Below are 54,565 nucleotides of genomic sequence, written 5' to 3'. Positions count from 1 at the left end.
CGTATGCCCTTTCTTACTTGACCATATTACGAAACACACATCCCTGCAACGAGATGTGAACTTGTAATTACACGCCAAGCCCTCTAACTTCCAAAAGTTTACTTGGAATGCCGTTAGAAAGGGCTGCATCTTTCGATATTATTGTAGAATGAGAGTAGCTAATTTGTTTTCTTAGTGTTCGAGATTATTAATGTCATGGCGAACTCATCACCATAACCTAATCTCAGCTAATAAAAAATTTTAATTTCTCATTCGCAGTTATAGATGTTGTAAAAGAACTTTTTCTTTTCCCTGTATCCCGCGTTTGAAAGGCAAAAAGCCGTTCTCTCGAAGAATTTCAGTTGCCGACCGTCAAAACGGCCAGAAGACCAAAATACAAAATCGAGGCGCCCAGTCAAACCGTTTTTGCAGAAATTTTACAAATCGAATTTCAATTTTTAGAAGAATGTAGGCTTCTAATGTGACATAATTAAAACATGCATAGACGGCCCGAACGTTCGGAAAATTAATATTTTAGAATATTTTAAAATTCTTAATTTTATTCGAATTTTCGGTTTTTGGTCGGGCATTCCTCTCGATTTCGTCCTATTCTTCTCATTCTCTTCTCTAAGAACCGAGAATCTCCAATGAATTCGCCTTTTATCCAATACACTGTACATTCTTCGCCATTTATTCCAACATAGCGTATTTTCATCCTATATATGAGATACACTCTGCTAAAAATAGACCTATCTCACCCATAAAAGGAACCGAATCCATGGAATATACAAATCGCCGGGAACCACTCCGGTTAGGGAAAATCGGGAGGCTTTCCCTTCTCCCCTTTCTTCTTTTTTCCTCCTCCGCCTTTGCAATCGACGGTCTGACTCGAAATGCGATCAACGCAAGATACGAGGGACTGGCAGGAGCGAACACTGCGCTCGGAGGATCCGCAATCGACGTGGCCTTGAATCCGGCCAACCTCTCCCTAACCAAGGGTAAGAAGATAGAGTTCGGGGTGGGTTATACGGCGATTCTCAACCGCTATAAGGATAAGTTCCAAGACACGGATCCGAATCTTACTTACGAAAATGATAAAAGGACGAACGCTCCGAGTGTTGCTCCTTATTTTGCGGTAAAACTTCCGATCACCGATTCTTTGGATTACGGATTCGCCATCTATATCGCGGGAGGAGCCGCGGGAGGAGTGGATCATATAGACCGAAATACTCCTACCGGCCAGTCCGTAAACCAATGGGCGGGTGTGAATCTTCCCGGAGCCTTGGGTTCGTCCTCCAGGCTCCAAGAGTCGAATAGTAATTTCTTCGCAGTGGCAAAAGCGGTAAACGGTCTCTCTTATAAGATCGGGAACCTGTCCATCGGAGCGGGATTGGAAGTGAATTACGGAATCCAAAAGTTGAATCAAAAGTACTACGATGCGACCGGGCATATAGAAATCCCGGGCCAGGGCTATCATTACGAAAGCGGCAAGAAAGCCTACGCTTTAGGAGGAGTTGCCGGCTTGAATTATTCTTTCGCAGAATGGTTCCGCATCGGTTATTCCTACCAGGCACATGTCGCCATTCCTCTTAACGGAACCTATTCCATTGGAAATAACGATCCGCAATATTATAGGCAAACGGGAGTTTCTTATAATTTCAATCTCCCCGAAAAGCATTCCTTAGGGTTCGCCTTCGGTCCGGAAAATCTGAAAGTAGTCTTGGATTTGGTTTACACAAATTACGGTTCTTACTTACGTAAAGCCAACCAAACCCTGGAGGATCCCTGGTTGCCCACTCCTCTCGGAAAAACAGGATCGGCGGACGCTCACTTGAATTTCAGAGACCAATGGGGAGCCATTCTAGGCTTAGAGCATAAGGTTTCGCCTGCTTGGACCTACAGATTCGGATACAGCTACAACTCCCTTGCAATCGGCCCGAACGGGTTGGGCGGGACGACGGGTGCATTCTTCTCCCTGAACCACGTGCTTGCGGCAGGCTTCAGTTATATATTCGATAAATGGAGTTTCGATCTTGCGGTTAGTTATAATTTTCCGAGAAGAGTCATCCAAGGCGCTAAAGGTACGGACTGGGATCTTTCCCATGCGATCAACGGTCCGAACCAGCAAAACCTGACCGGTTATTCTTATAACTCCGAAGCCCAATTGATCGCCTTGAATATCGGAGCTTCCCGCTCCTTCGATTGAGGGAAACCCTTTCCGAAGATCGTATTTTGACGAAACCGAAACCCGCTTAGAATTTCGCTAAGCGGGCCTATTCTTTTTCGTTCTTCTCCCGACCCGAGAAAAAGTCTTGTGAACGGATTCCGACGGTTCATCCTGTCCAAAACCTCCCACATGAAACTGCGACGTTCTCTTAACCTTTACGATTCCATCTCATTAATGTTCAGCTCCATGGTGGGCCCCGGGGTTTTTATCACGAGCGGGTATATTCTAAGCCAGGTCGCAAATCCCAATATCGCCCTCCTCTGCTGGATCCTGGGGGGACTACTTGCAGTTGCAGGTGCCATGAGTTATGCGAAATCCGCGAGCATCTTTCCCGTGGCCGGCGGGGACTACGTTTATTTAAAGGAAGCCTATTCCCCGATCGTGGCCTTTTCCAGCGGATGGCTTTCCCTTTCCGTGAATTTTTCCGCTTCTATTTCCCTTTCGGCGATCGCTTTCTCCAAGACCTTTTTTTCCTTAATAGGTCCCTCTTTGGATATATACTATTTCGAGTCCAAATTCCTGGGTATAAGCTTCGCGATGGGGAACGCCCAATTACTGGGAATGTTCACCATTCTAGTCTTTACGATCGTGAATTTCTTCGGAATTTCCTTAGCATCCCGTATCCAAAACCTGTTCACCACATTTAAAATTGCGGGACTCATTCTCTTCGTAGTATTGGGATTCGCGATCGGAAATTTCGACACGGAGCATTTCGAGTCATTCTCCTTGATCCCGAACGGACTACACGGTTGGGGCCTGGTTCTTGCGGGAGTGATCCCAGTCACATTCTCCTATCTGGGTTGGAATATGATCACTTACGTCGCCGAAGAAGTGAAGGAACCGGACAAGAATATATACAAATCCGTCCTAACCGCCTGCACTTTGGTGACCTTACTGTACGTTTTGATTAACTTTCTTTACTTAAGCTCGGCTCCGAGTTCCGTTCTTGCAGGAGACGAAAAGATAGGAGTCACCGCGGCCGGATTTCTCTTTGGAAAAGGCGTCAAGTTACTCATAACCGCATTTATTTGCTGGGTTTTTATCGGAGGAATCTCCGCTTATGTCATCGGCGGATCTCGAATCTATTTCGCGATGGCAAGGGACGGATACTTTTTTCCGAGCATGGCCAAGTTGCATTCCAAGTATCATAGTCCTTATATGTCCCTGGCCTTCCAATGCGTTTACGCCTGCCTTTTCTGTTTAGTCAAGGAAATCGAAAGCCTTCTTTATCTCATCACCTGCTCGACTCTGATCTTAGCCACCATCACCGCTTATACTCCGATCATTTTCGAGAAGCGCCATCTTAAGAGCGAATTCAAAATCCCGGGATATCCTTATTCCACTTATATTTATATAATTTCGAATATTCTAATTATAGGTTCCTTGATCTGGAGTAAACCCGCCGAAGCTCTCTGGGGCTTCGGATTCACGCTTCTCTGCCTTCCGATGTATTTCCTATTCAAAAAGACCAAACGCCCTCTTATCTCCACTCATTCCCTCCTGGAAGAAGGAGTCGAGGAGCCTATGGGTCTAAGCCTATTGCCCGAAAACGAACCCGTACCTGTAGGAAGCGGAGATAAGGCATAGGAGAATTCTTGCAGCTCTCGGCTAAGAATCATCTGCGCCTACACCGTTACGTGGGCATTCTCTCGGTGATTCTTTTATTCTCTCGTCCTTTTCTATTTCATTTTTGGGAATGGAATCCCTTAAGTCCTGAGATTCTATCCCTGTATGTAGGAAGAATCGGAGCAGTATTGGGTGCGCTCGCTTTTTTTACAGGAGGAGGTCTCGGAAAATACCTATCCGAAGAAAAATCCAGGACCGCCGAAATTCACACGATTCTTATGTTGGGAGGCCTGATCCTTCAGGTCCCCATTCTAGCGGAGGCAGGAACTTCAATCTTTTTGAATATTCTATCCTATTTCGGATATCTATTTCTGTTTTCCGGATGGATTTTAGGAAGAAGGGTATTTCGGAACCGAAAAAGAATCCTCCCCTTCTGAAACAAATCCGCTTCAATATCCGCGAATTCTCAAACTTCTATCCCGCTCCGAAAGATAAAATTGAGTCGCCACGAAAGTCGCGAAAGGTAAGCGGAAAACGGATTTCAGTCTTCCGGATACGTTAATAATCTTTCAAACTCTTCACGAAAAATTTGAAAATCTTCCTTTCTCCAACGATTGGAGTCGTAATTGAATTGGATCCTCGCCTCTCCTCTAAACGTAGTAAGAGTGGTGAACAAAACCTGAGTAATCGAAGGATGGACGGTAAATGAAATCCTACCTATCCTGAAATCTTTCGGATTCTCCAAATCGGGAAGAATTCCTACATTGCTTAAGACCGAAGCCTGAGGGTTTCTTTGCATCAGGGATGCGAAGACTCGCATAGCCTCTTCCCTTTTTAAAAATTGATCCAAGGAAGGAAGAATCTCGTAAAAGGAAGTTCCCTGTCCCGACTCCAATTTTCTTTTCAGGTCCCTATTGATTGCGGACGCGATCTCCCAAAAAGAAGTTCTAGGATCGATTTCCGTCGTAAACAAACTGATATATAAGCCCAGCGCGTCGCTCGGAACGTTTTCCTTTAAGTAGGGACGCAGGTCCACAGGAGTCGCCAAATTCAAGGAAGTCCCCGCTCCGTCCTGAAATAGCCTGGAAAGAGACTTTATCTGCGCGGAACCTACGAGCCCATGCAAGGACACGCATTTTTCCTTGGCCCTTTGTAGTAAATTCCCTAATAGGGACGAGTTTAAATCCATAGACTCCATTCTGGGATTTGTCTCTTCCTTTTTTCTGGAAAAATTAGGAAGAGGGTCCGGCTTCCTCTTGGCTTCCGAAGCCTTTTTTTCAGGCGTCTTTCCTTCGTAAAGATTCATCATAGAATTATAATGTTTATCGATACTACCGCTATAGGAAGAATCGTAGCTCTTTAGGATTTCCAATAGAAAATTACATCCGGATCTTCCGTCCGCGATACTATGGTTGAACACCAAGGCAAAGACGGATCGATTCGATCCTATCCCGCATAGATAAGCGCGAACTAACGGAGTTTCGTTCAAGTAGAAGAGCCGAATCGTTTCCCGCGCGAGAAAGTCTTGCCAATCCGGATTCTCTATTTGATTTTGCAGAACGATTCTGCTATCCGGATCGGAAATAAACGCCAGATGGACGGAATCTTCCTCCTCTTTCTTCCGAATCGAAACTCGCGCATTAGGATAAGAGGCCTGGACCCTATCGATCGCCGACTGAAGTTTCTCCCTAGAGACCGATCCTTCCAATTCCGCCATGACGCAGAAATTCATGGAAGAAACGCGGTCGTATAGCCAGAAACCCGTTTCGGCTCTATCCAGTCTACGTTCGATAGTTATCTTGTTATTTTCCGATTCCGTAATATTCTGCATCGATTATAATCGCCGAATATTATGCGGTTACAGGGATCCCTAAGGATTCCTTCTCATAGCGATTCGCTCTACCCATGCTTTCAAAATCGTTGAATCGAATCCCGTATTTCTTCAGAAAAGGCTTCACCCTGGGAGCGACCGCCTGCCTGAGATAAAACGGTTGAGTCACCACGAAATGATGGATCCCGTGAGTCGCCCCGAAATTAAAGCAGAATAGATGCAAGGGAAGGATCCACCAGGAATCCAACACTTGTGTCTGCTGGTATAGGCTTTTTACGTCTCCGTAATAATGCATATTGGAGGACACGATCTGGATGGCGGATTGTCTGAGCCAGCAAGGGATCAGATAGACTACCGCGGCCGTATTTAAGAAATGATGAATATTACTTGCGAGTCCGGATTCCTGGACCGGATTCCCCAAAGCGGTATTGACTAGTGAAAATATCCCCCAGCCTAAGAAGGAATACCAAAGCAGAAGATAAATGGATCGATACGGTCCCTTGATAGGAGAAGATTTGATTTTTCTAAAATACCTTATCGCATCCTTTCTGATCTTCGGTCCCTGTAATACCACCGCCATGATAGGATCGATCATCACCAGAATCCTTTTGATCCCCCAAGGCATTCCGTTACTGATGAATCTTTCCTCTATATCCTCTATGTTTCCGGAGAGTTTATGGTGGAGAAGATGAATCTCCTTACGGAACCAAGGATTTACGGTGTTCGCTCGGAACAACCAGACCACCCAAAATAGAAAATTCTGCATCCTGGGACTTTCTTTAAAATAAATGCTATGGATCAGGTCGTGCTCCATCTCATGCAGGAAAGAGGCAAGAATTCCGTTCCCGATGATACAGGCCCAAAAAGGAATGAGTCCTGCAATGTACAGTCCACCCAATAAAATCATACCGGCAGCCGATCCGATCGTGATTCCGAAGCCGATCGCATTTTGGTGTTTCAAAAACGTGTATTTTTTTCTAAGTCTCGAATCCGATTTTCGGATCCATTTCATGATTCGTTTGGTTTTTTCTTTCTCGGAAAATCTTTCCGAAGCGGTTTTTCTTTCCAGCGTTAAGGAAGCCATCGCTCTCTCCTGCCAACAGTTCCTACCAGTATAGCGGATTTTCCTAGTTCGTCGTTCCATTCTATAAACCGAACCCAGGACGACCGTTCCGAATGATAGAAAGCCACTTTTTTTAGGTTTTCTTGCTCCTGTATTCCGAGGGAGGAACTCCGATTTCCTTCTGAAAAGCCCTATGGAAGGAGGTTTTACTCCTAAATCCCACCTCGTATCCTATATCCAAAATGGAGCGCTCCGGATTCTCTTCCAAGAGTTTACAAGCCTCCTTTACCCTATATTCGTTTACGAAGGCGGAGAAATTCTTACCCATCTCTTGGTTGATCAACTCGGAGAGTTGGTGAGGCGAAAGAGCAAGCTCGATTGCCAGGCCCCCCAGGGTCAGGTCCTCGTCCTTATAGAGTTTTTCCTTTTCCATACTCTCCAGAAGATTGGCTCTTAGGATCTCAATATCCATTCCGATAAGAAGGGACCTTATATATTTGCGATTCGTTTCCCTGGCGACTTCCTGCAAATTTTGGAAATAGGCGGGATACTTTCTACCGATCAGATAGGACACGCAAAGACTCAGAGCCATCATATCCGCACTGACTAGCAAAAAGACCGGATTCTTATTCAGTAGATAAATCGCCCCTACGGTATGGTTGGCAATGGTGGCAAGAATGATGTATAGAAGTACCCTGGCAGTCCATTCTTCTCGGAGCACTCCGAACTTGAAAAGAATGCGACTGCCTCGGAGTAGCGCCAAAATATAACCTGCGAGTACCAACAACGGTAGATAGAATACTAAATCCGATAAGCCGGTTGTACGGGAGAAATCTTCGATACAGAATCGAATCCGATCCTCGGGAAGAAATAAGGCTATAAAATAACAGAGCCAGGCAAATCCCGGAAAGAATGCGTGCTTCGTATTCAAACCAAAGACGGATTCTTCGTACTCGGAATTCTGGATAATCTTGTGAATCCCGTAAAGAATGGGCCCTATGGACCCTAAAACGGGGATATGTAAAAGCACAAGCCTGGGTAAACTTTCGGAAAGTCCGAAAACGAAAGCAAGTCCCGTTCCCTGCAATAAGCCTAAGCAAACGAATAGAAGGGAGAGTAGCCGATTGAGTGCCGTTTTTTTCTCCAAGACGTTCTGTCCGATACAAAGAAGAATTCCCAAATAAGTCCCGAAGACGGCAAAGGAAACCAGTCCCCAAAAGAAAGGAACATCGAGCAACCAAATTGGAAAGGAAACAGGTAAAGAATGCATCCGAAGGCTTTATCTTCGACGGAGAAAAACTGTCAACTCTCCTATCGAGGCGGGAAAGGAAGGATAGAAATTATAATTTATCCCAATCAGTGTTAACCTTCCTTAGAAAGGGGAAGTTTGATCTCATAAAAAATAGCATAGAAAAGTTCGAATAGACAATTTTCGTTAAGACGACAACCGATCGCGATAGGAGAGAAGCGGCAAATTCTCCAATTCAATAGATTTCGAATACTCTTGATATTCCGAAGAGACTCGTCCTTCAGGAAGTCCTTTATTTTGGTTACAAAACAAAAACGGTTTCCTAAAAAAGCGAAACGTTTGATATCAAATTTCGAAAAACAAAAGACAATCGGATCCGGTCGAGAAATTATTTGTATGAATATTCCGAAGAAGGAGTCTTTATGAAATCTTACTCGTTTATCCAAACGGAAAAAAAGGGATCGGTGTTTAGCATCGTACTCAATCGCCCGGATGCAAGAAATGCGATGAACACTCAGATGATTCTCGAATTAAGTGACGCCCTCACCGTTTACGAAGACGATCCGGGTTCACTTTGCGCGGTCCTTTCGGCAAACGGGATGCATTTCACTTTCGGATTGGAATTGGAAGACGTAGCCAAATCCGTAATATCCCAAGGTAGGAACTTTTTTCCCCGGGACAAAATCAATCCTTGGGATATAGGCGGAACCGAGCGGAAAAGAACTAAACCTTTGATCTGCGCGGTCCACGGGTTTTGCTTAACTCTAGGTATAGAATTGATGCTTGCCAGCGACATATCCCTCGCAGCGGACAAGACTGTATTCGCGCAGATGGAAGTACAGAGAGGGATTTTACCCTTCGGAGGAGCCACTGTGCGTTTCGTAAGAACGGCGGGTTGGGGAAATGCGATGCGTTACATTCTTACCGGAGATAACTTCGACGCCAACGAGGCACACAGATTAGGAATCGTGCAGGAGATCCTACCCAAAAAAGAACTCTTGCCCAGAGCGTTCGAATTGGCGGAGAAAATCGCAGTCCAAGCTCCCCTGGCAGTGGAGGCGGTTCTATCGAATGCGAAAAAAGCGCTGGAGATAGGAGAAGCGGAAGCCTTCGACGAGCTCGTTCCTCGTGTAACCGCCTGTTTACAATCGGAAGACGGACAAGAAGGGATCCGCTCTCTCTTAGAAAAGAGAAAGGCTAACTTTAAAGGAAAATAATTCGTGTAGAATCGATTCCCCTTCTTCCAATCTCTCCATAAGTCGCCGAACAATATTCGGATCTTCCGATTTCTTCTTGAATTGGAAGGTCGGAATTTGCAGCCTTGTCGGATTCCTAAGGAGAATCCATGGATTTCAGCCTAAATCAGGATGAACAAGAGTTCATCTCATCTTTCCAAACGTTTTGCAGGAAAGAGATTCAACCCTATGCGGAGGAAGCGGACAAGAAAAAAGAGCTTCCTTCCTCTCAATATTCTAAGTTGGGAGAAGCCGGATATATCGGATTATTACACGAAGAAGAATACGGAGGCCAGGGTGCCGGTCTATTCCTCAGCACTTTGGCGATGGAAGTCATCTCGGAAGCCTGTGGTTCCACCTTCTTCAGTGTGGGAGCATCCGGAGGGCTCTTCGGACTGCCGTTAAAGCATTTCGGAACCGAAGAACAAAAAGCGAAGTATCTACCCGATATCATTAGCGGAAAAAAAGTAGGATCCCTAGGCGTCACCGAGCCGGATGGAGGTTCCGACGTATCCGCATTGACCGCATCGGCTAAGAAAAAAGGGGATCGGTACATTCTATCCGGACAAAAGACCTATATCACAAATGCACCTAACGCGGACTATTGTTTGGTGCTCGCCAGAGCCCAGGACGAATCCGGTAAAGAAAAAGGCCTCACTCATTTCATTCTAGATCTGAACTCCAAAGGAGTTTCTAGATCGGCACCCATGGACAAGATGGGACTTCGGGCCTCTCCCACCGGCGCCTTATTCTTCGAGGATGTGGAAATTCCGGAAGAGAATATATTAGGAAAATTGGGAAAGGGATTTCGACAAACGATGCAAACCTTCAATGCGGAGAGATTGTCCTTGGCCGCATATTCTTTAGGAGTAATGAAAGCCTGCCTGGACGAATCCAAATCCTTTGCCTCTTCCAGAAAGAGTTTCGGAAAGTCGATCTCCCAGCACCAAGGAGTCGCATTCATGCTCGCCGAAATCTATTCCAGATTGGAAGCGGCGAAATGGTTCACCTATAATGTCGCCTGGGAAATGGAGAAAAGCGACGAAGAAGGAAAAGGAAATATGAGTCTGGCCGGAAAATGCGCCGCCTGCAAATTATTTGCCACAACTGCGGCCCGCGAAGTCACTAACCTCGCGGTTCAAATCCACGGAGGCGCGGGTTTTATGGACGAATATAAAGTATCCAGACTTTATAGGGACGTACGTCTGGGAGAAATCGGAGGAGGAACCAGTGAAATCCAGAAACTCATCATCTCCGGAAGCATTATGAAAGAATAATGTAATCAAGCCGCGTCTACGGACTTTTAATTCTTAACGGTCCGATCGGTATTTCCTTTCAACTTCTCTTCCAGATATTGGTGTATCTCCGGATCGTTATCTTCGATGAGTTGCCAAAAAGAAAACCCTCGGATCTTATATTTTTCCAAGATTTTCATCTTCTTCTCGAAAGCGGACCGATTCATGTAGAATGCAACCCGATCGCAACCTCCCATCCTGTACCAAAGAGAAGGATCGGAATATACATGGCCTTGGTGTCTATATAAATAAGGACGAAGATAAACCCAATCTCCCGACTTGGCCTGAGTTTTGAAAACTTCCAATACGTCCGTAGGCTCCTCTTTCCTAGGAGACATCCTATCTTGGATCCAGCGAGCCCTGGAATAATACACCGATTTGGATTCTATATCGCAATTCAAGGGCCAATCGTAGCCGTAGGTGGGGATGGCCATATAAAGCTTCTCGTTAGGAATCCTCTTTACCGCATATTCTAAAATCTTATCGATCCACCAATCCGGAGCCTGAGGACCGGGTCCCGGAAAACCGTTCTTACGAGGATGCAATTCGTAAGCCATGATCTTTACCTTATCCGCCACCTTTCCTAGGAACTCGTAATCATGGGTCAATTGGCCTCGATATGCCTCGTAAAAATCCACTTGGATCGGATTCTTAAGACCTTTACATGGATAAACGGAAGGTTTTTCCGCGATCGTCTTGGGATGGATCGCTACGGAGAGTAATTTTCCTTTTTTATGAAGTTCGTCTCTTAATAATATTAAGAAATCCTGGAATACTTCCTTTTTCTCACAGGTCATCCCCTCGTAGTCTATGTCGATCCCGTCGTATCCGTATTTTTCGACTTCCGAAAGAATATTCCTTATATGCAGGTCCCTTACCTTCGTATTTCCGTTCAATCCGATCGCATCCGAAACTTTCTCGAAATCGTTTTCCCATCTGAAGATCGTAGGAATAATCAGAGTTTCGGGAGAAAGTAAACGCAACCATTGGATTCTCTCTTGTATCTCTTCCGGCTTCCAAACAGAAAGAATTCTGCCCGTATTGGTCCGTCCCCCCTCTAGATTGTACAAGAATGGATGGATTTCATCGTAAAGTCTCGCGTATCTTGCCATCGCATAGAAATCCTGGGACCAAGTAGAGGCCTTCAAACCGGTCCTTTGTTGAGTCGGCTCTGCCTCATCCTTCTGCAAAAATCGACAGTAAGACAAGCTACCGACAAAAAGTATCTGTATGAGAAATCGGATGAATAAAGAGGAAATGATTTGGCGTCCGGCCATTGATTTCTATAGTCCCGTTGGCAGGATGTATGTATGCTTGTAGCGGAATAGTAGAAATTTTTTTCTTAAGAAAAGCCCCTCGGAAGTCTCACGAGGGGCCAGTTTTTTAGTTTGATTTAGGTGGATTCATTTTATTCAGATGCTCTTTGCACGCGGAACTAACCGAATCGATATTCTTCATCAAACAATCATGCATTTTGCCTTCGCCTTTCCCTCTAGGCATATCCTTGCAAAATTTTTCCCTATCTTCATGGCAAGGGCCGCCGCCCCGTTTGCCATTATGCCCCATTCCTTGCGCGAATGTCGAACTCGCTGCGATCAATAACCCTAATATTAGAATCTTCCGTATCATTACCGCCTCCGGAATTTATGCAAGTGATCTTGGAGTATTTTTTCTAAAAGTCAAGAATTGCGTTCGCAAATGCGTTGCTCTTTCTCAAGTCGAAATTTCCTAAAAATCATTCCGCGACGGACTCTTTGCATCCTTTAGTTGCGCCTAACCCATTTCACGATTTCCCACCAGCAGGAACTGGCCGCTCCGATTAAGAACACTTGGATCCCGGAGGCCCAGGAAATTCTCTCGAAGCCGAAAAGATGCATCGTAAATTCGTTCGAAAACGATCCGAGAATGACGGTAACGGTAAAAAGAAGAAGAATATAGTAAGACCAACCGATTTTTCTAAAACTTTTTCCTAGATGGTCCTCCCAGGATAGATTGGTAAGGATCAAAGTTAAGTTCGAAGATACAAGCGCGATAAACGCTAGGGACCTGGAAGTTTCCCTAGTCCAACCCTGAGACTCGGAATACAAGAACACTCCCAGAACGACAGCGAAGATCACGGTGCCTTGCAAAATACTTAGCACCGCGGTTTTTCCGTCCACCAACCGGCTCGATCTAGATCTGGGCGGTCTCTTCATCAAATTTCTTTCCCCTTCTTCTCTTTCGAAGATCAAGGAGCTGGCCGGATCTATAATCAGTTCCATGAAAAGAATATGAGCCGGAAAGAAGAAGAGCGGGCCGCCTATGAATACCGGAAGAACAGATAATCCTATGATGGGGACATGGACGGAGATGATGTATCGGATGCTCTTTTTGATATTCTCGTAAATCCTACGTCCAAGAGCTACAGCGTGAACGATCGCGGAGAAATCGTCCTCCAAAAGAACGATATCCGAAGCTTCCCTAGCCACATCGGTGCCTCTTTTTCCCATGGATACTCCGATATGAGCGGCTTTTAAAGCGGGAGCGTCGTTGACTCCGTCACCTGTCATGGCCACGATTTCTCCTTCCTTCTGAAAACGTTGGACGATGCTCAGCTTCTGTTCCGGTCTGATTCGGGAGAATATTCCTACATTCTTATAATCTAATACTCCTTCTTTATCCGCAGCCAAATCCTCCCCGGTAAAAAAGCGATCGAAATTGGAAAGACCTATTTTTTGAGCGACACTCTTAGCGGTACCTATATAGTCCCCGGTGATCATGACCACTCGAATACCGGCTTCTATACATTCTCTCAAAGATTCGGGAACGTCCTTTCTTATCGGATCCTCCAAACCTATCAACCCCAAGAATTCAAAATCCAAATCATGCTGATTTGCGGGTAATTTTTGGGTTATCGATTTGGATCTTGCGACACCCAACACGCGCAGACCTTCGGAAGAAATCTTTTGTGCGATTCCCTTGAATCTTTCCGTGTCTGCGGAATTCATATGACAAAGATCGAATATCGCTTCCGGAGCTCCCTTGGTTCCGATCACCAAGTCGCTGGAATGATCTTCCCGTTTCCAGGCGAAGCTCAAAGCCATGAGTTCGGGACTCAGGCTATATTCTTTTTCCAGAGTCCAATCCGAATGAAGGTGCTCCGTTCCGGTTAATGTGGAAAAACCCAATTCCTGAATCGCCTTCTCCATAGGATCGAAAGGATCCCGCTTGGAAGCTAAGATCGCATATTCCAAAATAGAATGGAACTCCTCGGGAAGTTCCTTAGTCCCTCGGAGAGTGTCCAAGAATTCGTCCTTATCTCCTGCGGGTACGTAAAGCCTTCGGATAGCCATCCGGTTTTCGGTCAGTGTTCCCGTTTTATCCACACAAAGCACGGAAGCGGACCCGAGAGTCTCTATCGCTCCCAAAGATCTTGTCAGAACTCCTACTTGGGAAATTCTCCAAGCGCCCAAAGCAAGATATACGGTTAAGACCACGGGTATCTCTTCGGGGAGAGCCGCCATGGAAAAGGTCAACCCTGCAAGAAAAGCATGGATCCATCTACCGTCTCTCAAACCAAGTTCGGTTACCAAGAAAACGCAGACGGCCAGGGCGAATAAAGTGATCCATAGAGTGAGACTCTTAGTTTCCGACTGCAAAGGAGTCTCGTCAGTCGAAATCGTTTCCAATGCCAATCCGATCCTTCCTATTTGGGTCTCGGATCCGGTTCTTAAAACCTTGTATACGCCTTCTCCATAAACGACCAGGCCGGAAGAGAACACGAACGGAGAATCGTTTCCTCCCGGAGGCAAATCGGCGGAACCGATTTCGGGATTGCCTACGGATTTAGTGACCGGTATCGATTCTCCCGTGAGAGCGGATTCGTCCACTTTTAGATTCAGTTGATTGATGAGGATCCCGTCGGCACAGATCCTCTCCCCTTCTCGTACCAAAACCAAATCACCCGGAACCACTTCCGAGCCGGGAATTTGCCTATAAGTCCCGTCCCTCAAAACCGTGGCCTTAGGAGAGGCGATCTCCTTTAGAGCAGAGATCGCATTCTCCATTTTATTTTTCTGATAAATCGTTATGCTTATAATGAAAATCAATGCCGTGGAGAGTAGAATGGCTTCTCCCATATCTCCCAGAGCGATATACAATCCCGCGCAAATCACTAGGAGGAATAAGATCGGTTCTTCCAAGACTTCCAGAATGGTCCCGATCAATCGGTATTCCTTCTTCTTGCCGATTTCGTTTTTGCCGAATTGCAAGAGTAAGTTTTCGGCTTCTTTCTGGCTCAGACCGGTGCGTTGATTCATGATCAGTATAGAAAATTCAAATAAGGAATCAGAATGAAAAGAAGAAAAACCTTCGAATTATGAAACTTACTTCCCGTTTTACTTTCCGGGAACCGAATATTTTCCGTCGGAAACGGGAGACGGATAGGCAAGATTGCAAAAACCTTGATATTTCTTGGAATTTCATTTTACCTCCAAGTCGGATATCCTACACGATAGAATCGCTTGGAGAGAAGAATATGAAAAACGTCTCTGGAAAACGAATCCTCATCACCGGAGCGGCGATGGGAATGGGAAGAATATACGCGAAATTGTCCGCAAACGAGAACGCGTCAGCGATCGTTCTTTGGGACCGCGATCCAAAAGGCCTCCAAGAATCCGCAAAAGAACTCTCCGATTTCGGAGGAAAACTCCTCCTTCATACTCTGGACCTAAGCGATCCGAAGCGGATTCTAGAATCGCTAGATTTGGTCCGAAAGGAAATCGGATCCGTAGATATCCTGATCAATAATGCGGGAATCGTCTGCGGAAAATACTTTTGGGAACACGATCCCGATTCGGAGATCGGCTCCGTGATATCGATTAACACTCTAGCTCCAATGCTTCTGACCCGACATCTTCTGCCCGATATGATGGGAGATCCTTCCCGGGATTTTAGAATCGTAAATATAGCCTCCGCGGCAGGACTCATCTCTAATCCTAAAATGAGCGTTTATTGCGCCTCCAAATGGGCCTTGACCGGTTGGAGCGACTCCCTCCGACTCGAATTGGAAAAGACGGGAAACGATCATATCAAAGTTACGACGGTAAATCCCGCTTATATTTCTACAGGAATGTTCGAAGGAGTCAAAGGGATGCTTTTTACTCCCATACTAAGCCCTGAATATGTGGTGTCGAAGGTTTGGAAAGCGATGAAGAAAGGAAGCCCCAGGCTCATATTGCCTTGGACCGTATATCTTTCCTGCTTTCTAAAGGGGCTATTACCGCTCCGTGTCTTCGATTGGATTGCCGGAAATATATTCGGAGTTTATGAAACTATGGAAAAATTCAAGGGCAGAGGACAAATTCTTAAGAAAGTAGATTAAATCGATATTCCATTTTTCTTAAGTATATCCAAGGCAGTCTGCCTTAGGATGGGATGGACAACGAAATCTTCAGGATCGGGTGCCTTTCTTTCGGGCTCCTGGGTCTTGAATTTATCAGGTCCAATCCATTGTGAAAGCGCCCAAAGCATACGCTGGAAGATCTCGTCGATTCTCCTCTGGTAACCGGCCTTTTTGTAGTAACCGTAGGCGAGAATCGGAAGCTTTTTCTCGAACATGAAATAGTCTCCCAATCGAATGAGTCCGTCCTTATATTCCGCTTTCAGAAAACATTCTCTGGCCTTACGAATATCGCCCTCGTTCATGGCCTGGTTTCCTTGGCGGATGATTTCCATTCTTTCCTTGGGATCCATATCTTTAATGTCGCCCGAATCCGAGACTATCACAAGTCCTTTTTGGGATTTTTCAACGTCCTTTTCCCTATTCTGAACCGACGCCCGCGACGATCCGATTCTAACCGGAGTCGATTCTTCGGAACCCGGAGCGCTATAGGAGAAAATCGAGAGGGACGAGCGATCCTTCTAGAAAGTTTTCTTGTCTATCCCGAGGAACCCGGAACAATACGCCAAGGAACCTATAGCAAAAATGAGTAGTTTAAAAACCGGACAAAAGGCTCCCGACTTCAAAGCTCCCGATGAGAGCGGTAAGCAGATCTCGTTAAAAGATCTGATGGGAAAGAAAGGCTTAGTATTATATTTTTATCCAAAGGATCAAACCCCCGGCTGCACCACCGAGGCCTGCGACTTCAGGGATAATTTCACAAGACTTAAGAAAGAAGGGTACAACGTAGTCGGGATCTCCAAGGACTCCGTTAAGTCCCACCAAAAATTCATCGAAAAACAGGAACTGAATTTTACCCTAATTTCGGACGAAGACGGAGCGATTTGCGAGGCTTACGGAGTCTGGCAACTTAAGAAATTCATGGGTAGGGAATTCATGGGAATCGTAAGGACCACTTTTTTAGTCGGAACCGATTCCAAGATCCAAAAGATCTATCCTAAGGTCAGCGTAAAAGGCCATGTCGACGAAATTCTAAGCGATATAAAGGTATTAGCAAAAAAATGAAAATAGAAAAATCCAAGATCAATTTTTCCATCGGCAAGAATCCTTCCAAGAACGTATATAAAATCATCCCGGTAACCAAGGACAATCTCCCCAAGGAACTAGAAAATAAATTCGGAGAACAAATTCGTTCCTCCATATTTTCCGGAGAAAACGGCCAAATATTCTCGGACGAGATCGAACGTATCATCTATCTGGGACTAGGAGATCCGTCCAAGGTCAGCATCCGAAGCGTGGCTCAAAACTTCCTCTCCTTCGGGGAGAAATTGAGAAAATGGGATTCGGTAGGCCTGGAAATCAAACTAACGAGATTTCTGACAAAGACGCTACCCCCTTCCGTTCTAGTATACCAAATCGCAAATTCCATCGACCTAGGAGCCTTCCCCATCAATGCACTTTCGAAAGACTTCAAAGAAAGAAAACTGAAATTCGGGAACGTAAGCTTCGTCTTAGAAGACCAGGGAGCCGAGAAATCCGCGAAAGCAGGACTTGAAAAATCCAGAGCGGTTAGTAAATATGTGAACGGTGCGAGATACGTAGCTCATCTGCCCGCAAATCATTTTACCCCGGAAGAATTCGTGGCCAGATCCAAGGAGATCGCCAAGGACAATAAACTGAAGATTACGGTCTTCGACGAGGCCCAATTGAAGAAGGAGAAAATGGGCGGAATTCTTGCAGTCTCCCAAGGCTCGGACAAGAAGCCGAAAATGATTCTCATCGAATACAATCCTCCCAAACCGAAATCCAAAAAGAAGCTGGCGCTGATAGGCAAAGGCTTAACCTTCGATTCGGGAGGAATCAGTATCAAGCCCGCTCAGGATATGCACGAGATGAAATATGATATGTGCGGAGCCGCAGCGGTCATCCATGCGATCGGAGCCATTGCCGAACTGGGTTTATCCGTACCTGTCGTAGCGGCAATCGGAGTTGCGGAGAATATGCCGGACGCCGCGGCATTAAAACCCGGAGACGTATATACCGCGCATAATGGCCTTACCGTAGAGGTGCAAAATACCGATGCGGAAGGACGATTGGTTTTAGGAGACGTTCTTTCTTACGTTGGTAAAAAATTTAAACCTGACTATATGGTGGATCTAGCCACACTCACTGGAGCGATCATCATCTCCTTGGGACACGAAGCCGCCGGAGTCATGAGCAATTCCGACAAACTCGTTACTCTATTAGAAGAAGCTTCCGCCTCCTCCGACGAAAGAGTCTGGAATCTGCCTCTCTGGGACGAATACGGCGAGGATCTCAAAAGCGATATAGCGGATCTCAGAAATATTGCAGGGCGCCCGGGAGGAAGCCTCTCCGCTGCAAAATACCTGCAAAGATTCGTGGATACGGGAATCAATTGGGCCCATATCGATATCGCGGGAACCGCTTGGAGAAAGAAAGCCTCGGGTACCCAAATAGGAAACGGACCCAGCGGTTACGGAGTCCGTTTACTTGTGGACTTGGCGGAAAAATTGGAAAAAGGCCGGGGAGCTTAATCCCCGGGGAAAAATTTCCTATTTGCACAAACGAGGTCGGCTCCCTTCTGGGTAGGAGTCGACTTTCTTTTTTTAAACTTCAGAATCTATATTGCCGAAGACGGCGAAAGAAGGTACGGTATACTGCTTTAAATAAGTATAATCGGATTGCTTGGTATACAATTTAGATTCGTCCGGTTCCATACTCGTATCATAGAGAGCCTGAGCCGCATGCATTTCCAATTTACTAGGTTCGAAGACTCCTCCGGTGAGCATCGGAAACATCAGATCGTTCGGATCTTCGGAATGCCTTAGTCCCAAACAATGCCCTATCTCATGAGCCACGGTAGCTCTTATGTATTCCTTGGCATCGATCGCACTTCCTTCGTTTTTCATGGCTTGAGCCGTAGCACGAACCCGATCCTTGAAAATAAATATGACCGTACTATCGATCTTAGTGGAAGAATCTACGGAGCAAGCCGCGAGATAAAAAGGAGTCGAAGAGAATAGCTGACAAACCGAAATGTTTTTGGAGGAAATTCCTTCCACGGAACATTTATACGACTCTGTGAAAACGATTACGTTTCTCATTCTTTCCGTTCTTACGGTCGCGGGGTAGACGTCGATTCCGAGTCCCCAACGCTTGGCGGCGGACTGAGTCAACTCCAAGCCCGATTGCATTTCGTTTCCATGCATGAGCCACAGCAATTGCTTTTCCTCCCAAGTCAAATCCCCGGAAGGAGCGGAGTTCTGCATACAATATGTGAAAGTGATAAACCAAATCGATAAAAAAGAAAAATGTACCCTCATGTAGAATCCCCAGAAACGGATTCGGTTTTGATTTTTGTTAACCGATTCCGGACACAAAAGGTTCGCTTGCCAGGATCTTCTTTAAATTAACCTTCTCTTCTTCTTGAGTGACGCGTTTTCTTTTAAGAGAAGGAGTTTACTTTTTCTATTTTTTGGAAGGCCTGCTCGGCCAATCCCCGGTTCTAAAAAATATGACGTTCGACATTCGGCACTTTTGCATAAAAAATATTTTTTCTGAAATTTTTTATATTAAATAAATCGAATGTTATATTTCAGAATAATTTGAGATGCAAAATGAGAAAGGAACGCAAAACGATATACGCATTTCTATTTAGTCAATTAATTTCGGATTAGTGTCCTCTAACCCTTTAGTGTCGGTTTCGCGGAAGAGTATACCGAAATGTCTATTCGATTAGGAAATAAATTTCCAAACGAAAATCTAAATAGAAGAATATTCCGTAATCGTGGAAAATTTCCTAAATCCGATTCTCCTCGGGAAAATAAGAACGTTCTCTCAAGTCCTTCGAATCGATTTCGATACGGAATGATTCTTCCGCATTCTTCCCAGCAATATGGGAGATAAAATTTTTCCTATCTCACTCTTCCCCCCTGAGCCGCAAGCACGGGGAGCCGGACCGAAATGAATCCGAAAACCAAAGGAATGTTTGGTAGGAACTCCATCTATCCCTGGAGGGATGATTTTTGAGATTGAGTTCCTTGACCCGTAGTGCGCCGCAAAAAGAATGGTCACAGTTAGTGCGATGCACTATAAAAGGAGGTTGGAAGAGATGGTCCAACCCAAGATCAGAAAGAGATATTTATTCGTAGCAGCGCTTCCTATGCTATACCAATCGTTTGTAGCCCCTTTGACAGGCTCCCTGTCCGGCAAAGAGACGATCCTCGTTCCCGAAGAAAGGGAATTGGTCAGAATTCGAAGCTTTATCCAAACGGAAAGACCTTCTATATCCGAATCCGAACTGGAAACTTTAAGCAAAACCATATGGAAAGAGGCCTCCCGGATAGACGATTCCGCTTGCGGAATACTTTGCCAGGAAGGAGAGAAAGTCGGACTTCTCTTAGGATTGATTCGAACCGAATCCGAATTTTACAAAAAGGCTCGGTCCAAGAAAAACGCCCGCGGCTATATGCAAATCATGCCGGGCACGGGAAGCTGGATCGGATCCTGGGAAGGGAGATCCGTGAAGGAAAAGGATTTATTCGACACGGAAATCAATCTACACCTCGGAGTCTCCTACCTAAACTATCTCTTGGAAGACCAAGAAGGAGACCTGAGAAAGGCGCTCTTAGCATATAATGCAGGACCGGGAGCGGTGAAGAAATGGGGTGGAGTTCCTTCCTATGCGGAGAATGTCTTTGCCGGCCAAGAAGAATATTTAGGCACCAGGAATTAAGCCTAAGCTTGACAGCGGAGCGGCCTCACTCGACCCTGGATCATACCCTTAGGGAGGAAACAGGTGAGAACCCTGTGCTGACCCGCAACGGTAATCGGAAAGAGGATACTTTTTTCGTAAGCCCGATCTTCCCCGTAAGAATTTCTCCGAGGTTTGAGAAACTTACATCTCACTAAAGCATGTATTGCTAAGCGAGGGGCCCCCGAAGGTAACAGGTAGGGCTTCTTGTTCTCACGGACTTAAGGATCGGATCGTTCCTTAGGATCCATTCCGAAAGATATCCGACAGGGTATCTCCAGCCAAGGGCCCTCCTAAAACATATTAGGAGAATACAATGAACCTGAATCTAAAGACCCTTGCGTGCGTCCTATCGTTCGCATTTCTTTCCCTGGCTTGTGCCGACAATGCGCCGACCGACTCCGATAAATTGCTTTTATCCGGACTTCTGAACAATGCGAATAACGGAGATATCGCGATCGCGGGCAGTTGGAACCAATACGCGTGCAGCGCGGGAAGTTGTCCCACTTCCAGTATCTTCGCTAAATTCTACGCGAGCACTCAGGTAGCGGGAGATTGGTTCTATTACCAAGAAAATCCTCCTACTTGCTGGACTTCCGGAAGTTGCACCACTCCCGAAGGCAGTCCCTTTCCGGATTTTTATCCTGCGAATTACCAAATCATCAGCTACGACAACGGAGGCGGTTCCTACGGGGTTCCTTACTTAGTGTATAAGAATAAGGACTACGGAACTTATTCTACTTTAGTATGGACCGAGAACTCAGGCTCCGTTTATCTTTGCGATCTTTTCTCCGGGAATGTATCCACTGCCGCGGCTCTCACCACTCTGGCCGCCCGTACGGACGCATCTTGCAGTAGTTCCTGCATAAAAACCGCCACTCCCGCTACGAACGGATGCAACGGTTCTTTTGCTTGGTATAAAATCGTAAGACAATAATATAAATTCGGCCGCCGTCCACCACCTAGCAAGACGGCGGTTTATCTATTTTTCATCCATTCTATGCAAGCCTTTAGTTTAGCCTTCTTATCCTCCTTGGACATTCTCGGGCTAGGATATCCGTGACCAGGTAAAACGTAAATAAAATCATAATTTTCTAATATTTCCATAGACCGGATCTGTTTTTCCCAGGAATACCAACATGCGTTCCGAAAAGCGATAAGCCGTTCTTTCTTAGGGTCGTAAGCCAAATGATCTCCCGTAAAAAGAAAATTATTCTTATACAATAGCACTGAATGTCCTCTGGTATGACCTGGAACCGGAATCACTACTAAATCTTTCTCCAAATAGAATGGGCTCTCTCCCGATACGAGAATCTCGGCCTCAGGCAAAGAAGAAAGATCTCCTTCATGGATGATTCTTTTCGTTTCGAATTCCTCGTGGTATTTTTCGTGGTCCGCAATATCGTCCCTATGGGTCAGAAAATGATAACGGATCCCTCCCATCTCTCGGATTCTTTCCGCTAAGGAAGGTATAAAACGGGGAGAATCCACGAGAACGTTACCTTCTTCCCGGACGATTAAATAGGAAAATGCTCCGAAAGAAGAACGGGAATGAAATCCGCAATGATACACATTCTCCTCTATCTTTCTGGGAAAGGAGGATTTGGCATCGTTTAGATCCAAGCGATCGACCGTGCCTATCGAAGTGGTCGGACAGGCTACAAGCGCTTGGAGAGCACGAAATTCCTCTTGCTTGGATTGGGGTTGCTTTTTCACGAAAGAACCGATCGAATCCTCTCCGAAAATTTCCGGAGCGAGAATCCTGCAGGTCTCACAATCGATACAACTGGAATCCACGTAAAAGGATCCAGGTAGATTCTCGGATCGTTTCTTTGCTAGAGTCGCCATGCCTTTTAGACGACCGAACTATTTCACCCAATCCCTACGGTTAAAATATTTATCTTCCAGGAGTTTCAATTCTCCCGTTCTCTTGATCTCGGAGAGAAAGAATTCGAAATTGCGGGAAAAGACGAGATCGCCCTTGGGCAATAATGCGCTGATATGATCCTCTTGGACCGGCTCCACCAAGGCCCTGAAATTGGAGGCTAAAGAAGGTTGCCTTTGTAGGAAGCCTTTAATGTAATACGATTCCCCGACGAAGCAATTCGCTTTCCCTTCTCGAACCGCACTTAAGGCTCCGTCCACGGATCCGTAAGTAAAAACCCTGGAATTGGGAAAATTGGAAAGAAGATACTCGTGGCTGCTGGAAAATCCTCTTACGGCGAAGCTGATACCGCTCACATTTTCCAAATCCTTAATACTCCTAAAATAAACCGTAGTGATGATGTTTCCCTCCGGAGGAGGAGGAATCGCATTCTTATTCACTAAGGCCCCGGGGCTGGAAATCAGATAGGCTGTACTGAAGGAAATCTTCTTAGATCTTTCTAATGTGGATGTGACTCCGGAGAAGGAGATATCCGCGTCGCCGGACCGAATGGCTTCGACGAAATCCTCGAATTCGGGACGATTCGTGTAAACGTATTTCACTCCTAGAAAGTCCGCGTATTTCTTTCCTAACTCGGCGTCGAAACCGGGATAACCCTCCTTTGCATCGGGAATATAAAACGGCTCGAAGTTCCGATTGCCCGTAACTCTCAGCTCTCCCCTTTTTTGGATCTGCTCCAAACGAGTTACAGGTCCCTCTTGCGCTACGAGTAAGGAAAAAAAAGTCGAAACGATTAAGAGGATAAAAATACGCGCCACAACTTCGTTCTATTTCCCTTAGAGGGAAAGGCAAGGGAAAATTAATAACCTTCTCTTCCTACATCATCGAAACACGGTCTAGTCCTGAATTCTTAAGTCGTCTTTTTCTAAATTCCGGGAACGTTTTCGGATCTCCGGGTTTATATAAATAAACACAGGAAAGGAAATCCAGTTTGGAAAAATCCGGAAAACCCGCATACATTCTCGCCTATCTTCTTTCTCTTTCATTCCTTTCCTGCGAGAACCAAGCATCGAATAAGGTGGGTCTTACCGTATTCGGAGACGGAGTCGCATTCAATATAGATGGAGAATTGGATGCGGACAAAACCGCAAGTTGCGGAACCGCGAGTCCTTATAGCACATCGAGTACGAGTACCACCACTACTACCACAACCACTTCCAGCTCCTCCAGTCAGTATACGGTAATCAGCCGACTTTACTTTAAGTCGGGAGAATATCTTTATCTGAAATTTCTATACGATAGCAATCAAAACCAAGGCTCCATCGATTCCCAGCAAGGCTTCTCCTACTCGGGAGGCATAGGAACCATGGCTGTGGTTTCCAATTACGGGAAAATCTATTGGGGAGGTAGCGGAGTTCCAGTGGATACTAGCGTAAGCTCTTCCCAGGCGCTTTCCTATCTTACCGTAACTTTGGATCTGGTAGGAACGGCGGTATCGGGGGGTAGCACCGGACTCGCTTTGACTCAATGCTATACAGTGGATTTGATCAATTGCACTTCGGCGACATCGACGAGTATGTGCTATACCCAAGACGGCCAAACCTGCTATAATACCCAAACGGTCACGGGACCTTCGGTAACTATACAAGGAGATGTGAATTGCACGAGTAATTCCATTTCCTCCGGAAGTTCCTCTAGTTCCAGTACAACGCAATGATGATTTCTTTCGTCCAAAAACATATCCGAGGTGAAGTGTCTTGAGAAATATACAGAGTCGGCTCATTCTAATTGTTCTTCTGATTTTAGGAGGGACAGCGACCATTTTAGCGGAACCGCCTCCTCCCCCGCCGTTCGGAGGAGCGGAACCTTTCGGAATCTTCGGGCCCGGCCTTAAGGAAGAAAGATTTCTGGATAGAATTTCCCAAGACCTAGGCCTGAGCGCGGAACAACAGGAGAAAATCAAAGCAGCTAGGGAAAAAAGGAAAGCGGGCGGGCGAGCCTTGTCCGAGAAATTGACTCCTCTTCACGAAGATCTACGCAAATTACTGGAAGCGACCAAGGTGGATATGGGCGCGGTTCGGTCCAAATTGAAGCAAATCGGAGAAGTGCAGCTTGAATTAAGAATTCTGCATATAGAAGACAGATTGGAATTCGAGTCCTTCCTGACTCCGGAGCAAAAACAGAAATTATCAAAAATGCATAAGGAAAGAATACAGAGGATGCACGATAGGCGAGAACCTCCCGATCATCCTCCCCGGGACAGAGACCGAGACTGTAAGTGCCCATGACGGAAGCCGATTTAATCCAAGCGATTGAATCCAGTAAACGGACGGTATTAAAATCCATCCAAAGACATCTCATGCCCGAAATGGCCTCCTTAGCGGAGGATGTCGCTCAGGACACTTATCTTAGATACTATTTGACATTCCAATCCAAACCTCCACTGGGCATACAAGACCTGAATCGCTGGCTTTATGTGGCGGCAAGAAACGAATGCCGAAGGGCGGTAAGAAAATGGAATCGGGAAGGAAGAGCTTATTCCCGCTTCCAAACGGAATTCACCTCCTCGGGTAAAGAAGAAACGGAAAAAGAACTTTACGAAGAACCGGAAAGGGATCGAAAAGAATGGCTACAGGAGCAAATTAATCTCTTGCCATCTCCATATAAGGAAACTATGATACTTAGATTGTCCGGAGAAAAGGTGGATTCGATCGCGAAGAAACTGAATATATCCGAGGGGACGGTTAAGTCCCGGATCTCAAGGGCCAAAGAATGGCTCTCTCGCTTTACTAATATGAATAGAAAAAATCAGGAGGGGAGAAATGAAGGGTAAAAACGAATTGAATAAAACCATCGAAAGATTGATCGAAGATCCGGATTTCTCCAGACGGATCGCATCTCGCATCGTCGTCCAAGCCGCCAATCGGGAAAAAGAAAGATTCCCTTTGAAAAGCTGGCAGGCATTGGCGGCCGCGATCCTTCTGGGAATCGGTGCGACTTTTGCAACCTATCTGTTACGAACCGAAAAGGTCCAATTTTCCGATTATTCGGGACTTTCCAATCAATCCGCGAAAGCCATAGCTTCCCCCATCGAAACGGAATACGCATGGGAAGCTACGGATCTTATCATAGAAGCGTCCTTCTCGGAAAGGTAAATTAGAAATCCTTAATCTTCCGAAAGGGCGGGTAGATTTCGAAAATACTCCAGAGATTCCGGATTGATCAGGGCGTCCTGATTGGTTACGGCTTGTCCCTGCACCGTTTTTTTAACCGCAATTTCCACCTTCTTCATATTTCGGGTGTAAGGAATATCCCGAACGGCGATTATCTTAGAAGGTACGTGACGAGGAGAAACCTTCTCCTTGATTTCTTTCTTAATCTTGGATTCCAATTCCGAATTCAAATCCGATCCAGGAGTCATTTTTAGAAAGAGGACGATGCGCACGTCGTCTTTCCAATCCTGACCGATCACGACCGAATCCGCAATTTCCGGGACCGTTTCGAGCAGACTGTATAAGTCCGCGGTTCCGATTCGGACCCCACCCGGATTTAGGGTAGCATCCGATCTACCGTAAACTACCATACCTTCGTCGGACAAGATCTCGGCAAAATCGCCGTGTCTCCAAACGTCGGGATACGTATCGAAATATGCTTCCTGGTATTTTTTTCCGTCTTGATCGGACCAAAATTCCAGGGGCATGGAGGGAAAAGGTTGAACGCATACCAGCTCTCCCTTTTCTCCTCTTACGGATTTTCCGGAATCGTCGAAGATCCGCACGTCCATTCCGAGCCCCAGGCTCTGCAACTCTCCCGAATGAACAGGAATATTCGGATTTCCTAATGCAAAACATCCGTTCAAATCCGTTCCTCCCGAAATGGAAGAAAGCCTAAACTTCTTATTCCAGAATTCGTATACGTATTCGAAGCCGTAGGAAGGTAGCGGAGAACCGGTGGATAATACCGCCCGAACGGAACTTAGATCCGACTCTGGCTTAAATTTTTCCTTTTCCAAACTCAGAATGTATTTCGCTCCGACTCCGAAGATTCCTATCTTTCGATCCGAGGCGTAACGGAATAATACTCCTGGATCCGGGTGAAAAGGATTACCGTCGAAAAGATGAATCGTCGCTCCTATGGATAAGGAACTCACGAGCCAGTTCCACATCATCCAACCGCAAGTCGTATAATAAAAGATCCCCTCTCCTTCTCTTAAATCGGTGTGCAGAGCCAATTCTTTCCAGTGGTTCAGAAAAACTCCCGGGCCTTGGACCATACATTTCGGAAGTCCGGTGGTTCCGGAGGAATACATAACATAAACCGGATGATCGAAAGGCAATTGGATAAAACTAGGAAGTTTACCCGCGTGAGCCGAGATCGCATCTCGTAAGGCTATGGAATTTTTCGGAAAAGAATCCGCGAGGTCTTTACTCCGATCTTCCAAGCTGGGATATTTCGCTATCACCACCGATTTAAGCTCCGGCAATTGGGAAACGATTTCTCCTACAATCCCGGAAAGAGATATGCTCTTGCCCTTGAATTCGTAACGGTCCGTAGTCAGAAGCACGGAAGGTCGGATCTGACCGAATCGATCCAAAACTCCTTTGGACCCGAAATCGGGAGAGCAGGACGACCAGACGGCTCCAATCGTTGTGGCGGCAAGCATACCGACGACGGTGTCTGGAATATTCGGCATAAGCCCCGCTATCCTATCCCCCGGACGAATGCCCAAAGAAAGAAAGTAGGAAGAAAGTTCCCCTACTTTTCGGAATAGCTCGGAATAAGTTAGCTTTGCCTCCGCGCCGGATTCTCCTCTGTAAAAGATAGCAATTGAATCGTCCTGCTTGCGTAATAAATTCTCCGCGAAATTCAGTCTGGCTCCGGGAAAGAATCTGGAATCTTGGAAGCGTTTTCCTCGTATTAAGACATGTTCATATTTTTGGGAATGGATCACAGGAGCGTATTCCCAAATGGACGCCCAGAATTCGGGCAGGAAATCGACGGACCATTTATGCAGCTCCGAGTAGTTTTTGAAACTTTTGCCTTGGGAACGCTCTACGAATTTTTGAAAATCGGTCAGGCGGGAATTTCGAATGGATTCTTCCGAGGGGGTCCAAAGAGGTTGGTTCATATCCGGCCTTACATATTGAGAATTTTACCAGGTCGGTCAACAGTAAATTAGTTGTTAAGACGATCCGGAGTATTAGGATTTGCGAGCAGAAATACTTCGGAGAATCCGCTTGGCCGATTTCAATCATTTCAACCTTCCGACGATTCTTTTCCTATGCGCAAGCCTTCTCTACGCCTTTCACGGGTTTCTGCACCAATTGATAGTGGGAGGAGCGATCTCATCCTTCCAACATCCGGATGAAAGACAGTCCAGATTGATCCTGATGATTTGGATCGCGACCGGCGGCTTCATGAGTTTTCTAGGGCTTTTACCCTCAGTCCTTTTACTGCTATACGGAGCGGAACCCGAACCTGTAAGGGCGGTACTCTGGACGAACACTGTGGCGCTCTTATTCTTAACGGTTCATTACGTGCTATGCGGAGTCCGACATCTTCCCAAGCCATTAAGAGTCGGATTCTATTTTACGATCTTTTATGCGATCGCAAATCTTGCTTTTCTTTTCACATATCCTCGATTCTGATTTATACCTGTCTTCCAATCCGGAGGATGCGCTTCCGAATCTGAGAGGGAAGATCTAAATCCGTACCGGAACCGAATATAAAAACGAATCATAAATCCTTAATAGGCAGAAAAATCAGAATGAGCACGATCTTAGTAACCGGCGGCTCCGGATTCATCGGAAGTCACACGATCTTGAGGCTTCTAAAGGAAGGACATCGGGTAAGAACGACCGTCCGAAACACCAAAAGAGAAGAAGACGTAAAAGCCTTATTAAGACAGGGAGGCTGGGAATCCGAAGGCGGACTCTCCTTCTTTCTTGCCGATTTGGAAAAGGACGAAGGTTGGACCCAGGCTACCAAAGGCTGCGATTACGTATTGCATGTGGCTTCCCCCTTTCCTCCTTCGGTTCCGAAGCATGAAGACGAACTTATAGTCCCCGCGAGAGAAGGGACTCTGCGAGTATTGAGGGCCTCTCGGGATTCGGGAGTAAAAAGGGTGGTCATCACCTCTTCGTTTGCGGCGATCGGATACGGGCATAAGAACAAAACGAATCCATATGACGAAACGGATTGGACGAATGCAAACGGTGCGATTCCGGCTTATGTTAAATCCAAAACTCTAGCGGAAAGAGCCGCCTGGGATTTTATAAAAAGCGAAGGCAAAGGACTCGAGTTGAGTTCAGTAAACCCCGTAGGAGTGTTCGGACCCGTATTAGGACCGGATTACTCCGCGTCTATCGTGCTTGTGCAAAGACTCTTGGATGGAGCTATGCCCGGAATTCCCCAATTGTATTTCGGAGTAGTCGATGTAAGAGACGTCGTGGATTTGCATTTGAAAGCGATGACGAATCCCAAGGCGAATGGAGAACGTTTCCTCGCGGTGGCCGGAGATTTTATGACGATCCAGGAAATCGCAAGAGTACTGAAAAAAGGATTGGGAAAGAGCGCGGAGAAGGTTCCTACAAAAACCGTTCCTAATTGGTTGGTCCGAATCGTATCTTTGTGGGACCAAGGAGCGAAGCAGATTCTTCCCGAGTTAGGTAAGAAGAAGAACGGCTCGAACGAAAAGGCAAAACGAATCTTGGGTTGGTCCCCTATATCGAACGAAGAAGCGATTCTGGCAACGGCGGAAAGTCTCATCCGATTCGGACTCGTAGGAAAAAAATAGCCGAATAAGAGGCCAATCGATATCGTATAATCGTTCATCCACAGCGATTCTAAAAATCCGGAACAGAAATTCCATTCCTACTCTCAAGTCAAAAGCGCCCCCGCCCTTTATCGGGTTTCGGGGGGAGTGGCTCGTGGGAACCCGGATTTTGTTTTATCAGAAAAGCTCCCTTCCTACAACCTCAATTCAATCTTAATGCGGAATTCTCGCTCCGATTACATCATATCTTATATAAATGAGGATAACCGGAACTCATTGGTTTTCTTTCATGGAAGTCGCGGTTTTCATTTCGTTCAGAACGAGGCTTTCGAATTTAAGAGATCGACCGATGATTTTTAGCTTCCGTTGCACCCGATCAGCGCATCAAGAAATCGGTTCGAAATAAGCCAGGTTTTCGGGACCTTCATGGATCACGATCCGATCCACCTTTCCATCGGCAGCAGAAACGCTATCCTTCAATCCGTAGTAAAACCAACGGGCCATATTCTCGGAGGTAGGATTTGTAGTTTTGAAGTCCGCATGATCATTGATCAGAATGTGGTCCAGCTCACCTACTAGCTCTTTCAAGCGGTTCTTTGAGGTTAGAAAATCGAAGCTAATGCCGTCCTCTCCTATATTCTTCCTACCGGATAAATAGACTTCAACCTTGAAAGAATGCCCGTGGATAGGCTCATCCGAGCCGTCCGGGAAATACTTATATAGATAATGAGAGGATTCGAATCTTTCTTCGATCCGGATGTAGAATTTGCCGGTTTCTTGAAAAAACATGGAATTGACTTGCGCCTGGGGAGTCTATATACTGGAATCAAACCAGTACTTTAGGAGATTTTCCCCATGTCGGAAGCGGTCAAGCCAAGATTTTTTAAGGAAATGACGGTAGGAGAGGCGATCGCACTTCATCCAGAAGCAGGCCTAGTATTCTCCAGCTATCACTTAGGGGGATGCTCCCATTGTTCCATCAATGAACTCGAAACCATCGAGCAAGTTTGCATGGGCTACGGTGTAGAAGTAGAAGTACTCATCGAAAGCCTGAACAATCTGTTAGAAGACGGAGAATAATTCCCTCCCCCATAATAAAACGGAGCCGAAAGGCTCCGTTCCTCAAAGGCAAATGGACTTATCGTTTTACAAAAAAGCGATCCAGAATTGAGAAGAATTCGAAACGAATTCTAAGATGTCAGAAATAATATCTACCCGCAAAAGATAATCCTAAATCCGCACCGGTCCTTCCTAATAAAAACAGATTCAGATACACTTCGCCGTTGAATTCGAATTTCTTGTCCGGACTGAACCAGGATAATCCGAGAGGTGTACGAGCCCCGAAAGAATTCTCGTATTCTTCTCTCTGAAGAATCAATTTTCCAATTTTGTCGTTTGTCTCGTATGTTCTCTTCTCGAAGACTCCTCCTACGCCACCGTAGAGATTCCAATTTTCGGAGAATGAGTTCAGATTTAAAAGAAAGACCGCGTGAGCGTGGAATCTACCGTTGTCTCCGAAAGATATAAAGCCTATCGATCCTTCTACGGATTTTTTATCGTCGATCAAGTATTTGCCGGTCAGACCTGTCGGCCCAAAAAGAGTGATGCCCAAACCGAATTTTCCCGAGCTGGAATTTTTTGGATCCTCCGGTTTCTTTTCTTCCCCACTCAGAAGATTCACGTGCAGTAGAAACAAAAACAAGATTAAGATTCGAGTCTTCATATCTCTCCTTATTGTAGCTCCATTCCCATTTCCACACAAGGAAGATAATAAGCACAATAAGAACGTTTTGTCTCCGAATTCAACCTATTCTCCCTTTTGGGGAATATAATAATAGCGAGTCCCCGCTTTCCTAAAATAATATCGGATATCCCCGCTTCTTTTGTCGGCAGGCTTCAACCTTCTTTTAAAAGTCTCTTCCGGAATCCTAAAAGTATCGCCGAGCGCATCGCACCGGAAAAAGCGAATTCCTTCCGGATATCGTATCATCAAGAGATTTCCCGGTTCCGTCTCCCAAGCTCTCTCGTCACCTTCCCAGGAAAAATAGATGGTCCGATTAGGGAAGATCGGATATTTCTTGCCTTCATAAAGAACCTTGTCCTTATTTCGATTTACGTTTCGGAAAATCTTCTTAGGGCCGGACTTTACGATAAAGTGAACTGTTCCGCATCTAAAAGTAAGTAATAGGGGAATCCCTGCAAGAGAACCCGGCTCGGTTCCGAAGGAGAGAATGGGAGAACCGACAGGGAGAGCGTTTTCCGAAATTTTGGAAAGCTTGTCTCTCATCGCCTCATCCAAAAATTCCGAAGTATCGTCTTTACGTATCTTATCTAGTTGCCTGTAGATCCTGTCGAATTCGCTTTTCTCATATGCTTTGTTTCTTACGAATCCGTCCAATTGTCTCTTGAGGGAAGAAAGTCTGGCTCGAAAATAAGGAGTGTCGTTACGAGAAGCAACTTCGAACATCTCATCCCAAATCGTTTCCAATTCTCTCACCTCGGAATTTTGGTCGAAGGTGTTTTTCTCTACCTCCTCCAGAATATACCGAAACTTTCTTTTGAGATCGAATAAAAACCGGGAATCTTTGACTCTTTCCATGCGATGAGACGTCTTTGTAGATTATCGGCCTCTCCCGAGGCTTGCAAGAGCTATTTGCTCGAACTTCTTTCTATAGGGGTCCGGGGTGGAACCCCGGAGAAGGGGGTGGGCGAAGACCTCGGCTGAGCCCAGGGGGAAACCTTTCCCCCTTGGGAACGACCCTTAGGAAGTGAGAAGACGACCACCGCAGGTGAGTCGTGCCATCCGAGATGGCAAACGAGAAAGCCCGAGCTTCACGGAGCGTAAATGCGAAAGCACGCCAAGTTATCTTCGCAAGCGAACACTCCTTTTTACACGCGAAAGTTCTGAACGGAAATTCCGTTCCTCCGGCGTAGAATTAACGGGCCCCCGCCCAGGTTCGGGTGGAGGAGGCGGGCTTGCGGGAGAGCCCGGGGATTTGCTCTACCAGAAAAGCCCTCTTTCTCCAACCTCTATTCGCTTTTACCGCGGAATTCTTGCTCCAATTACGCGTTATCAGTTAGTTTTGGAGAAAACCTGCCTGGAATTTTTGGAGAATGCAGAAGTCTTTTTTTAGTTCGCGTGCTTTCTCATCTTAATCGAGAGAATGATTCCTACCGCAACCATCGACATGATCAAGTGAGATCCTCCGTAACTCATAAAGGAAAGAGGAATTCCCGTCACTGGCATGAGCCCGAGCACGATCCCTATATTGATCGCCATATGGTAGAATAACATCGCCACGATTCCAGAGGCTAGCAAGGATCCGAATCGATCCTTACTTTCATAACTAATTTGTAATCCTCTTAACGGTATCGAAAACAGGAAGAATAGCAACAAGATCGATCCTAAGAACCCGGTTTGTTCGGCCCAGGATGCAAAGATAAAGTCCGTACTGGCTTCCGGTACATGAGGGATTTTGCCTTCCGTCATCTCCGCATTTAAGAAACCTTTTCCGAACAATTTTCCGGAACCCACTGCAGGCTTGGAGGCTCTGAGCTGGTATCCGGCTCCTTGCTTGAATTCGTCCGGATTCAAGAAAGCGGTCAAACGGATCACCTGGTTCTCCCGGAAAGGTACGGTCTTCATGACCACGACCGCCGATACGAGACTCACCCCCAAGATTCCGAGAGGAATATAATAAGATCGTAATGTTTTCGATCCCCTTGCTATTCGGAGAAGGATCATAATGATACTAAAAATGATGAGAGTGGCACCGATCCCGATCAACAAGGCCTGGTTTGAAAGCAATTTGAATACGAAACTCGCCTCCAAATCCACTACCTGCTCCACCGCTTCTCTGAGAGAAGCCAAAGTCTTCGGAGTCAAATTCGCCCCGACCACTTCTTTTCCTTCCACCACCTGCCAGGTTTTTCCGCCCAAACGGTTCACGACGGAAAGTAAATCCGTCTTTCCGGTTCTTTGCAGAAAGGCTAAAATATCGTTCAATAAAGTGAGTTTGGAATATTCCACATACATGGGAAGTACTAGGGAAATTCCTCCGAACGTAATGAAGGAACCGATGTGAAAATAGTCGGCTCCTCCTAGGAAAAGCATCGTGAATAGGATGGGAAGAAACGACACTGCGGTTCCGAAGTCCGGCTGTATCAATATCAATGCCATGGGCAACAGAACGATTCCGAAAGGTATGACTAGAACCACGAGCTTCTTCATTTCCTTTTCTTTCAGCACAAGATACTGGCCGAGAAGAATCACCGTAGCCAACTTCGCAAACTCGGAAGCCTGTAACAGGAAAGGTCCGATCTTGATCCAGGATCTGGCTCCCCTACTTGTAGGAAGATATCCGATTCCCGGAATCAATGTAAGCACGAGAAGAAGAATCGCAAACCCGTAGATAAATAGCGCATAGGCTCCGATCAACTGGTAGTTGACACGGGATATAAACCACATGATCGCGATGCCTAATAAGAAGAATAGAAACTGTTTGAACCATTTATGGCTCATGAGCCCCACACTCGGATCGTCGAAATTATACTCCTGAGAATATAAAGTAAGAATACTACAGATCACCACCATGATCACCGAGCCGACCAGGAAGTAATCGATACGTTCTATGGATCTATCGGACATCATAGTGGATTATTATTCTCCGGTAAAATCGGTGCGCTTCCTTCTGGAAACTCCGTCGTTCTCTTAAAACTTCCCGGCGGGAAAGCGGCTCGGAACATTTCTCTGGCGACAGGCGCGGCACCGGCGGCTCCCCCCACCCCGTATTCCACGAACACCGCAACTAACACCTGTTCGCTGACGGGCGCGTTCGCAGGAGCATAACCTATAAACCAAGCGTGGTTGGATCCGGAGGCTCCCCTTCTTCTCGTTTGAGCGGTTCCGGTCTTACCCGCTATCTCGGGCAGTCCCGGTTTGTTTAGTACGAAAGCGGCAGTTCCATTCTTCACGACTAATCGTAGACCAGTCTTGATCGCTTCTATCGTGGAATTTTGGATCGGGATCTCCCTCAATTTTTGAGGTTCGGTTCGATTAATAATGGAATTATCCAAAGGATCCCGGATCTCGTTTACTATGTACGGTTGGTAAATCTGGCCTCGATTTAATAGTCCAGCATAGAATAACGCCATTCCGAGTGGGGTGACGGACATGAATCCCTGCCCTATGGAAAGGTTAATCGTATCTCCGTCGAACCATCTCGTTCCATAAGTTCTCTTCTTCCAAGCGGATGAAGGAACAAACCCGCTGATCTCTCCCGGAAGATCTATCTTGGATTTTTGATCCAATAAGAATAGTCTGGAGTAAGTCAAAATCGGATCCGATCCTAGTTTATATCCGAGGTTATAGAAATATACGGAGCAGGATTTTTGGAGAGCGTGGGCCAAATCGTTCGTACCATGCCCTCCCTTCTCCCAACAATAAAAGACCTGATCGGGAACTCCCGCAAAGGTGGACTTAAGCACATAACTTCCGTTGCAACTATAGCTTGTCTCCGGTGTGTAATCCACCTTGTGTCCGCTTTCCAAAGCGGCCATAGCAACTAACGTCTTATATGTGGACGCGGGAGGAAACTTGGACTGGATCGCTAAGTTTAGGAATCCTCCGTTGGCATCCACCCTTCTATAATGAGCGGTTCTCTCGGATCTGCTTTTCCCGGAGAGAATATTAGGATCGTAACTAGGATTCGAAGCCATGGCTAAGACTTCCCCGGTGGAAGGACGCAGTGCGATCGCGGTTCCTCTAGCTCCTTTTAAGGCCTTATAGGCGGCAAGTTGGATATCCTTGTCTATCGTAAGTACTAGATTATTTCCGGGAGTGGAATGCTCTACTACCCTTTCTTCCTCTATGTTCCCTTCGGAGCTTCTTTTTTGGATCCGGAAGCCGTCCGTCCCTCTTAGTCTGGAATCGTATTCCAATTCCAATCCGTCTTTTCCCAACCACTGGTAGGACTTGATCTCTCTGGTCAGTAGGTCCGTCTTACTCGGCTTTCCGATATAACCGGTCACATGAGCCAAAGCCGGTCCCATTTTATAGATTCTTCGGGGAGAAGGTACCAATATTACGTATTTGGAAATCGTATCGAATACGGAAATTCTTTCCTGCTGCGCCTTGCTGATAGCCTCCAAAAGTACGAAAGGCTTTTTGGATTTGATATTCTTGGAGAATTTAGGCTCCAACAAATCCTCTTCGTAGTAGGACATAGGAATGGAGAGAGTTCTTGCGAATTCCTGCAGGAAATTTCTCACTTTTGCAGGATCGTATTTGAACAATGAAGTGTTCAACACCGCATCCAAGCTGGAATAATTGGATACCAACGCCATGGAAGTTTCCGGAGTGAGAAAATTCCTATCGAACATTTCCCCTCTGGCAGCGGGAATCGTCTCGCTCTTACGTACGAATTTTTCGGCCTTTAAAGAGTTATCCGTTCCTTGCACGATCTGCAGGTTGAATAACTGTATGATGAATGCGGCAAGCGCGAATACTACAAGCCCGGAGAACATGTACAGACGAAGTCTGAAACTACGCTCCAGCCTAAACTCTGTGGCCGAAGAAGAACCGCCTCCGACCATTTACGCCTCCGCCTGCTCCAGGCGATAGAGTTTTCCGAGTATCCAGAAGAATACCGGAGCGATCAAAGCGTTGAATAAAGACGTACTAAAAATAGAGTAATTTAAATTTTCATGGAAGAATAACGTAAATAGATAATACGCCGCTATTCTGGACACCAACGTCACTGCCAAAGCGTAAAGCATGATGGAGATCTGATTTTCATGATACGCGGGTCTTGCGAATCTTCCTACGATATACCCCATAACGCAGAAGGTCAAGGAGTGGAGGCCGATCTTATAGGTCACAACTTCCCCTACGATTTCTCCGCCTAGTCCGGAATCGGAAAGTAATCCTCCGAAGAATCCTATCCAAATTCCCGCCATTGCCCCTTTTCTAAGCGCGAAGAATAGAACGAATAGAACCATAAAGTCCGGCTTGAATCCGGAAATCTCGAAGGTGTTGGTTCCGTTCAAGAAATGTGCGATGAAGATCCCCGCTCCGATGACTACGTATTCTAAGATCATCAGTTCGTTTCCTCTTCGAATCCGGCTCCACCCTCGGGCTTAGGTTTCACGGGTTTTTGTCCTTCCGGAGGTTTCACTCCGGCTCCCGGATTCGCATTCTTGGGCTCACGATCTTCTTTAGGATAATTTAATTCTCCGAAGTACGGATTCTCAATATTGATATTCTGCCCTTCCGGCCAAGTCTCCGCCCATTTTTCCGGAAGTTTCATTAGAATGGTGACGGACTCCAGCATATCGAAACGTACGAAAGGCTTCAGGAAGGCGGTTTTGAAACTTCCGTTTCTCGGTCCTTCTTCCGTAATGATTCCCACCGGGATTCCGTTCGGATAGATCCCGGAAGAACCGGAGCTGAACACGGTCTTCCCTATCTTACTCAAAGAGCCGGTATACTGGATCATCTCGGAAGGACCCATCGGATAATCTCCGAAGATCCTAGGATCGATGATGATACCGCTATCGATATAATTCATGAGAGCTTCGGTTCCTCTTCCAGAGTTTCCGGACAAGGACGCCCAAAGATTACTGTCCGGAATGGCGACCCCCATATTGAAATTCGAATTGATGAGAGGTTGGACCACGGCGGACCCCCCGGTTACCGCGATCACTTTTCCGACAAGCGCCTCTATAATCTCTCCCTTTTGATTCACCGCTCTAGCGGTCACGGGCATATAAGGTTTGATTCCCGCTTCGGAACCTTTGTCTATGATAATGGTTCTATAAATGGAATTGAGACGAACGGATAATACCTCGGCCTTCACCGTAGGATACTTTTGCAGAGTGTTGAACTTCAGTTCTCTACGGAGATTATCGTTTTCCCGGGTAAGTCTTTCCACGTCCTGGGGAAGAAGTTTGTATTCGTCTATGGCGGAAACGCATGCGTCTCTTTCCTGGCGAACCGCTTCGAAGGATTCTAATTTGGTATAAGCGCCCTTGAAGAAGGAGCCCACTCCGTCGATGGATCCGGATACGCTATCCCCCACTCTTTGGAAACTTGCGATACCTCTCACGAGAACGTTACTTTTGAACGTCAAAGACAGAAGAGAGAATACTACGCAAAAAACGAGGGAAACGGTTTCTTTGCTTTTATTAACTTGGATCCAGAGCATAGCGTTTAGGGTTCAGTGGTTAGTGAGCGGATCTTTTACTAAGCGCCAAATTCTACTTTCATGTTCCGGAAGGGAAATTCGGCGCTTACCGATCTCGCCTTCCGGGTTCGACCGATTCCGATTAACGAATTCCGGGCTTCAGGTATTTTACTTCGTCCAGGAATTTTCCGGTTCCTAAAACCACACAGGTCAAAGGGTTTTCCGCTCTGAAAACGGGAACTCCCGTCTCCTTGGAAAGATAGGTTTCCAGTCCACGAAGAAGGCAACCTCCTCCCGTCAGAACGATTCCTCTCTCTACGATATCGGAAGCGAGTTCCGGAGGAGTTCTTTCCAATACTCTCTTGATTCCGTCCAGAATTTCGTCCGTCGGTTCCTTTAGAGCCTTACGGATTTCGTTGGATTCCAGTTCCAAAGTTCTAGGAAGTCCGGAGATCGCATCCCGTCCCTTGACTTCCATGGTCTCGGTTTTCTTTTCCGGGTAAGCGTTTCCGATCGTAAGCTTGATATCTTCAGCGGTTCTTTCCCCTACGACCAGGTTGTATTGGTTCCTGAGATATTTGATGATTGCGTCGTCGAACTCGTCCCCTCCGGTCCGGATGGATTCTGCAATCACCATCCCTCCCAGTGAAATAACCGCGATCTCGGTGGTTCCACCGCCTATATCCACGATCATATTTCCCGCCGGTTCGTTGATCGGGATATTCGCTCCGATCGCGGCTGCTAAGGCCTCGTCGATAAGGAAAATTTCTCTCGCTCCTGCCTGCTCGGCGGATTCTCTTACCGCCCTTCTTTCCACCTCGGTAATCCCGGAAGGAACTCCGATCACGATTCTAGGCTTAACGAAAGTGGTCCGGTTATGGACTTTAGCTATGAAATAACGGATCATTTTTTCGACAGTTTCGAAGTCGGCGATCACACCGTCTTTCATGGGTCGAATTGCCACGATTTCGCCGGGAGTACGACCCAACATTCTCTTGGCCTCCTGGCCTACCGCAAGGACCTTTCCGGTGGCTGCATGGACCGCCACTACGGAAGGCTCAGAGAGCACAATCCCTTGACCTTTTACGTGGACGAGAGTGTTTGCGGTTCCGAGGTCGATTCCCATATCGTTGGAAAATAGTCCGTAGAGCTTATCGAATATCATTACTGTCCTTTGCTTGCCAAATAGCGGCTGATCTCTTTATATTATCTGCACAAATCCGGAAAATCCCGAGGATTTTCCAGTCGCCGATCCGATTCAATATTTCCTGCCCGATCCTTGCGGGCAATTCCAAAACGAAAAAAACGAAAAACAAATTGGAAGCTGTCCCGACCCGAAGAAACTTGGGGATCTTATGGTCCGGGAAAACACCTTAGCAGCCATCGATCTCGGTACGAATTCCTTTCATATGATCATTGTCAGGGTTCGTGAAAACGGAACCTTCGAGGCGATAGCCAGAGAAAAGGAGAACGTTCGTCTCGGCAGCGGTTTAGAAGAAGGAGGAGAAATCGACCCTCCCGCATTCAGGCGCGCCATAGAATGCCTGAAGCGATTCAAGATGCTCGCGGACAATGCAAAGGCCGAAATCAGAGCCGTAGCCACTTCCGCTATGAGAGAAGCCTCCAATAGAGTCGCTTTTCAGGAGGCCGCCTGGAAAGAAGCAGGCATCAAAATCGACGTAATCAGCGGTTACGAAGAGGCAAGGCTTATCTATTTCGGAGTCCTACAAGGCCTTCCAGTCTTCGATAAAAAGATCCTACTCATAGATATAGGCGGAGGTAGCACCGAAGTTCTGGTAGGATACAGAGGGGATATACTATTCTCCAAAAGCTTCAAATTGGGAGCCATTCGACTCACGGAAAAGTTTCTGAAATCGGATCCGTTAGATTCTTCCCAAGTGAGAAAATGCAAACTGTATGTAGAGGAAATGTTACTTCCCTTCCGTAAAGTCATTCGGGATCTAAGACCCGAAGTTGTGGTGGGGTCCTCGGGAACAGTTCAGGCCACGGCGGGAATCATCCGGGCTTTCGAAGGTGAAGTGGAAGAAGGTCCTCTAAACCATTTTACCTTTAGCGCCTCCGAATTCAGAAAGGCCAAAAACCTGATCCTGGATTCGGATAATAATAAGAAGAGAAGTAAGATCCCCGGCTTCGATTCCAAACGTTCGGACATCATCGTAGGAGGAGTCCTTATCCTGGACGAGCTCTTCCAGCAATTGGAGCTTCCCGATCTGACCGTTTCGGAACTGGCTCTTCGAGAAGGAATCATATACGATACGATACGAAAATGGGAACATTTCCAAGATCTTACCCAATCCAAGCATCTGGACGATATCCGTCAAAAATCCATCCACAATCTCCTGGTGTCTTTTACGAGGGACGAAGAATATGCAAGGCATGTGGCAAAACTCGCCTTGGATATCTTCGACCAATTGCAACCTATCCATCGTTTAGGAAAGGAAGAAAGGGAATACCTGGAAGCCTCGGCTCTTTTACACGAGGTAGGATTATTTATCTCCCATTCCGCATACCATAAACATAGCTATTATCTGATCCGAAATTCCGAGGCGATGCTGGGATTCACCTGGGGAGAAATAGAAATCATCGCACTCACTGCCAGGTATCACAGGAAAAGCGCTCCCAAATCCAAACACCGAGAATTCCAGAGAATAGGAAGCAGGGAACAGGAAATCGTGCAAAGACTTTCCGGAATCCTAAGAATAGCAAGCGCCTGCAATCGGAACCGCCAAGGATTGATCGAAACCGTGAAATGCCAGGTCCGCAAAAACCAGGCAATATTCAGCCTAATCTCCAAGTCCGGTTATGAGAAGAGTCTAGAACTCTGGGCCTGCGAAGAACAAGCGGACGCCTTCGAATCGGCTTACGGATTCGTCCCTCTTTTTCAGTAAGGACACGATCCGTTTCCTCTCCGATGATTCGAAAACAGATATTTCCTATTTTTATAATATTTCTCCTTTCTTCCGTCTTTACGAATTGCTTCACCGTCTACCCGATTCGGGAGGAAATCCTGGAGACCAAGGTTTTAGAGGAAAAAGTTTCGGATCGAAATCGAACCGAAGTCGAGATAGAATACGAAATCGCGGATAAAATTCTCGAACTCAGAATTAAGGAATTCGTAAAGAAGGAAAACCTAAAATCGCAAAAGGTCTTCCAAACCAAGAAAATCCATTACGGATATCGCAAGTCGGACGAATACAGAAGACTGGAAGGAGACGATAAGCCATGGAATCGGGACGTGCTCGGAATGTTCGCCGACCTAGCGGCAGGATTAGAATGGCTTACCATTCCTTTCAGAACATTGAGCGATATTAAAGGGGAGAATTTCGATCGAGAATCCATTCTTCTCTCCGAAAACGAAGAGATTCAAAATTCCGGGGACCTAGTGTTGGTTTTAAGAGCCGGAAATGCGGAAATCCTGGAAACTAAATTGGAATCTTCGAAAGTCGGAATTCCCTTAAGAGAAATCAAAAAGATCCTACCGAATCTGGATCGTATCGAGGCTCTAGTCTACCGCAAGAACGAAAGATTGGCTTACAAAGTGATACCGATGTTCGGCGTTTTTAAAGGAATATAGAATGATCATTTTGCTTACGATCTTAAACTATATTAGTTTGTTTGTTATCGTGATCGGTTTTACGATCTTCCCGTTCTTGCCTTTTCCTATCCTACTCTCCGTTTCCAAGTGGAGAGTCTTATTACAGCTAACTCCTTTTTTCTTTTTGAATTACATTCTACATTGGGATCGTTTGAAATTCATCCTGCTCGCCCAAATATCCTTCTTAGGTTACTTCGCCTTATTCGTCGGTTCGAACGATCTAAAGGATTATCTACGTTCCGACGCGATTCCGATCGTTCTAAAATCGGAAGATCTGGATTCCGAAAAATGGAAAGACCATAGACTCGTCACCGTTAGAAAATTCCTAAACGGAGGATCGGATCATTCCGTGATAGAATGGGAGAATTCTTATAAATCGAAAGCGATCAAGGAAAAAGGCGAGGATCTAAGCGAAGAAAGCCTGAGCAGAACCTATTATCTGGCCTTTTCGGAGAAGGAGTCCCCGTTTTTTTCAGAGGAAAGTCCCCGAGGACCGAAGCCGTCTTTTATCGTGGAAACGAAACGTTTTCGTAAATATAAGGACGTACCCGACTTGCCGATCCGAGAGAAGGAAATTACGGGTTTTATAGAAAAACAGGCCGAAGATTTATTCCCTCAAAATGTCTATGAATTACTGAAAGATAAAAGCTTCCGCTACGATATTTCCGCCTTACCGGTATTAACGGAAGGAAAAGAAAGACCTACTTTCGATTTCTCCATATTTTTGTTCTGTATCGGCTGCTTATTTGCGCCTCTCAACATATTCTCCACATGGAAATCCTTTGCAGCCGTCGACTCCACCTACCGAAAGAAATCTTCTTCGAAAAATCCGCGCGATCAGGAACCCTTACCCTAACTCCATGGGATCCCCCATAGTCATAGAGAGTCCGACTTTTTAACATTAAAAGAATTTACTTTTCGTTAAGTAGCGGCGAACAATGGATCCTTATTGTGTATACGATGGCAAACATTCTAAATATCTTATTCATAATATGTTTTATACTCGCCCTCATCGTCAGTTTTCTTTTACCGCTTATTACCGTGAGCAAGATCGCAGCCTGGAGAGTATTCGTTCAATTGACTCCGTTTGCAATTCTCAACTTCATCCAAAAATGGAAGTATCTGAAATTCGCATTCTGGTCCAATATATTTATGTTCTGTTATCTGGCGGGCATATTCGGGACTTTCAATCTGAAAGATCTCATGCTCACCCAAAAACATCCCGACCGATTGTCAGCCACAAATATCGATTTCGATTCCTCACAAGACAATCGCTTCGTGTCCGTGGAGAGTCACATCAACGGGGGAAGACATTATTCTGTATTGACATATAATGAGAGAGAAAGGGAAAAGATCGAAAAAGAAAGCGGAAACAAATTGAATCAAAAGATTGATTCCGCTTATTATTTGGCTTTTCCCGAAAGCGAACTAAAGGCCTTAAAAGAGAGGAGTGAAAATAGTCCTAAACCGAGCTTCATTGTGATGACAAAGGAATTCTCTCGGGCAGAAGACATTCCGGATTCTCCTCGCATCGAACCTAAAATTGCCGGTTTCTTACAGAAAAAGGCGAAGGATCTATATTCAGAAAAAATCTTCCAATCACTGCAAGAGTCGGTTCCGGATAGTGATATTTCCGATCTTCCCGTTATAGATAAGGATTGGGAAAGACCGGATATCGTAAGCACCGTAATTTTATTGTTAGTCGGTTTCCTCTTCTCTGTCCCGCATGTTTACTTCGTTTTCCGAGCCATTCGAACAATCCAAACCATGCCCGACACTGCAAACTAACGGACAATCTCTTGCCTCACCGTAACATCCTACGATCTCCGGCGGTTTCCGAAAGAGCCTGGCTTTTTTCCACGAGTAGTTCCGATAATTTCTTAGCTCTAGGATGATCGGGAGAGAATGTATTCGCCTCCGCAAGCAACTGAAAGGAACGTTCTAATCGATTTTTAGATGCGTACATCTCTGCAAGATGTAAAAGATTCTCCGGATCCTGAGGATTTCGCATTCTATATCTCTCGCTTAAGTCTATGGAAAGCACGATCTTTCCCGACTTACGTAGAAACTTACTTACTACGAACAAAAAATCCGTATCCGTTGGACGCCTTTGCAGGTATTTCAGTCCTAACTCTCCCGCCTTTCCGTAATTTTTTCCCGAAGAGTATTCCAAAGCCAATCTTCTACATTCCTGCAGAGAAACAGTTTTAGACGAACGACCGTCATTCTCCGAATCCTGAACGTGAATCTCGGAAGCGAGGCCCGACTTTTTAGGGGCTTCTATTCTAAGTAAGGATAAATCGTCTGTGATTTCCCCCTCCTTTCTAAGAATTTCGTAGGCAAGTTCCAAATCCGCCTTCGCCTTCTCCACAACGACCAAAAATCTACGATCGTCCGGATCGATTTCCGAATCGATCAAAAGATCATCTCTTCCATCCGAACCGGAAAGCAGTACGTCTCCCGGTTTCAATTGGAACAATTCTATATGAACGTTGCGTCCGATTCCGGAGTGTCCGATTTTAAAATATTTCTCCTTCGGCTCCAGAAAGGACGCGACTCCGTCTCGGTAGAGAACCGGAGACGGGTGCTCGCAATTGATATAGTACAAGACTCCCCGTGCCTCGTCGATGAGACCCAATACGGCGGAAGCCATTAGGGATCCGTCGAATGCTTCGAAAACTTTCTGGAGTTCCAAAAACCAATTTTTGAGCCATCTTTCCGGCCACACATTGCGATATAAAGCGGGAGTCCTTTCGATCATCGAGCGAGAAATAGACCCCAGAATGATCGCACCTACCGCTCCTTGTAGGGATTTTCCCATAGCATCCGCATTCACAAAGGCGAGATACGATTTACCTCTTAGCCGGATAGAATGCGCGATAGAAATATCCCCGCCTATCTGCCTTTCCTTCTGTTTATAATGGAATTTCTTCTTCTGAACCGTGATAGAACGTATAGAATATTCCGAATCTTGCAAGTATATGGAATGCAACGGTTCCGTCAGAAGAGAAGTTAAAAAATAATCTCCGTCTTGACCCAATTTCAAAGCTTGAATCTCGTCTAGGCTTTTGCTCAATCGGTCGGCTGTATCCTGCAATTGCCTGGTTCTTTCCGCGACTTTGGATTCCAGCCCTTCGTTTAGCATCTGGATTTCTTCATATAATCCTTTCAGTCTTTCGACTACTCTGCCGATCCTCGCTTCTTGCTTACCGAATTCGTCCAAAGAAGAAGGCAAAATCTTCAGATCGAAGTTCCCTTCTCCCACTTCCTCCAAAAAACCCGTTACGGAGGACAGGCGACTGCGGATCGCTTCGGTCACTATCCAAGCTGTAAACACCAGGGGCACGGAAAAAAGAAGAGCCATGATTCCCAAATGCAAAAGTGGATTTTCCAAACGTATTCTCCCGTCCACCGTAGCATAGAGCATATACCCTAAAAGACTGAAAGGCATGGAGATCATCGCCATCACGACCACCAAAAGTCGCTTGGAATAAGGAAAGAATAATCTAGTCTTAGCCTCGACCTCCCTGAACTTTCCCTCGTTCAACGCTGGTCTTACCGAATATTCAGTAATGAATAAATAGCTAATAAACGAAATCGGAATAATCCCTAGGCATAGGGCCGGAATCGTAGCGATCAAATTAGGCTTATACCCTAGAATTAGATATACGATCCAATGAGCAAGAAGGACACCAAATAACCATCTACCCACGATGATAAATGATTCGTAAACCGGTTGAGTGATATAGATCGATTTAGCGGAGACGAGCGATATCGGATCGACCGAACTAACGTCTTCCAAATACGCGGCTTTTTTCAAACGCACGTACCTTAAATAAAAAGCTCCGAGCAACATTGCCGTGGCCGCTATCGTAGCCGCTACTCCCATGGATAGATATTCCTCCAGGGAATAAAGGGAACCGGTAACTGCGGAAAAATATACTGCGAACGGAACAGGAACCGTATGGGTAAACAGTTCCAGCCTCCAGGTCAGGACCTGCAAAAGTCGGGATTGGGCCATTGGGATTTCTCATTTTCACTTAGAATGAAGCCAAAACTGTAGCAATCGCTACACAGATCAATATTTTATTTCGAACGGAAAGAATTTTCCAAATATTTGAAAAAATGCGGCCGAGAACGGCCGCATCGCATACCCCTTCGGAAATCTAATCCTCGTCTAGAACCGATCGAATTCCGGTCAGCACATCGTTTCCCATATACGGTTTTTGTAGGAACAAATTCACCCCTAGATCCTCCAAGGAGGATTTTATTCCAGGCTCGATGAAACCGCTGGCGAGAATGATTTTGACGGAAGAGTGAATCGCACGGATTCGCTTTACCACCTCTTCCCCTCCTAACTTGGGAAGTCCCAAATCGGTAAAAACCAAACGTATTTCGGAATGGTGGATCAGGAATTTTTCCAAACCTTCTTCCCCGTCCTTTGCAGTATGAACCTTATATCCTTTCGATTCGAGAAGTGAGAAAAGCATATCCCGCAAAAGATCCTCGTCTTCTATGAGAAGAATGACCTCATCGCCTCCGGAATCGGCTGCCCCCTCCTCCGAAAGCTGAGATTTAATCGTAAGTTCCGTCTTATCTTTTTGCACCGGTAGAAAAATGGAAAAACTGGTGCCTTCGCCTAACGCTGATTTCACCTCGATCCAACCCTTATGATTTTCTATAACGCTATAGGCGAGTGCGAGTCCCAATCCGGTTCCTTTTCCGATTTCCTTTGTGGTAAAGAAAGGTTCGAAAATCCGATTCTTAATCTTCTCGTCCATTCCGGATCCGTTATCCGTAATTCTCAGCAGTACGTAACGATCCGCCTTGCTCTTGGAATACCCGGCTTTTATTTCCCTAAAATCGGTTTCCGAAGTCTCTATCCTGAGTTTACCTCCCTTCGGCATGGCGTCTCGTGCGTTTACACATAGATTCAGGATTACCTGATGGATTTGATTCGAATCCATCTTTAATTTGGGAAGATTCTCCTTCAGATCCAGTTCCAGCACCAGATTCTTAGGAAAAGTCTGAGAAATCAATTTAACAATCTCTAATATGATATCATTCAGATGCAGGAACTCCAAGCGAAATTCCGTCTTACGGGCGAAGGTCAATAACTGACGAACAAGGGACGCCCCTCTCTCCGCCGCCTTTTGAAGCGCGAATACATGTTGAGTGAATTTTTCCGGATTCTCCCGATTTAAACTCAAGACGGAGGTATGACCCATGATGATAGAAAGAATATTATTGAAATCGTGAGCGATTCCGCTCGCAAGAGTTCCTAGACTCTCCAATTTTTGAGCTTGAATCAATTGGCTTTCCAACTCCGACTTCTTGATCTCCGCTTCCTTGAGTTGCTCTTCCTTGATCTTTTTCTCGGTAATATCCTCGGCGATTCCTGCGACTCTTACGACTTCTCCTTTTTCGTTCCTGACGGGGAAGGCGCGATCGCTGATCCAACGCAACTGTCCGTCCGGACGTATAATTCTATATTCCTCTTTGTATTCTCCATTGATCTGCTTTTCTTTAGAGTTTGTGAATACCCGGTCCCGATCGTCGGGATGAACCGATTCCAACCAAGAAATGGGATTATCGTATAGACTTTGCCTGGATCTGCCCCATATTTCCTCATATCCCCTGCTAATATAAACGATCTCATTCTTAGAGACACTGGTCATCCAAAAGACTTCACGGATCGCCTCGGTCAATTCTTCGAAGAGCTTCTCGCTCTCTTTCGTTAACGTTTCGGCTTTTATTCTCTCTTCGATTTCCATGCCGAGTTCTTCGCTACGCCTAAGAAGCTCGTAATTCTTCTCCTCCAACTTTTCCACCAATCGGTGATTGTATTGTTTCATCGGCCCCGGATCCAAAGCCAAAGCTTTAGGAGCGCGGCTAGGTCTGGGATTCTTTAAAAGCTTTTCCAAGGTTTCCTCTATGAATTTGGAAGAGGCGGGTTTCTTAATAAAAGCATCCGCCCCGAGATCGAAGGATAACTTTTCGTCGGAGGAAGACGTGTATGTTGCGGTATAGATTATGAAAGGGATGCTTTTCCATTTCTCATTCTGCTTAACGTTGGAACAAAATTGGTATCCGTCCATTTGAGGCATCAGAATGTCCGAAATGATGAGATCCACCTCCATTTTTTCCAGTATTTCCAAAGCCTCCACTCCGTTTGCAGAGGTCAGAATTTTGCGGTCTTCTCTTTCCAATTGGGCCGCAAGAAGCTTACGATTTTGAAAACTATCGTCCACAATCAGAATGATCATAAAGTATCTCCCCTTAGGAAATCGGATATCTGCTTCGTAAACTTGCGGGTGTCTATCGGTTTCGTTATATAACCGTCGCAGCCGGCAGCGTAGGCTTTTTGAGCGTCTCCCTTCATAGCGAAAGCGGTGATCGCGACGATTGGAATTCTCCTCGTTTTTTCATCCCCTTTAAATATTCGAGTCAGACTCAATCCGTCCGTCCCTGGCAACTCCAAATCCATCAGAATGAGATCGGGAAACTCAGCATAAACGGCCCCGATGGCCTCTTCCGCGTTAGTCGCTCTAGCTACGAGAAATCCTTCCATCTCTAATAATTCGCAGGCTAGTTTTAAATTCACCGGATTGTCGTCCACAACGAGAACTTTAGCGAGCATATCATCTCCCGTTCTCCGGCGTAGTTCTAGGCAAAAGTATCGTAAAAACGGAGCCTTTTCCTAATTCGCTTTCCATTTCGATCGTCCCTCCCATGAGTTCCACGATTCGTTTAGTAAGAGCTAATCCCAAGCCTGTCCCCTGGTATTGGCGATTCGCCCCGCTGTCGATCTGTTGAAATTCGACGAAAAGTTTTCCTTGGTCCTCTCTTCGTATACCGATTCCGTCGTCCTCGAATCTCATCCGGATTCGGTTATCGGCCGCCGAATCTATGAATACGCGCACATCGCCCGTATCATGACTGAACTTGACCGCATTCGATAGAATATTATAGAGAATCTGTTTGATCTTTTGGTGATCCCAGTGGACGGAATCCGCCTCGTTGGCCACCTCGACCGAAATACTTATCCTCTTCTTCTTTACGAAAGGACTAAGGACCGAAGATACTTCCTTGATAGCCGTCCTGAGGGAAAGTTCCTCTGGAAACAATTCCATCTTTCCGGATTCGACTTTCGCCAAATCCAACACGTCGTTGATCAATTTCAAAAGATGATTGGCGCTATTCAATATATCCGACAAATATTCCTTCTGTTTGGAATTCAAAGATCCCGGTCTTTCGTCAGATAAGAGTTCGGAGAATCCGATAATTCCGTTCAACGGGGTACGTAGTTCATGGGACATGTTCGCGAGAAATTCGCTTTTGAGACGGGCAGTCTCCTGGATTCTTTTATTCTGTTCTTCTAATGCTGCTCTACGAAATTCTTCCTGAGCTTTTCTTTCGGTGATATCCCGGATGGAACTGGAGACCAGGATTCCTTCCTCGGTCTCCAAAGGACTTAAGCTGATCTCCACCGGAAATTCGCTCCCGTCCTTTCTCAATCCGTACAATTCCAATCCGCTTCCCATTCCCCGCACCTTGGGATCGAAGAAAAAACCGGTGCGATTCTTGGAGTGGGTCTCGCGATAACGAACCGGAATCAAAACCTCCACGGACTTTTGTAGGAGTTCTTCTCTAGGGTATCCGAATAATTTTTCGGTCTGAGAATTGATGAGTACGATCTTTCCTTCCCGATTTACGATCACTACCGCATCGGGGGCGGATTCCAATAAGCCTCTAAACTTCGCCTCGGCCTTGATTCTTTCCCGGATATCCCGGATAGCGCTTAGGACTAGGGTAGTTTCCTCCGTTTGATAAGGGCTCAAACTGATTTCCACCGGGAATTCCGTACCGTTGGATCTCCTACCGAAAAGTTCCAAACCTACACCCATGGATCTGGTTCGGAGTTGGGAAAAATATTTGGTTCTGTGTAGGATATGATTCTCTCGGAAACGTTCTGGAAGCAGGACTTCTATCGCTTTACCTAAAAGTTCCTCCCGCTCGTATTCGAACATTCTCAACGCCTGTTCGTTTACGAAAACGATGCTTCCCGTGTCGTTCACCATCACTATGGAATCCGGTAAGGACTCTAAGATTCCCTTGAATCTGGCTTCGATCAACTTAGCGTCCCTCAAAGCTTTATTCAAAGTAATATCTCTCTTTACCAGGGAGATGAAAGATTCTCCGCTCTCTTCATTCCGAACGGACTTGGCGAGAGAATCCACAAGAACCAGGGAACCGTCCTTTCTCTTACAGGAACATTCGTAGGAGAATATTCCTTTAACTAATGTTTGGCGGATGATCTCCGCAGTATTCGTATAGAATGCGCCTTCGGGGATCAGAATCTCGTCCATCAAATGATCCTTGACTTCGGATCTCGAATAACCGAAAAGAGACTCGGCTCCTTGGTTCCAGAAACGAATCATCCCGTCCTGCGAAAGTATAATGAAAGCGTCTTGGGAATTTTCTACGATTAAGTCCGAAAACTCTCTTTCGGAAAGATTCATACGCCTGCCCTTGGATTTCCGATACTTTCGTAATATAAGGGTTCCTTAATTACGGACCAATAGACTACAGTTGGCGAATACCGAAATCAAGACAAAATTGGCATTTTGATGTCAAAAGGAAGTTTCGTCTTGAGGACAGGCGATATATGTAAATTAATTTTTGACCGGATCTTGTATAAGAGCGGAATTTAAGGAAGCTTATCCACCCAGAGAGGTCGACTCCCCACGATTTCGGAGCCTATCTTTAAAAGAAGAATATAACGACCCTCTTTCGGAAATACGGCATGAGGAATTGGGATGGTGATTTCGACCGGTTCGGCCCCGTTATTGACCCGGATATTTCCTCCCACGCCTAGGACCTTTTCGCCGGTATCCGCGTGCTCCAACTCCAGGGAAAATTCATGATCCCCCGGAGTCAGATTCGTAACGCATACATAGATCCCCCAAGGAGGAAAGACCACGGGAAATTGCTGAGCGAAGAACTTTGTGAAAGTTCCTAGGATCCCTTTTTTCCCGTTATCCTCGGTTATCACCCTATCCGCAAAGATTAGAGCGAGTAGGACCGGTTCTCCTACGTTATTCGACATCTAATCGCTTAGGCTGAATACGCGTCGGAAACGAGTTGTTCCTGCTCTTGAGCGTGAACCTTCATATGGCCCGCCGCAGGGCTTGCGGATTCTTTTCTTCCCGCGTATTTCAGTTTGGAGGAAGAAGGTAACACTTCTTCCATGCGATCCCTTACGAAAGTCCATGCACCTTGATTCTTAGGCTCTTCCTGACACCAAACGAAATTCTTGGCGTTTTTATAGGTCTTCAGAACTTCCTGAATCGCAGCACCGGGGAAAGGATACACTTGCTCGACGCGAATGAGAGCGGTGTTTTGCACTTTATTCTCGTCGCGATACTTGAGAAGATCGTAATATACCTTTCCGAAGCTGAAAATCACCTTCTCCACTTTGTCCGCTTTCAGGTCCCCCGAATCGGGAAGAACTTCGCGGAAGGCTCCCTTAAGCAGATCCTCGATCGGAGACAATGCCCCCGGAAAACGAAGAAGCGATTTAGGAGTGAAGATAATGAGAGGTTTACGGAAATTCCTGAGGATCTGTCTGCGGAGAAGGTGGAAATACTGAGCCGCATTGGTACAGTTTGCCACCTGCATATTATTATCCGCGCAGAGTTGTAGGAACCTTTCTATTCTTCCGGAACTATGCTCCGGTCCCTGCCCTTCGTATCCGTGAGGAAGAAGAACCACGAGTCCCGACATTCTCTGCCATTTCACTTCCGAGCTGGAAAGAAATTGGTCGAAAATCACCTGAGTATTATTTGCAAAGTCCCCGAACTGCGCTTCCCAAAGAACGAGAGCGCTCGGATCGGAGAGAGAATAGCCGTATTCGAAACCTAGAACGGAGAATTCGGAAAGAGAAGAATTCACCACTTCCGCCTTCGCTTGCTTCTCGGAGATATGATTGAGTCCTATATACTTGGATCCGTCGTTTATATCCACAAGAACCGCATGTCTATGGGAGAAAGTTCCCCTCTGGCTGTCCTGCCCGGAAAGACGAACTCTGAATCCGTTCTCCAGAATAGAACCGAAAGAAAGTGCCTCCGCCATTCCGTAATCCAAAGGAATCTTACCTTCCGCCATTTCCTTACGGCTTTGCAGAAGTTTTACGAGTTTGGCGTTCGGAGTGAAGCCTGCAGGAACCGTGGTAATCGCTTTAACGATCCGGTCTATTTGTTCGGCCAAGAGGGAAGTCGCCGTGCCGCTATCCAAAGGCTCTTTGGAATATTTCGCCCAAACACCTTGCATAGTATCGACTTTCATTTTAATGTCCTGCTCTTTGGCTCTTTGGAAAGAATCCTCGAGTCCTTGAGCGGAACCGTTCTTGATAAAATCCAATTCTTCGGCGCTGATATCTCCGTCCGCGATCAGCTTTCTTTCGTAGATCTGAGCGGTGGTAGGATGACTCTTAATGATGGAATACATCTTAGGCTGAGTGAATGCGGGTTCGTCCGTCTCGTTATGGCCCAATCGTCGGTAACAGATCAAATCGATGATGAAGTCTTTCTTGAACTTTTGGCGATATTCCATTCCGAGTTTTGTGACTCGATAAACGGCTTCCGGATCGTCTCCGTTCACGTGAACGATCGGGATCTGGTATCCTTTGGCCAAATCGGTGGCATATAACGTGGACCGGGACTCGTTAGGAAGAGTCGTAAACCCGATTTGGTTATTGATAACGATATGGAAGGTTCCGCCTGTCGTATACCCGTCCAGATTCATCAGGTTGATGGTCTCCGCGACCACGCCCTGACCCGCGAATGCCGCGTCCCCGTGAATGGTAATCGGCATGAACTTGGATCTGTCCTGGTCTCCGTACTGCTCTTGGCGGGCACGTACGGATCCAGTGACGACCGGATTCACCGCTTCCAAGTGGCTCGGGTTAAACGCTAAAGAAAGCTTCACTTCCTTACCGCTGGCGGTCATTTTGCTATTGGAATAACCCAAATGGTATTTTACGTCCGCGTAATTCTGAGCGCCCTTATCGGATTTTTCCTCGAACTCGGCGAATACCAAGGACGCAGGCTTCTCGATCACGTTCACTAGTACGTTCAAACGTCCCCTGTGAGCCATTCCGATCACGAGTCCGTCCATTTTGAAACGGCCGGCTTCTTCCACGATCGTATCCAGCATGGGAATCATGCTCTCTCCTCCTTCCAGGGAGAAGCGCTTCTTACCTACGTATTTCTTAGCAAGGAAGGTTTCGAGATGGTCGGCTTGGAAAAGCTTTTCGAAGACTCTAAGGCGAACGCTCTTAGGAAGAGGAGCATGGAACTCTGCGGATTCGATCTGGTTTTGGAGCCATTCTCTCTCTTCGTCGTTTACTAGATAGTATTGCTCGTAACCTACGGTGCTACAGTATGCTTTTTCAAACCAAGCCACTACGTCTTTCAGTTTCGCACGACCTAGAGAAGGATTCTGGGTGTCGACTACCGTATCCAAGTCCGTAGGAGTCAGATTTCCCAATTTAGAATCTATGAACTTGCGGTTGGGTTGGGAAATTCCGAGAGGATCCAACTTTGCAGCTAAGTGTCCTTGCCTCCGATAGGCGTTGAGAAGGTTGATGATCCCCATCTCTCTGATGGAACCCGCCTGAGCGTCGGTAAAGGAAGTAGATACGGCGCTCTTGCCGTTCCCGTTTCCGTTGGTTCCGTTCTGAGGGTAAACGCCGTTGGTTTCCACTTCTTGGAAGAAGAGGGTCCAGTCCCGGTCCAGAGAATTCGGATCCTTCTTAAACTTTTCGTAAAGTTCTTCGAGAAGCGCTCCGTTCTCTCCGTATAATGCCATGAGTTGTTCGATTTTCATTCCAGGAATCTCCCCTTAAGCGTGAATCGCCCACTTATCCACGGCCATCGCCGCTTCTTTTATGACCTCGGCCAGAGTAGGATGCGCGTGGAAAGAACGAGCTATGTCTTCCGCAGAAGCCCCGAATTCCACTGCGACCGCCAATTCTGCGATCATATCGGAGGCTCTAGGACCGAACACAAACGCTCCTAAAACCTTATCCGTTTTTTTATCCGCTAAAATTTTGACTTGGCCTTCCGCCTCGTTCATAGCCTTGGCTCTTGCGTTCGGCTTGAATAAGGATTTGCCGGTCTTGTATTCGATACCGGCGGCTTTCAATTCTTCTTCGCCTTTTCCGACCCAGGCCATTTCCGGCCAGGTATAAATGACATTGGGAACCGCAGCGTAATTCACGTGACCGGACTGTCCCGCGATCAATTCCGCCAAGGCAACGCCTTCTTCTTCGGCTTTATGAGCAAGCATCGGACCGTCGATCACGTCTCCGATCGCGTATATGCCCGGAACATTGGTTTTAAAATGAGAATCCGTTTTGATTCTCTTTCTTTCCGTTAGTTCGACCCCTGCAGTATCCAATCCGATCCCTTCTATAAAAGGACGTCTTCCTACTGCGACAAGAACCACGTCCGCATCCAATTCGGATTCTTTTCCATCCGGAGCGGCGATCTTGACTTTGGCCCCGCCTTTGGAGGCGGTAGCGCCTAGAACCTTATGCTCGAATAAGAACTGGAATCCCTGCCCCTCTAAGCTTCTTTGCAGAAGATTACCGAAGGACTTATCCGTATTGGGAAGTAATCCGGGGAGAAGTTCCACTACCGTAACTTCCGCACCGAGTCTGGACCAAACGGAACCTAATTCCAGACCGATCACTCCTGCGCCGATCACGACTAATTTTTTAGGGACGGCTCTCAGATCGATCGCATGGTCGGAAGTGATAATCGTCTTACCGTCCACGGGTAGGCTAGGAATATCTATGGGAACGGAACCAGTAGCCAAAACGATATGCTTTGCGGAAAGGACTTCCTTCTTGCCGTCGTTCAAAGCGACTTCCACTTGCCCGTCGCCGAGAAGTTTTCCAAAACCCTCGTAACGAGTGATTTTGTTCTTCTTCATAAGGTAGTCGACCCCATCGGTAACTTCTTTGACCACGTTATTCTTGCGGTCCATGAGCTTGTTCAAGTCTAGAGTGACTTTACCGACTCCGATTCCGTGATCCTGAGCCTTATGCAAGACCTTGTGGTATTCTTCCGAAGAATCCAATAGGGCCTTGGAAGGAATACAACCCACGTTCAAGCAGGTGCCTCCCAAGGTTTTTCTTTTTTCTATAATTCCGGTTTTCAGTCCGAGTTGCGCGGACCGGATCGCATTTACGTATCCCCCCGGTCCGGATCCTATAACTAATACGTCGTATTGTTCCGCCATTGAAGCCTCTAATCCTTAGACATCCAAAAGAAGGCGAGTCGGATCCTCGATCGCTTCTTTCACTTTCACCAGGAAAGTCACCGCCTCTTTTCCGTCCACGATTCGGTGGTCGTAAGATAGAGCGACATACATCATAGGACGGATCACGATTTGATCGTTAACTACGACGGCGCGTTTTACGATATTATGAAGTCCCAAA

General features: G+C 46.2%; 48 protein-coding genes (1 of these 48 cut by a window edge). 21 read left to right on the top strand and 27 right to left on the bottom strand.

The genetic code is table 11. From position 1 onward, the window contains the following. The first annotated feature begins 757 nt into the window (after nucleotides 1-757). The 3 genes from LEP1GSC061_RS20750 to LEP1GSC061_RS20740 all read left to right on the top strand — a co-directional run bounded on the left by LEP1GSC061_RS20750 (nucleotide 758) and on the right by LEP1GSC061_RS20740 (nucleotide 4,209). Entirely contained in the window at nucleotides 758-2,185 is a 1,428-nt protein-coding gene (locus tag LEP1GSC061_RS20750) for an OmpP1/FadL family transporter (RefSeq protein ID WP_016547164.1), read from the top strand. Nucleotides 2,186-2,335: 150 nt separating this feature from the next. Beyond that, nucleotides 2,336-3,793 (top strand): APC family permease, encoded by a 1,458-nt coding sequence (locus LEP1GSC061_RS20745; RefSeq protein ID WP_040510237.1) that lies wholly within the window; start codon nucleotides 2,336-2,338, stop codon nucleotides 3,791-3,793. 8 nt (nucleotides 3,794-3,801) lie between these two features. After that, a complete protein-coding gene (locus LEP1GSC061_RS20740) occupies nucleotides 3,802-4,209 on the top strand; it encodes a hypothetical protein (protein WP_016547239.1) in 408 nt (135 codons plus the stop codon). 104 nt (nucleotides 4,210-4,313) lie between these two features. Here LEP1GSC061_RS20740 and LEP1GSC061_RS20735 read toward each other — a convergent pair whose 3' ends face one another. From LEP1GSC061_RS20735 to LEP1GSC061_RS20725, 3 genes are all read right to left on the bottom strand, one after another. Continuing rightward, nucleotides 4,314-5,603, bottom strand: a complete 1,290-nt coding sequence (locus LEP1GSC061_RS20735) for a phthiocerol/phthiodiolone dimycocerosyl transferase family protein (RefSeq protein ID WP_016547421.1) — start codon at nucleotides 5,601-5,603, stop codon at nucleotides 4,314-4,316. 19 nt (nucleotides 5,604-5,622) lie between these two features. After that, nucleotides 5,623-6,687, bottom strand: coding sequence for a fatty acid desaturase (locus tag LEP1GSC061_RS20730; RefSeq protein ID WP_016547392.1), 1,065 nt, complete (start codon nucleotides 6,685-6,687; stop codon nucleotides 5,623-5,625). 112 nt (nucleotides 6,688-6,799) lie between these two features. Beyond that, nucleotides 6,800-7,936: a helix-turn-helix domain-containing protein gene (locus tag LEP1GSC061_RS20725; protein ID WP_016547109.1), complete on the bottom strand. Its 1,137-nt coding sequence runs from the start codon at nucleotides 7,934-7,936 to the stop codon at nucleotides 6,800-6,802. Nucleotides 7,937-8,337: 401 nt separating this feature from the next. On the opposite strand from LEP1GSC061_RS20725, the gene LEP1GSC061_RS20720 reads away from it, so the two are divergent. Together LEP1GSC061_RS20720 and LEP1GSC061_RS20715 are read left to right on the top strand one after the other, a co-directional pair. After that, nucleotides 8,338-9,132 (top strand): crotonase/enoyl-CoA hydratase family protein, encoded by a 795-nt coding sequence (locus tag LEP1GSC061_RS20720; RefSeq protein WP_016547095.1) that lies wholly within the window; start codon nucleotides 8,338-8,340, stop codon nucleotides 9,130-9,132. A 128-nt stretch (nucleotides 9,133-9,260) separates the two neighbouring features. Further along, complete coding sequence (locus LEP1GSC061_RS20715; protein ID WP_016547158.1) at nucleotides 9,261-10,427, top strand: acyl-CoA dehydrogenase family protein; 1,167 nt, start codon at nucleotides 9,261-9,263, stop codon at nucleotides 10,425-10,427. Nucleotides 10,428-10,453: 26 nt separating this feature from the next. On the opposite strand, the gene LEP1GSC061_RS20710 is transcribed toward LEP1GSC061_RS20715, so the two are convergent. From LEP1GSC061_RS20710 to LEP1GSC061_RS20700, 3 genes are all read right to left on the bottom strand, one after another. Next, a complete protein-coding gene (locus LEP1GSC061_RS20710; RefSeq protein WP_040510097.1) occupies nucleotides 10,454-11,722 on the bottom strand; it encodes a glycosyl hydrolase family 18 protein in 1,269 nt (422 codons plus the stop codon). A 106-nt stretch (nucleotides 11,723-11,828) separates the two neighbouring features. Next, the gene (locus tag LEP1GSC061_RS20705) at nucleotides 11,829-12,074 is read right to left on the bottom strand and encodes a cysteine rich repeat-containing protein (RefSeq protein ID WP_016547007.1); all 246 of its coding nucleotides are present in this window, start codon (nucleotides 12,072-12,074) and stop codon (nucleotides 11,829-11,831) included. A 134-nt stretch (nucleotides 12,075-12,208) separates the two neighbouring features. After that, nucleotides 12,209-14,743 (bottom strand): cation-translocating P-type ATPase, encoded by a 2,535-nt coding sequence (locus LEP1GSC061_RS20700; protein WP_016546954.1) that lies wholly within the window; start codon nucleotides 14,741-14,743, stop codon nucleotides 12,209-12,211. A gap of 218 nt (nucleotides 14,744-14,961) precedes the next feature. Here LEP1GSC061_RS20700 and LEP1GSC061_RS20695 point away from each other — a divergent pair, with 218 nt between their 5' ends. Continuing rightward, on the top strand, nucleotides 14,962-15,807 hold the full coding sequence (locus LEP1GSC061_RS20695; RefSeq protein WP_016547447.1) for an SDR family NAD(P)-dependent oxidoreductase: 846 nt from the start codon (nucleotides 14,962-14,964) through the stop codon (nucleotides 15,805-15,807). Here the strand turns inward: LEP1GSC061_RS20695 and LEP1GSC061_RS20690 are convergent. After that, complete coding sequence (locus LEP1GSC061_RS20690; protein ID WP_016547394.1) at nucleotides 15,804-16,178, bottom strand: hypothetical protein; 375 nt, start codon at nucleotides 16,176-16,178, stop codon at nucleotides 15,804-15,806. The two genes, LEP1GSC061_RS20695 and LEP1GSC061_RS20690, sit on opposite strands and share 4 nt — an antisense overlap. A 232-nt stretch (nucleotides 16,179-16,410) precedes the next feature. On the opposite strand from LEP1GSC061_RS20690, the gene bcp reads away from it, so the two are divergent. Further along, nucleotides 16,411-16,890 (top strand): thioredoxin-dependent thiol peroxidase, encoded by a 480-nt coding sequence (gene bcp / locus LEP1GSC061_RS20680; RefSeq protein ID WP_016546977.1) that lies wholly within the window; start codon nucleotides 16,411-16,413, stop codon nucleotides 16,888-16,890. After that, complete coding sequence (locus tag LEP1GSC061_RS20675) at nucleotides 16,887-18,380, top strand: leucyl aminopeptidase (protein WP_016547334.1); 1,494 nt, start codon at nucleotides 16,887-16,889, stop codon at nucleotides 18,378-18,380. The genes bcp and LEP1GSC061_RS20675 overlap by 4 nt, the downstream gene beginning before the upstream one ends. A gap of 72 nt (nucleotides 18,381-18,452) precedes the next feature. Here the strand turns inward: LEP1GSC061_RS20675 and LEP1GSC061_RS20670 are convergent, their stop codons facing one another. Beyond that, nucleotides 18,453-19,169, bottom strand: coding sequence for a matrixin family metalloprotease (locus LEP1GSC061_RS20670; protein WP_016547469.1), 717 nt, complete (start codon nucleotides 19,167-19,169; stop codon nucleotides 18,453-18,455). Between the two features lie 743 nt (nucleotides 19,170-19,912). Here LEP1GSC061_RS20670 and LEP1GSC061_RS20660 point away from each other — a divergent pair. Then, nucleotides 19,913-20,581 carry a lytic transglycosylase domain-containing protein gene (locus LEP1GSC061_RS20660; protein WP_232218541.1) on the top strand — a complete coding sequence of 223 codons (669 nt, stop codon included), beginning with the start codon at nucleotides 19,913-19,915 and terminating at the stop codon, nucleotides 20,579-20,581. A 334-nt stretch (nucleotides 20,582-20,915) separates the two neighbouring features. After that, nucleotides 20,916-21,536 (top strand): hypothetical protein, encoded by a 621-nt coding sequence (locus LEP1GSC061_RS20655; RefSeq protein WP_016547047.1) that lies wholly within the window; start codon nucleotides 20,916-20,918, stop codon nucleotides 21,534-21,536. 41 nt (nucleotides 21,537-21,577) lie between these two features. On the opposite strand, the gene LEP1GSC061_RS20650 is transcribed toward LEP1GSC061_RS20655, so the two are convergent. Both LEP1GSC061_RS20650 and LEP1GSC061_RS20645 read right to left on the bottom strand, forming a co-directional pair. Beyond that, on the bottom strand, nucleotides 21,578-22,447 hold the full coding sequence (locus LEP1GSC061_RS20650; RefSeq protein WP_016546969.1) for an MBL fold metallo-hydrolase: 870 nt from the start codon (nucleotides 22,445-22,447) through the stop codon (nucleotides 21,578-21,580). An 18-nt stretch (nucleotides 22,448-22,465) separates the two neighbouring features. Then, nucleotides 22,466-23,287 (bottom strand): substrate-binding periplasmic protein, encoded by an 822-nt coding sequence (locus LEP1GSC061_RS20645; RefSeq protein WP_232218553.1) that lies wholly within the window; start codon nucleotides 23,285-23,287, stop codon nucleotides 22,466-22,468. Between the two features lie 188 nt (nucleotides 23,288-23,475). Here LEP1GSC061_RS20645 and LEP1GSC061_RS20640 point away from each other — a divergent pair, with 188 nt between their 5' ends. From LEP1GSC061_RS20640 to LEP1GSC061_RS20625, 4 genes are read left to right on the top strand one after another with little or no spacing between them, the layout of a single operon-like run. Further along, on the top strand, nucleotides 23,476-24,201 hold the full coding sequence (locus LEP1GSC061_RS20640) for an LIC10920 family plasminogen-binding lipoprotein (protein WP_016547155.1): 726 nt from the start codon (nucleotides 23,476-23,478) through the stop codon (nucleotides 24,199-24,201). Between the two features lie 40 nt (nucleotides 24,202-24,241). Beyond that, nucleotides 24,242-24,772, top strand: coding sequence for a Spy/CpxP family protein refolding chaperone (locus LEP1GSC061_RS20635; RefSeq protein ID WP_016546953.1), 531 nt, complete (start codon nucleotides 24,242-24,244; stop codon nucleotides 24,770-24,772). Continuing rightward, the gene (locus tag LEP1GSC061_RS20630) at nucleotides 24,769-25,317 is read left to right on the top strand and encodes an RNA polymerase sigma factor (RefSeq protein WP_016546942.1); all 549 of its coding nucleotides are present in this window, start codon (nucleotides 24,769-24,771) and stop codon (nucleotides 25,315-25,317) included. The genes LEP1GSC061_RS20635 and LEP1GSC061_RS20630 overlap by 4 nt, the downstream gene beginning before the upstream one ends. Next, a complete protein-coding gene (locus LEP1GSC061_RS20625; RefSeq protein WP_016547004.1) occupies nucleotides 25,307-25,639 on the top strand; it encodes a hypothetical protein in 333 nt (110 codons plus the stop codon). Before LEP1GSC061_RS20630 ends, LEP1GSC061_RS20625 begins: the two co-directional genes overlap by 11 nt. 11 nt (nucleotides 25,640-25,650) lie before the next feature. Here LEP1GSC061_RS20625 and LEP1GSC061_RS20620 read toward each other — a convergent pair whose 3' ends face one another. After that, entirely contained in the window at nucleotides 25,651-27,612 is a 1,962-nt protein-coding gene (locus LEP1GSC061_RS20620; RefSeq protein ID WP_016547372.1) for an acetoacetate--CoA ligase, read from the bottom strand. 109 nt (nucleotides 27,613-27,721) lie between these two features. Between LEP1GSC061_RS20620 and LEP1GSC061_RS20615 the strand changes: the two genes are divergently transcribed. Together LEP1GSC061_RS20615 and LEP1GSC061_RS20610 are read left to right on the top strand one after the other, a co-directional pair. Next, nucleotides 27,722-28,132: a hypothetical protein gene (locus LEP1GSC061_RS20615; RefSeq protein WP_016547307.1), complete on the top strand. Its 411-nt coding sequence runs from the start codon at nucleotides 27,722-27,724 to the stop codon at nucleotides 28,130-28,132. 119 nt (nucleotides 28,133-28,251) lie between these two features. Further along, nucleotides 28,252-29,280, top strand: a complete 1,029-nt coding sequence (locus LEP1GSC061_RS20610) for an SDR family oxidoreductase (protein ID WP_016547416.1) — start codon at nucleotides 28,252-28,254, stop codon at nucleotides 29,278-29,280. 363 nt (nucleotides 29,281-29,643) lie between these two features. On the opposite strand, the gene LEP1GSC061_RS20605 is transcribed toward LEP1GSC061_RS20610, so the two are convergent. After that, entirely contained in the window at nucleotides 29,644-30,048 is a 405-nt protein-coding gene (locus LEP1GSC061_RS20605; protein WP_016547352.1) for a 6-carboxytetrahydropterin synthase, read from the bottom strand. Nucleotides 30,049-30,114: 66 nt separating this feature from the next. Between LEP1GSC061_RS20605 and LEP1GSC061_RS20600 the strand changes: the two genes are divergently transcribed. Continuing rightward, on the top strand, nucleotides 30,115-30,339 hold the full coding sequence (locus tag LEP1GSC061_RS20600) for a DUF1858 domain-containing protein (RefSeq protein ID WP_016547024.1): 225 nt from the start codon (nucleotides 30,115-30,117) through the stop codon (nucleotides 30,337-30,339). 118 nt (nucleotides 30,340-30,457) lie between these two features. On the opposite strand, the gene LEP1GSC061_RS20595 is transcribed toward LEP1GSC061_RS20600, so the two are convergent. The 7 genes from LEP1GSC061_RS20595 to LEP1GSC061_RS20565 all read right to left on the bottom strand — a co-directional run bounded on the left by LEP1GSC061_RS20595 (nucleotide 30,458) and on the right by LEP1GSC061_RS20565 (nucleotide 38,607). Further along, nucleotides 30,458-30,982 carry a hypothetical protein gene (locus tag LEP1GSC061_RS20595; protein ID WP_016547396.1) on the bottom strand — a complete coding sequence of 175 codons (525 nt, stop codon included), beginning with the start codon at nucleotides 30,980-30,982 and terminating at the stop codon, nucleotides 30,458-30,460. An 84-nt stretch (nucleotides 30,983-31,066) separates the two neighbouring features. Continuing rightward, complete coding sequence (locus LEP1GSC061_RS20590) at nucleotides 31,067-31,858, bottom strand: hypothetical protein (RefSeq protein WP_016547206.1); 792 nt, start codon at nucleotides 31,856-31,858, stop codon at nucleotides 31,067-31,069. Nucleotides 31,859-32,389: 531 nt separating this feature from the next. After that, nucleotides 32,390-33,910 carry a rod shape-determining protein RodA gene (gene rodA / locus LEP1GSC061_RS20585; protein WP_016547357.1) on the bottom strand — a complete coding sequence of 507 codons (1,521 nt, stop codon included), beginning with the start codon at nucleotides 33,908-33,910 and terminating at the stop codon, nucleotides 32,390-32,392. Then, nucleotides 33,907-35,853 carry a penicillin-binding protein 2 gene (mrdA, locus tag LEP1GSC061_RS20580; RefSeq protein ID WP_016546974.1) on the bottom strand — a complete coding sequence of 649 codons (1,947 nt, stop codon included), beginning with the start codon at nucleotides 35,851-35,853 and terminating at the stop codon, nucleotides 33,907-33,909. The genes rodA and mrdA overlap by 4 nt, the downstream gene beginning before the upstream one ends. Then, nucleotides 35,854-36,357 (bottom strand): rod shape-determining protein MreD, encoded by a 504-nt coding sequence (gene mreD / locus LEP1GSC061_RS20575; RefSeq protein WP_016547093.1) that lies wholly within the window; start codon nucleotides 36,355-36,357, stop codon nucleotides 35,854-35,856. It abuts the gene before it with no gap. Next, on the bottom strand, nucleotides 36,357-37,463 hold the full coding sequence (gene mreC / locus LEP1GSC061_RS20570) for a rod shape-determining protein MreC (protein WP_016547149.1): 1,107 nt from the start codon (nucleotides 37,461-37,463) through the stop codon (nucleotides 36,357-36,359). Before mreC ends, mreD begins: the two co-directional genes overlap by 1 nt. A gap of 121 nt (nucleotides 37,464-37,584) precedes the next feature. Continuing rightward, complete coding sequence (locus tag LEP1GSC061_RS20565) at nucleotides 37,585-38,607, bottom strand: rod shape-determining protein (protein ID WP_008595388.1); 1,023 nt, start codon at nucleotides 38,605-38,607, stop codon at nucleotides 37,585-37,587. 190 nt (nucleotides 38,608-38,797) lie between these two features. On the opposite strand from LEP1GSC061_RS20565, the gene LEP1GSC061_RS20560 reads away from it, so the two are divergent. From LEP1GSC061_RS20560 to LEP1GSC061_RS20545, 4 genes are all read left to right on the top strand, one after another. After that, on the top strand, nucleotides 38,798-40,351 hold the full coding sequence (locus LEP1GSC061_RS20560) for a Ppx/GppA phosphatase family protein (RefSeq protein WP_016546998.1): 1,554 nt from the start codon (nucleotides 38,798-38,800) through the stop codon (nucleotides 40,349-40,351). 23 nt (nucleotides 40,352-40,374) lie between these two features. Further along, nucleotides 40,375-41,037, top strand: a complete 663-nt coding sequence (locus tag LEP1GSC061_RS20555; RefSeq protein ID WP_016547029.1) for a hypothetical protein — start codon at nucleotides 40,375-40,377, stop codon at nucleotides 41,035-41,037. A 1-nt stretch (nucleotide 41,038) separates the two neighbouring features. Beyond that, entirely contained in the window at nucleotides 41,039-41,914 is an 876-nt protein-coding gene (locus LEP1GSC061_RS20550; RefSeq protein ID WP_016546934.1) for a hypothetical protein, read from the top strand. Between the two features lie 104 nt (nucleotides 41,915-42,018). Beyond that, the gene (locus LEP1GSC061_RS20545; protein ID WP_040510095.1) at nucleotides 42,019-42,846 is read left to right on the top strand and encodes a hypothetical protein; all 828 of its coding nucleotides are present in this window, start codon (nucleotides 42,019-42,021) and stop codon (nucleotides 42,844-42,846) included. Between the two features lie 16 nt (nucleotides 42,847-42,862). Here the strand turns inward: LEP1GSC061_RS20545 and LEP1GSC061_RS20540 are convergent, their stop codons facing one another. The 8 genes from LEP1GSC061_RS20540 to odhB all read right to left on the bottom strand — a co-directional run. Then, entirely contained in the window at nucleotides 42,863-45,079 is a 2,217-nt protein-coding gene (locus tag LEP1GSC061_RS20540) for a PP2C family protein-serine/threonine phosphatase (RefSeq protein ID WP_016547370.1), read from the bottom strand. Nucleotides 45,080-45,224: 145 nt separating this feature from the next. After that, complete coding sequence (locus LEP1GSC061_RS20535) at nucleotides 45,225-47,324, bottom strand: ATP-binding response regulator (RefSeq protein ID WP_016547373.1); 2,100 nt, start codon at nucleotides 47,322-47,324, stop codon at nucleotides 45,225-45,227. Beyond that, on the bottom strand, nucleotides 47,321-47,698 hold the full coding sequence (locus LEP1GSC061_RS20530) for a response regulator (protein WP_016547222.1): 378 nt from the start codon (nucleotides 47,696-47,698) through the stop codon (nucleotides 47,321-47,323). Before LEP1GSC061_RS20530 ends, LEP1GSC061_RS20535 begins: the two co-directional genes overlap by 4 nt. Before the next feature lies 1 nt (nucleotide 47,699). Continuing rightward, nucleotides 47,700-49,580 carry a PAS domain-containing protein gene (locus LEP1GSC061_RS20525; protein ID WP_016547194.1) on the bottom strand — a complete coding sequence of 627 codons (1,881 nt, stop codon included), beginning with the start codon at nucleotides 49,578-49,580 and terminating at the stop codon, nucleotides 47,700-47,702. A 188-nt stretch (nucleotides 49,581-49,768) separates the two neighbouring features. Continuing rightward, the gene (locus LEP1GSC061_RS20520; protein WP_016547127.1) at nucleotides 49,769-50,167 is read right to left on the bottom strand and encodes a DUF6941 family protein; all 399 of its coding nucleotides are present in this window, start codon (nucleotides 50,165-50,167) and stop codon (nucleotides 49,769-49,771) included. An 8-nt stretch (nucleotides 50,168-50,175) separates the two neighbouring features. Further along, the gene (locus LEP1GSC061_RS20515) at nucleotides 50,176-52,947 is read right to left on the bottom strand and encodes a 2-oxoglutarate dehydrogenase E1 component (RefSeq protein ID WP_016547171.1); all 2,772 of its coding nucleotides are present in this window, start codon (nucleotides 52,945-52,947) and stop codon (nucleotides 50,176-50,178) included. 15 nt (nucleotides 52,948-52,962) lie between these two features. Then, complete coding sequence (lpdA, locus tag LEP1GSC061_RS20510; RefSeq protein ID WP_016547077.1) at nucleotides 52,963-54,366, bottom strand: dihydrolipoyl dehydrogenase; 1,404 nt, start codon at nucleotides 54,364-54,366, stop codon at nucleotides 52,963-52,965. 15 nt (nucleotides 54,367-54,381) lie between these two features. Beyond that, a protein-coding gene (gene odhB, locus LEP1GSC061_RS20505) for a 2-oxoglutarate dehydrogenase complex dihydrolipoyllysine-residue succinyltransferase (RefSeq protein ID WP_040510224.1) crosses the window boundary here: on the bottom strand, nucleotides 54,382-54,565 show its final stretch. The gene runs 1,058 nt beyond the window's last position; only the last 184 of its 1,242 coding nucleotides appear in the window; the start codon falls outside the window, past its right edge; it ends in the stop codon at nucleotides 54,382-54,384.

The organism is Leptospira wolffii serovar Khorat str. Khorat-H2, assembly GCF_000306115.2.
Classification (GTDB): domain Bacteria; phylum Spirochaetota; class Leptospiria; order Leptospirales; family Leptospiraceae; genus Leptospira_B; species Leptospira_B wolffii.
The sequence above is the reverse complement of the archived record's forward strand: the minus strand, read 5'-3'. Positions and strand labels throughout refer to the sequence as shown.

What these genes read in the sequence shown, in the direction of transcription:
- LEP1GSC061_RS20750 (WP_016547164.1), top strand. Translation starts at nt 758, where the DNA reads ATGGAATATACAAATCGCCGGGAACCACTCCGGTTAGGGAAAATCGGG.
- LEP1GSC061_RS20745 (WP_040510237.1), top strand. Translation starts at nt 2,336, where the DNA reads ATGAAACTGCGACGTTCTCTTAACCTTTACGATTCCATCTCATTAATG.
- LEP1GSC061_RS20735 (WP_016547421.1), bottom strand. Translation starts at nt 5,603, where the DNA reads ATGCAGAATATTACGGAATCGGAAAATAACAAGATAACTATCGAACGT.
- LEP1GSC061_RS20730 (WP_016547392.1), bottom strand. Translation starts at nt 6,687, where the DNA reads ATGGCTTCCTTAACGCTGGAAAGAAAAACCGCTTCGGAAAGATTTTCC.
- LEP1GSC061_RS20725 (WP_016547109.1), bottom strand. Translation starts at nt 7,936, where the DNA reads ATGCATTCTTTACCTGTTTCCTTTCCAATTTGGTTGCTCGATGTTCCT.
- LEP1GSC061_RS20720 (WP_016547095.1), top strand. Translation starts at nt 8,338, where the DNA reads ATGAAATCTTACTCGTTTATCCAAACGGAAAAAAAGGGATCGGTGTTT.
- LEP1GSC061_RS20715 (WP_016547158.1), top strand. Translation starts at nt 9,261, where the DNA reads ATGGATTTCAGCCTAAATCAGGATGAACAAGAGTTCATCTCATCTTTC.
- LEP1GSC061_RS20710 (WP_040510097.1), bottom strand. Translation starts at nt 11,722, where the DNA reads ATGGCCGGACGCCAAATCATTTCCTCTTTATTCATCCGATTTCTCATA.
- LEP1GSC061_RS20705 (WP_016547007.1), bottom strand. Translation starts at nt 12,074, where the DNA reads ATGATACGGAAGATTCTAATATTAGGGTTATTGATCGCAGCGAGTTCG.
- LEP1GSC061_RS20700 (WP_016546954.1), bottom strand. Translation starts at nt 14,743, where the DNA reads ATGAATCAACGCACCGGTCTGAGCCAGAAAGAAGCCGAAAACTTACTC.
- LEP1GSC061_RS20695 (WP_016547447.1), top strand. Translation starts at nt 14,962, where the DNA reads ATGAAAAACGTCTCTGGAAAACGAATCCTCATCACCGGAGCGGCGATG.
- LEP1GSC061_RS20690 (WP_016547394.1), bottom strand. Translation starts at nt 16,178, where the DNA reads ATGGATCCCAAGGAAAGAATGGAAATCATCCGCCAAGGAAACCAGGCC.
- bcp (WP_016546977.1), top strand. Translation starts at nt 16,411, where the DNA reads ATGAGTAGTTTAAAAACCGGACAAAAGGCTCCCGACTTCAAAGCTCCC.
- LEP1GSC061_RS20675 (WP_016547334.1), top strand. Translation starts at nt 16,887, where the DNA reads ATGAAAATAGAAAAATCCAAGATCAATTTTTCCATCGGCAAGAATCCT.
- LEP1GSC061_RS20670 (WP_016547469.1), bottom strand. Translation starts at nt 19,169, where the DNA reads ATGAGGGTACATTTTTCTTTTTTATCGATTTGGTTTATCACTTTCACA.
- LEP1GSC061_RS20660 (WP_232218541.1), top strand. Translation starts at nt 19,913, where the DNA reads ATGGTCACAGTTAGTGCGATGCACTATAAAAGGAGGTTGGAAGAGATG.
- LEP1GSC061_RS20655 (WP_016547047.1), top strand. Translation starts at nt 20,916, where the DNA reads ATGAACCTGAATCTAAAGACCCTTGCGTGCGTCCTATCGTTCGCATTT.
- LEP1GSC061_RS20650 (WP_016546969.1), bottom strand. Translation starts at nt 22,447, where the DNA reads ATGGCGACTCTAGCAAAGAAACGATCCGAGAATCTACCTGGATCCTTT.
- LEP1GSC061_RS20630 (WP_016546942.1), top strand. Translation starts at nt 24,769, where the DNA reads ATGACGGAAGCCGATTTAATCCAAGCGATTGAATCCAGTAAACGGACG.
- LEP1GSC061_RS20625 (WP_016547004.1), top strand. Translation starts at nt 25,307, where the DNA reads ATGAAGGGTAAAAACGAATTGAATAAAACCATCGAAAGATTGATCGAA.
- LEP1GSC061_RS20620 (WP_016547372.1), bottom strand. Translation starts at nt 27,612, where the DNA reads ATGAACCAACCTCTTTGGACCCCCTCGGAAGAATCCATTCGAAATTCC.
- LEP1GSC061_RS20610 (WP_016547416.1), top strand. Translation starts at nt 28,252, where the DNA reads ATGAGCACGATCTTAGTAACCGGCGGCTCCGGATTCATCGGAAGTCAC.
- LEP1GSC061_RS20605 (WP_016547352.1), bottom strand. Translation starts at nt 30,048, where the DNA reads ATGTTTTTTCAAGAAACCGGCAAATTCTACATCCGGATCGAAGAAAGA.
- LEP1GSC061_RS20600 (WP_016547024.1), top strand. Translation starts at nt 30,115, where the DNA reads ATGTCGGAAGCGGTCAAGCCAAGATTTTTTAAGGAAATGACGGTAGGA.
- LEP1GSC061_RS20595 (WP_016547396.1), bottom strand. Translation starts at nt 30,982, where the DNA reads ATGAAGACTCGAATCTTAATCTTGTTTTTGTTTCTACTGCACGTGAAT.
- LEP1GSC061_RS20590 (WP_016547206.1), bottom strand. Translation starts at nt 31,858, where the DNA reads ATGGAAAGAGTCAAAGATTCCCGGTTTTTATTCGATCTCAAAAGAAAG.
- rodA (WP_016547357.1), bottom strand. Translation starts at nt 33,910, where the DNA reads ATGATGTCCGATAGATCCATAGAACGTATCGATTACTTCCTGGTCGGC.
- mrdA (WP_016546974.1), bottom strand. Translation starts at nt 35,853, where the DNA reads ATGGTCGGAGGCGGTTCTTCTTCGGCCACAGAGTTTAGGCTGGAGCGT.
- mreD (WP_016547093.1), bottom strand. Translation starts at nt 36,357, where the DNA reads ATGATCTTAGAATACGTAGTCATCGGAGCGGGGATCTTCATCGCACAT.
- mreC (WP_016547149.1), bottom strand. Translation starts at nt 37,463, where the DNA reads ATGCTCTGGATCCAAGTTAATAAAAGCAAAGAAACCGTTTCCCTCGTT.
- LEP1GSC061_RS20565 (WP_008595388.1), bottom strand. Translation starts at nt 38,607, where the DNA reads ATGATATTCGATAAGCTCTACGGACTATTTTCCAACGATATGGGAATC.
- LEP1GSC061_RS20560 (WP_016546998.1), top strand. Translation starts at nt 38,798, where the DNA reads ATGGTCCGGGAAAACACCTTAGCAGCCATCGATCTCGGTACGAATTCC.
- LEP1GSC061_RS20555 (WP_016547029.1), top strand. Translation starts at nt 40,375, where the DNA reads ATGATTCGAAAACAGATATTTCCTATTTTTATAATATTTCTCCTTTCT.
- LEP1GSC061_RS20550 (WP_016546934.1), top strand. Translation starts at nt 41,039, where the DNA reads ATGATCATTTTGCTTACGATCTTAAACTATATTAGTTTGTTTGTTATC.
- LEP1GSC061_RS20545 (WP_040510095.1), top strand. Translation starts at nt 42,019, where the DNA reads ATGGCAAACATTCTAAATATCTTATTCATAATATGTTTTATACTCGCC.
- LEP1GSC061_RS20540 (WP_016547370.1), bottom strand. Translation starts at nt 45,079, where the DNA reads ATGGCCCAATCCCGACTTTTGCAGGTCCTGACCTGGAGGCTGGAACTG.
- LEP1GSC061_RS20535 (WP_016547373.1), bottom strand. Translation starts at nt 47,324, where the DNA reads ATGATCATTCTGATTGTGGACGATAGTTTTCAAAATCGTAAGCTTCTT.
- LEP1GSC061_RS20530 (WP_016547222.1), bottom strand. Translation starts at nt 47,698, where the DNA reads ATGCTCGCTAAAGTTCTCGTTGTGGACGACAATCCGGTGAATTTAAAA.
- LEP1GSC061_RS20525 (WP_016547194.1), bottom strand. Translation starts at nt 49,580, where the DNA reads ATGAATCTTTCCGAAAGAGAGTTTTCGGACTTAATCGTAGAAAATTCC.
- LEP1GSC061_RS20520 (WP_016547127.1), bottom strand. Translation starts at nt 50,167, where the DNA reads ATGTCGAATAACGTAGGAGAACCGGTCCTACTCGCTCTAATCTTTGCG.
- LEP1GSC061_RS20515 (WP_016547171.1), bottom strand. Translation starts at nt 52,947, where the DNA reads ATGAAAATCGAACAACTCATGGCATTATACGGAGAGAACGGAGCGCTT.
- lpdA (WP_016547077.1), bottom strand. Translation starts at nt 54,366, where the DNA reads ATGGCGGAACAATACGACGTATTAGTTATAGGATCCGGACCGGGGGGA.